The organism is Streptomyces sp. NRRL F-5650 (assembly GCF_000721365.1).
GTDB lineage: Bacteria > Actinomycetota > Actinomycetes > Streptomycetales > Streptomycetaceae > Streptomyces > Streptomyces ardesiacus.
Map to the genome: position 1 here is coordinate 57,672 of NZ_JOGV01000052.1, position 43,620 is coordinate 101,291.

At 74.0% G+C, this 43,620-nt stretch carries 24 protein-coding genes (1 of these 24 cut by a window edge); 5 read left to right on the forward strand and 19 right to left on the reverse strand.

The genetic code is table 11. From position 1 onward, the window contains the following. From IG88_RS0132695 to eccD, 9 genes are all read right to left on the reverse strand, one after another. On the reverse strand, window positions 1–12,555 hold the start of the coding sequence (locus IG88_RS0132695) for a lonely Cys domain-containing protein (protein WP_031049166.1). 17,283 nt of this gene lie to the left of the window's left edge; only the first 12,555 of its 29,838 coding nucleotides appear in the window; its start codon is at window positions 12,553–12,555; its stop codon lies off the left edge, out of view. A gap of 84 nt (window positions 12,556–12,639) precedes the next feature. Continuing rightward, a complete protein-coding gene (locus IG88_RS0132700; RefSeq protein WP_030404278.1) occupies window positions 12,640–13,029 on the reverse strand; it encodes a hypothetical protein in 390 nt (129 codons plus the stop codon). A 1-nt stretch (window position 13,030) separates the two neighbouring features. Next, window positions 13,031–13,486: a YbaB/EbfC family nucleoid-associated protein gene (locus IG88_RS0132705; protein WP_030404277.1), complete on the reverse strand. Its 456-nt coding sequence runs from the start codon at window positions 13,484–13,486 to the stop codon at window positions 13,031–13,033. A gap of 124 nt (window positions 13,487–13,610) precedes the next feature. After that, window positions 13,611–17,093: an AAWKG family protein gene (locus IG88_RS45020; RefSeq protein WP_037837206.1), complete on the reverse strand. Its 3,483-nt coding sequence runs from the start codon at window positions 17,091–17,093 to the stop codon at window positions 13,611–13,613. 66 nt (window positions 17,094–17,159) lie between these two features. Continuing rightward, on the reverse strand, window positions 17,160–17,630 hold the full coding sequence (locus tag IG88_RS0132715) for a type VII secretion system-associated protein (RefSeq protein WP_030404275.1): 471 nt from the start codon (window positions 17,628–17,630) through the stop codon (window positions 17,160–17,162). 142 nt (window positions 17,631–17,772) lie between these two features. After that, window positions 17,773–18,081, reverse strand: a complete 309-nt coding sequence (locus IG88_RS0132720; RefSeq protein ID WP_030404274.1) for a WXG100 family type VII secretion target — start codon at window positions 18,079–18,081, stop codon at window positions 17,773–17,775. An 88-nt stretch (window positions 18,082–18,169) separates the two neighbouring features. Further along, window positions 18,170–18,505, reverse strand: a complete 336-nt coding sequence (locus IG88_RS0132725; protein WP_030404273.1) for a hypothetical protein — start codon at window positions 18,503–18,505, stop codon at window positions 18,170–18,172. Between the two features lie 428 nt (window positions 18,506–18,933). Beyond that, entirely contained in the window at window positions 18,934–20,598 is a 1,665-nt protein-coding gene (gene eccB / locus IG88_RS0132730; RefSeq protein WP_078861680.1) for a type VII secretion protein EccB, read from the reverse strand. Window positions 20,599–20,742: 144 nt separating this feature from the next. Continuing rightward, on the reverse strand, window positions 20,743–22,149 hold the full coding sequence (gene eccD, locus IG88_RS0132735; RefSeq protein ID WP_031049173.1) for a type VII secretion integral membrane protein EccD: 1,407 nt from the start codon (window positions 22,147–22,149) through the stop codon (window positions 20,743–20,745). Between the two features lie 461 nt (window positions 22,150–22,610). Between eccD and eccCa the strand changes: the two genes are divergently transcribed. Next, window positions 22,611–26,651 carry a type VII secretion protein EccCa gene (eccCa, locus tag IG88_RS0132740; RefSeq protein WP_051852158.1) on the forward strand — a complete coding sequence of 1,347 codons (4,041 nt, stop codon included), beginning with the start codon at window positions 22,611–22,613 and terminating at the stop codon, window positions 26,649–26,651. Between the two features lie 220 nt (window positions 26,652–26,871). On the opposite strand, the gene IG88_RS0132745 is transcribed toward eccCa, so the two are convergent. The 4 genes from IG88_RS0132745 to IG88_RS42965 all read right to left on the reverse strand — a co-directional run bounded on the left by IG88_RS0132745 (window position 26,872) and on the right by IG88_RS42965 (window position 33,427). After that, the gene (locus IG88_RS0132745) at window positions 26,872–28,107 is read right to left on the reverse strand and encodes a S8 family serine peptidase (protein WP_031049175.1); all 1,236 of its coding nucleotides are present in this window, start codon (window positions 28,105–28,107) and stop codon (window positions 26,872–26,874) included. Continuing rightward, window positions 28,104–31,418, reverse strand: a complete 3,315-nt coding sequence (locus IG88_RS0132750; protein ID WP_031049176.1) for a right-handed parallel beta-helix repeat-containing protein — start codon at window positions 31,416–31,418, stop codon at window positions 28,104–28,106. The genes IG88_RS0132745 and IG88_RS0132750 overlap by 4 nt, the downstream gene beginning before the upstream one ends. Window positions 31,419–31,493: 75 nt before the next feature. Then, window positions 31,494–32,789: an RICIN domain-containing protein gene (locus IG88_RS0132755; protein ID WP_031049178.1), complete on the reverse strand. Its 1,296-nt coding sequence runs from the start codon at window positions 32,787–32,789 to the stop codon at window positions 31,494–31,496. After that, window positions 32,786–33,427 carry a type VII secretion system-associated protein gene (locus tag IG88_RS42965; protein WP_031049180.1) on the reverse strand — a complete coding sequence of 214 codons (642 nt, stop codon included), beginning with the start codon at window positions 33,425–33,427 and terminating at the stop codon, window positions 32,786–32,788. The genes IG88_RS0132755 and IG88_RS42965 overlap by 4 nt, the downstream gene beginning before the upstream one ends. A 310-nt stretch (window positions 33,428–33,737) precedes the next feature. Between IG88_RS42965 and IG88_RS0132765 the strand changes: the two genes are divergently transcribed. After that, on the forward strand, window positions 33,738–34,802 hold the full coding sequence (locus tag IG88_RS0132765; RefSeq protein ID WP_031049181.1) for a mannose-binding protein: 1,065 nt from the start codon (window positions 33,738–33,740) through the stop codon (window positions 34,800–34,802). Between the two features lie 113 nt (window positions 34,803–34,915). On the opposite strand, the gene IG88_RS0132770 is transcribed toward IG88_RS0132765, so the two are convergent. Further along, window positions 34,916–35,191, reverse strand: coding sequence for a putative quinol monooxygenase (locus tag IG88_RS0132770; RefSeq protein ID WP_234332412.1), 276 nt, complete (start codon window positions 35,189–35,191; stop codon window positions 34,916–34,918). Window positions 35,192–35,361: 170 nt separating this feature from the next. Here IG88_RS0132770 and IG88_RS0132775 point away from each other — a divergent pair, with 170 nt between their 5' ends. Next, window positions 35,362–35,907, forward strand: coding sequence for a helix-turn-helix domain-containing protein (locus IG88_RS0132775; RefSeq protein WP_063760663.1), 546 nt, complete (start codon window positions 35,362–35,364; stop codon window positions 35,905–35,907). 58 nt (window positions 35,908–35,965) lie between these two features. On the opposite strand, the gene IG88_RS0132780 is transcribed toward IG88_RS0132775, so the two are convergent. The 5 genes from IG88_RS0132780 to IG88_RS0132800 all read right to left on the reverse strand — a co-directional run bounded on the left by IG88_RS0132780 (window position 35,966) and on the right by IG88_RS0132800 (window position 42,033). Next, the gene (locus tag IG88_RS0132780; RefSeq protein WP_031049188.1) at window positions 35,966–37,156 is read right to left on the reverse strand and encodes a winged helix DNA-binding domain-containing protein; all 1,191 of its coding nucleotides are present in this window, start codon (window positions 37,154–37,156) and stop codon (window positions 35,966–35,968) included. 62 nt (window positions 37,157–37,218) lie between these two features. Beyond that, window positions 37,219–37,923 carry a restriction endonuclease gene (locus tag IG88_RS0132785; RefSeq protein ID WP_051852159.1) on the reverse strand — a complete coding sequence of 235 codons (705 nt, stop codon included), beginning with the start codon at window positions 37,921–37,923 and terminating at the stop codon, window positions 37,219–37,221. A gap of 149 nt (window positions 37,924–38,072) precedes the next feature. Continuing rightward, window positions 38,073–39,020 carry a hypothetical protein gene (locus IG88_RS0132790; RefSeq protein ID WP_031049192.1) on the reverse strand — a complete coding sequence of 316 codons (948 nt, stop codon included), beginning with the start codon at window positions 39,018–39,020 and terminating at the stop codon, window positions 38,073–38,075. A gap of 4 nt (window positions 39,021–39,024) precedes the next feature. Continuing rightward, window positions 39,025–40,128 carry a C40 family peptidase gene (locus tag IG88_RS42970; protein WP_031049195.1) on the reverse strand — a complete coding sequence of 368 codons (1,104 nt, stop codon included), beginning with the start codon at window positions 40,126–40,128 and terminating at the stop codon, window positions 39,025–39,027. Window positions 40,129–40,308: 180 nt separating this feature from the next. Next, the gene (locus IG88_RS0132800) at window positions 40,309–42,033 is read right to left on the reverse strand and encodes a carbohydrate-binding module family 20 domain-containing protein (protein WP_031049196.1); all 1,725 of its coding nucleotides are present in this window, start codon (window positions 42,031–42,033) and stop codon (window positions 40,309–40,311) included. A gap of 414 nt (window positions 42,034–42,447) precedes the next feature. Between IG88_RS0132800 and IG88_RS0132805 the strand changes: the two genes are divergently transcribed. Then, entirely contained in the window at window positions 42,448–43,392 is a 945-nt protein-coding gene (locus IG88_RS0132805; RefSeq protein WP_199807526.1) for an endonuclease/exonuclease/phosphatase family protein, read from the forward strand. 38 nt (window positions 43,393–43,430) lie between these two features. Beyond that, window positions 43,431–43,620 (forward strand): LacI family DNA-binding transcriptional regulator (locus IG88_RS0132810; protein WP_158854148.1); only part of this gene is annotated, 190 nt, incomplete at its 3' end.

A 43,620-nucleotide genomic window follows, 5' to 3' on the forward strand; every position in this document is an offset into this window, starting at 1 on the left:
GCTGTCCCCGCCGAGCCCGGGGTAGGTGTGGGCGGTGCCGTTCTCCTCGACCAGGGTGACGGTGGCGCCGGTCGCGGCGGCGGCCCAGCGGGCGACCACCCGGTCGGCCTCGGCGGTGGTCCAGGGGGCATCGGCGAGGTGGCGGCGCAGGTGGCCCTCCTGCGCCTCCGGGCCCGGAGCGGGGCCGCCGCGGCGCTGCACCAGGGGCGGTGGCGAGAAGAGCGAGGACCGCTCGGCCGGGGAGCCCGGCAGGCCGTTCAGCCGCATGAGCCGGGCGGGCGTCGCCGAAGCGCGCGAGCGCAGCCGGGCGGCCTCCCGGCCGTCCAGGCCCGGCTGCGCGGCGGCGTGGTGCAGGGCGGTGGAGAGGGCGCCGAAGAAGCCGTTGCCCCGGCCGGTGGGCGTCCCCTGCGTGTAGGTGGCGCCGTCGGGCGCGGTGAGTACGCCGTCGCGCGCGAGGCGGTGGCGCGGCCCGTCGCCGTCGGCGGGCGGGAGCCAGGGGGCGGTGGTGTGACTGCGGTGCGCCGGCGGTGCGGACGGTTTCCCGCTCGCGCCGGAGGAGGCGCCGGCCGGGCCGGACGGGTTCGGTGTGCCGTGCGCGCCGGAGTCCTCGCGTGCCGGCCGCGGCAGCGCGGTGGTGGACGGGGCCGGGGCGTGGACCGGCAGGGCCGCGTGGAAGTGGCCGTCGGCGGCGAGGAGCACCGGGTCGGCCGCACGGTCGACGGGGGCCGGTCCGCCGCGGGTGTCGCCGTCGCCGTACGGCAGGAAGAGCTGTTCGCGGCCTTCTCCGGTCACGACGGTCAGCGAGGTGCCGAGGAGCCGCGCGGCCAGGGCGGGCAGCAGGTCGGCGCCGCCGTGGTCCCCGGCCCGGCGCTCGGGCGGTGCCGGGGCGTCACCGGGCCGCCCGGCGTCGGCGGGCGGCGGCTCGGCGGCGAAGGGGCGGGCCAGGGCGAGGGAGGCCAGCGCCGCCCGCTGCGCCGGGGTCGGCCAGAACGTCTCCGGGAGCCGCCCGAGCGCGTCGAACTCGGCCTGCTGCTCCCGGGACAGCGTCACACCCGCGCCGTCCAGCTCCTCCTGCGTGAAGGTGTCGGCGGTGTCCGCGGCCAGGGCGTCGAGCAGGTCCCGGTTGTCCGGCCTGCCCAGTTCCCGGGCGAGCCGGTCGCGGGCGGTGTGGACGGCGTCGGCGGTGACCGCGGGGTCGCCCGGGGACCTGGCGAACCGGTCGGCGAGGCCGGCGCCGAGCAACTGCGGCAGCCGGCCGTGCTCGTGGGCGGTGGCGATCAGCGCGTGGAAGAACGAGGCACCGTCGTGCGGTACTTCGTGCACGGTCCGCACGATCGTGCCGTCCGGCGAGGTGAGGGTGCGGGGGCCGGTGCCGTCGGCCTCGGTGACCGTGTAGGGGGCGGGGGCCTCGGAGCGCCAGCCGGGCTCGGTGTACTCCTGCGGCGCGTCCCGCACCGGCACCGCGGCCGAGCCCTGGTGGTGGGCGGTGAGCCGGGAGGCCGCGAGGTGCAGCCGGTGGTGGTCCGCGGCGGCGGCGTCCACCCGGTCCCGCCACACCCGCACGTCGTCGCGGGCGCTCTGCCAGGCGCGGACCGCCGGGGACTCGGCGAGGTCCCGCGTCAGGACGGTCGTCAACGCGGAGGCCGGCCCGGGGTCGCCGTCGCCGAGGGCGCCGCGCTCGGCGGGAGTGAGGGAGAGCCACGCCTCCCGGGCCCGGGCGCGGGCGTCGTAGTACTCCTTCTCGGCGGCGGCGAGGTCGGCGGCGCCCTTGGCCATGTCGTCCCAGGCGGTGGCGGCCTCTTCGGGGAAGGAGGTGTCGTCCAGCAGGCCGTACTCGCGGGCCTGGTCCTCGCGCAGCCAGACCAGGGCGGTGGTGTCGGCCTCGGCGGCGCGCGGGCCGCGCCGGGCCTTGCCGAGGGCGTGCGCGGGACGGCTGTCGGTGATCCGGTGGTGCGCCTCGGACACCGCCAGCCAGCTCACCGGCAGCGCGAAGAGCATGCTGCGGTCGATGCCGTACTTGACGTGGGTGCCGAGGGTGACGTCCTCGGCCCCCTTGGGCGCCGTGCCGTCGTTGGCCCCGCCGACCGGTCCGGTGGCGCCGGGGTTGGTCACACCGGCGCCCGTGGTGGCGACCAGCGGCGCGGTGCCGACCGTGCCGTCGGAGTTGTCGGTGATCCCGGTCTCGGTCGCCTGGGCGGTCTTGCGCCGCTGCATGGACTCCATGCGGGGCGCGCTCTCCACGGCGAGCAGACGCGCGCCGCGGCGGTGCATCCTGGCGTAGAGACGGGAGTCGGCGGTGTGGGACTGGCCGAGGAGGCGTGCGGAGGACTGGGTGGGCAGGACGGAGCCCTCCGCGCCGAGCGCCTCGCGGAACGCGGCGGCGAGTCCGCCCTGGGAGGTGGCCTCCTGCTGCGCCTGCGCGGGCGCCGTGCCGAGGGCCGTGAGCGGGGTGCGGCGGGCCTTGCGCACCTGCGCGTCCAGGGCGTCGCCGGTGTGCCGCCTGCCCAGGTCGCCGTCGCCGGAGCCGTCGGCGCGGGCGGTGGCGAGAGTGAGCGCGTCCGCCACGTTGGCCGCGCCCCGGAAGTCGACGGCGAGCATGCCGGACCCGGTGCGGTCGTCGAGGGGCAGCACGTCGTCGCCGTCGGTGCGCCAGGCGGCGACGGCCTCCCGGCGTGCCCGGTCGGCCGTCAGCATCCGTACCGCGCGCTCGGGTTCGGCGACGTCCTGCTCGGTGAGCGTGCCGTCGGCGCCGGGCCCGGACGGCGTGAGCAGCCCCGCCGAGACGAATTCGTGGAGCGTGCCGACGTGCGCGACGGCGCGCGGTGCCAGCCGCTCGCCGGCGGCGTCGGTCATGGTGACGGTCAGGGTGTAGCCGGTGACGACCTCCGCGTGCGCCTGCGTGGTGGCCATGTCGGGCATCGCGGTGCTGCCCTCGGTGCCCGTGCGGGTGCCGGCCTGCTGTCCGGTCGCCGTGCCCTGGAGGGAGGGGTTGGCGGCGAGGGCGTCGCTGCCGGGGGTGCGCTGGCCGACGCTCAGGGTGAGGTCGCCGCCGCGGTCCTCAGTGGCGCCGAGCGCCGAGTCGCGGACGAGGGACCGGTAGTCGTCCACCTCGAAGCCGGTGCGCAGCCGCTCCACGGTGGTGGTGACCGGCGTCAGCTTGAACCGGACCTGTCCGGGGCTGCCGCCGACCGGCAGGTGGTGGGGGCTGGACCAGGCGCGGTGGCGGACGGGCAGGGTCATCCCGTCGGTGGTCAGCTCGTGCAGGTGGGCGCGGAGGAAGTCGGGCGAGAGCCGCTGCAGGACCTGCTCGCGGTCGTGCGAGGGCACGCCGATCTTCTCCAGGCTCGGCATGAGCTGCTGCGCCGCCCGGCTCGCGTCGAGCCGGCCCAGGGGGTGGGTCGGGAAGCGCCGGCCGCGCAGGAAGCCCGGCACGCGGTAGCCGCCGCCGAGGTTGCGCGGGGTGCCGGTGCCGAGGCCGTCCGGTGCGAGGCCGGTCTCGATGGCGTCCTGCATCGGCAGGTGGAACATGACCGCGTCGCGGACGCGCTGGAGCGCGGCGGCGGCCCGCCGCGGGGACAGGGCCTGCCCGGCACGGTCGGACAGCCGTCCGGCGGCGGCACCGATCCGCCGGCCGGCCCGGGTGCCGACGGCTCCCATCGCGGCCGTCCAGCGGTCCCGGACGGCGACGGTCTCCGCGGCGTCGGCGACCACCAGGTACATGCGTCCGGCGTAGGTCAGGGTGGTGCTGCGGCCGCGGGTGACGGACTGCGCGAGGGCACGCCCCTGGCCCCAGGCGTACTGGAGCGCGGCGCCGTACGAGCCGGACACCGGCTGCGCGCCCGGGGCCTGCTGCAGCGGCGAGTCGCTGCCCTGGAGACCGAGCGTGGTGCGCGAGGTGGTGCTCGAACTGCCGGTGACCTTGTGGTCGTTGGCGAGGGTGTTCTCCAGGGAGGCGGGCTTGGGGTCGCTCATGACCCGTACGTTGTCCAGCTCGCCGCGGACCGCGGCCTTGAGGTAGTGCGTACTAAAGGGTCCGGCGCCGTGGAGACCGGTGATCCGGGTGCCGAACGGGCCGAGGTACTGGCCGAGTTGCCCGGCCACGCCGAGGTTGGCCACCGCGCGGCGCAGCGCGGTGCGCACCGGGGTGCCGGGGGCGCTGGTGTGCCACGAGCCGCCGGAGGCCCGGTCCGCGGTCTCCTGCATGAGCTCCTGGCGCCGCGGTCCGCCCTCGGCGCCGAGCACCACGTGCGGAGCGCTGAGCAGCCGCCCGACGAGCGACTGGTTCGCCGGGGTCGTCCTGGGCAACGGCCGGGTGCCGTCGAGCAGTTGGTCGGCCTCGGCGGCGGAGAGCCGCTGCGGGGCGGGCTCCTCGGGGCCGGGCGCGCCCGTGGACGTCGTGGCGGCGGGCGCGTCCGTGGGGGCGTGGCGCGCGGAACCGTGCGCGGCGGGTACGGCCAGCTCGACGCGGCCCACGGGCTCGCTGCCGCGGCTGAACAGCGGCCGTTCGGCGACCGTGCTGACGAACACGCCCGTGCCGAGCAGCCCCGCCGACAGCAGGCGGGGCCAGCCGCGCGGGCGCCGGTGGCCCTCGAAGTCGGCCTTGAGCTCGACGCGGTAGCTGTAGAGGTCGATGCCGCTCTGGAACGTCAGGTGGTCGTGGGCGACGGTGATCGTGTTCCGGGTCGCCTCCTGACGGGTGTGGGCGTAGCGCCCGCCGACCATCAGGTTGCCGATCTGGCGCGGCAGTCCGGTGCTCCCCACCTTGTCGTGGTCGCGCGGCGAGACGCCGGCCTCGACACCGGCGGTGTAGGTGCTGGACTGCTGCTGGCCCTGGCCCGCGACCTCGTTGCCGACCACCGCGTTGCGCAGCGTCCGCTCGTTCAGGGTGGTCTCGAAGCGGCGGTCGGTGAGCCGGGCCCGAAGGGTCAGCGTGTGGTGGCCGCGGCGGACCTTGCCGTCCTCGACGAGCGTGACCGGGATGCCGGTGGTGGTCAGGTCGTCCAGCGCCTGGGCGAGTGTGGGCCGGTTCAGCGCCTCGCGCACCTGCCGTTCGTTGAACCATGCCGTACGCAGCCGTGTGTCGCTGTACCAGAGCCGCGCCAGCCGGGGGTGGTTCCGCATCGCCGGAGGGACGAAGAGCGACGGGTAGGAGGCGTGCAGGGTGTCCAGGACCGTGTCCGCGAACTGCTGCAACGGCTCGCGGGCGGGCTCGGGCGTCGCGTCGGTCCGGGGGCCGGTCCGCTCCGGTGCGGTCCGCGGGCCGGGCTGCTCCGGTGCCGTCCGTGTACCGTCCGCTTCCGGTGCCGTCCGCGGGCCGTCCGCTTCCGGTGCCGTCCGCGGGCCGGTGGCGGGCGTGTTCTCGGGGCGGAAGCCCTCTGCGCGGACCTGGCCGCCCAGGTGGACCGGGTCGTCCTTCCGGAGGTACCACGGCACGGGCGGCTCGGCGTCCGGGTTCGGCCCCGTACGACCGGGTGTACGGCTGTCCCAGCCGGCCAGCCTGCGGGCGTCCTGCGTGGACATCCAGTCCAGGCTGACCACCCGTACGGGCCGTGCCGCGGACCTGGGTTCGCCCGCCCCCCGGACCATCAGGGTGCGCTCGACCCGGTACAGCGCCATCGGCTGGTTGCGGACCCGGCCGGTGACCTTGCGGGCCGCGTCGGTGCCCAGGTAGTGCCCGCGCCCGGCGGCGAAGTCCGTACGGACCGCCGGACCGCCCTGGACCCGTACGTCGGTGACCGGACCGGCGAACTGGTGGTTCGGACCGGAGGTGACCTGAACCCCGAACCGGGTCTCCCGGACGTGTCCGCGCTGGTTGGAGTACGTGATCTGGGTCAGGTCGCGGACCTCGACCTTGGACGACTCGGTGACCAGGTCGGCCCGGTGCGGCACCGAGCGCTCCACCACCAGGTGTCCCAGCGGGCGTTGACCGCGGCCCCGGGTGAGTTCGGGCCCGCTGACCGGGCCGGTGAGCCGTCCGAAGATGCCGAGCAGCCGCCCGGGCCGGGTGTAAGACACCAGGGCGCGGTGGGCGGAGCTGCCTGGCCGCGCGCCGGCGAGGGCCAGCGCCACGTCCTCCGCCGGGTCCGTCAGGTACAGGCCCGTGGAGTCGAGCAGCCGGGGGTGTTCCCCCTCAGGGAAGGTGAGCGTCCGCGGGGCCCGGCGCGGCCCCTCGTAGGGCACGGTCAGGTCGTCCGGCAGGCGCCAGCTCAGCCCGTCCCGCATGCCGAACTCGGCGGCGTGCACCAGCCGCCGTGTCCAGCGGGGCCCCGGGCCGGTACCCGTCGTGCCGTCGGTGACGGCCGCGCCGGCGGAGCCCGGCGCCTCGGTGACGCGGTGGACCCGTACCCGGTAGTGGACGTCGTCCAGGTGCAGGTGGGAGCCCTCGTGGGCGCGGTGCTCGGTCTGCTGGTAGGCCGCGGTGCCCTGGGAGTAGTCGGTGCGGCGGGCCCAGCCCAGCGAGGCACCGATCTTCAGGAGCCACTCCAGCGGCGGCCCCATGCTGAGCGCACCGGCGATCCGGCGTCCGAAGCCCACGGTGCGCCCGCCGCCCGTGCCGGCCTGTCCGCGCCGCATCGTGTCCGTCTTGACCGTGCCGGCGCCCACGTCGGCCAGGCGCACCCAGCGGTGGTACGGGACGGTCTCCACCGTCATTTCCAGGCCGACGCCCGACTTCTCCCGGGCCACGAGGCGTGCGCCGCGCGGGGCGGTGAACGCCGTGGGCTGGTCGGTCAGCAGCCGCAGCAGCTCCGCCTCGTCGAACCGCGTGCGCAGCCGCTCCGGCAGCCCGTCGAGGATCTGCCGCGCCGCGAGTTCGGGCGCGCGCAGGCTGAGGACGCCGGTCCCGGCGAACAGGCCGGTGGGTTCGACCCCGGGTGTGCCGTCCTCGTCGGTGTCGCGGGGGTCGGCGCCGGGCCGGATCAGCGCGGCGGGCAGCCTGCTGCCGTCGTCGAAGGTGACCGTGCGCGGCGCCGGCCCGGGCGGCCGGGCGTCCGTGCCGGTCAGCAGCCGGGGCGGACGGTACCGGTCCAACTGCGTCTCCAGCGGCGCCCGGTCGCCCGGGTCGGCCGGGTCGGGGTCGGGGTCGGTGATCCCGGCCATCTCGCGCAGCCATTCCCGGTACGGGTCGGAAGCCTCCGGGGCGGGGTCCGGGTCCGCCGCGGGGCTCGGGTCTGGGGTGGTACTCGGGTCCGGGGTGGTGCTCAGGCCCGTGGCGGGGCTCGGGTCCGGGGTAGTACTCGGGGCCGGTGCGGGGATCAGGGCGTCGAAGTGATCGGCTCCGTTGTACGCCACGTGCAGGGGGGCGCCCGTGCCGCCCGGGTGCAGCGCGACCGTGGTGAGCGCGCCCGGTGTCCGCGTGTCCGGCTGCACGATCCGCAGGTCGAGGTCGAGCGTGTGCGCCAGCGCCTCCGGGATCAGGTCGGCGAAGGGGGACGGCCACAGGTCCACGCGTCCGGCGGTGGCCGCGAGCAGCCCGCGCCCGCCGAGCCGCCGCGCGTCGGCGGGGGTGGGCGCCACCTCGGCGAGCCCGGGGTAGTCGCTGTCGGCGACGATCTCCCGCCACCTGCCCGAGTCGCCGTCGGTGACGACCTCCCGGGCGATCCGGTCCCACTCCTCGGCGATCCGCCGCTGTGCGTCCGGGTCGGTCTCCCCGGCCAGGGCGCGCAGCCGCAGGTCGTTCACGACGGAGTGGACCGGGTCCGGCACGAGGGCGTCGGCGATGTCCCCCAGTTCGCTGTGGGCGACCCGGTCCCGCACCCGCGCGCGCAGCCCGCCGATGCTCCCCGCGGCCCAGGCGGGCGGGACCGCCGCGGCGCGTGCGCTGTCGAGGACCGACCGGAAGAAGCAGTTGCCGTCGGGCCGGGCGTCGACGCGGTGGAAGGCGCGCCCGCCGGCCCGGATGACCTCGGCGGGTCCGGCGGCGGGGGCCGCGGAGACCGGTCCGAACGCGGTCAGGTCCTCGGCGGGGCTCTCCGGCCGGCTCGGCGCGGGCGACAGGTCGGGCCTGCGGCGCACGAGTTCCGCGGTGTCCTCGGGGCCGAGGCCGAGCTGGGACAGAGGCAGCGGATCGTCCGACAGCCCCCAGGCGACCTTCGCCGACTGGGCGTAGTCCAGACCGCGCACGTCGTCCTGGGAGACCAGCGCGGTCGGCGGCGGGGAGGGCGGGGGCGGGGGGATCAGGTCGTCGAGTGCCCTGCCGGGGCCCTGGCCGGTCCGTGCGGTCGCCGCCGCCCGCAGGAAGGCGGTGTACTGCTCGGGCGTCGGCCCGGTGGCCGGGTCGACGACGGTACGGCCGTCCCCGCGACCACCGGCCGGTCCGCCCCCGGCGGCGTGCCAGTCGGTGGCCATGCGGCGGAGCAGGTCGGGGGTCATGCGGCCGTCGCCGTACCGGGGCGCACCGTCCGTGCCGTGCCAGCGCAGACCGTCCACGTACGCAAGTCCGGCGAGCAACTCACGGCTCCTGGGCCGCTGTTCGGCGTCCGGACCAAGCGCGTCGCGCAACGTGCGGACCTGCTGGAGCGTGCGGACGCGGGCGAAGACGTCCGCCGGGCCCGGCCCCGTGTGCAGACCGGCGTCCCGCGCCAGCCGGTCCAGCTCGGCGCCGCCGGGTTCCGGGGTGAACAGCCGCCACCGCCCGGGCCCGTCCCCGTTCTCCACGAGCACCGCGCGGACGTCGCCGTTCTTGTCGCGGGCCGTGCCCACCTCGCTGGTCGGCGCGTACACGGCGCGTCCGGTGCGGTTGGCGACGTGCTGGGCCACGGGCAGACCCGCGATCCGCGGCTGGCGCCCGGTCTCGCAGGAGTACAGCACCAAGGGCCGTTGCGTGTCGCCGTCGGCCGCCCACGCCTTGAGCGCCTCACCGAGTTGCACACCGCTGACCTTCACGGTGGGCCGGGAGGCGTCGTGCGTGCCGAGGGTGACGGCTCGGGGAGTGCCGTGCCCGACGAAGTAGTCGGCGCCCTGTTCGGTGCCGGCGCCGGGGAGCGCGGTCGGCGGACCGGTGAACACGGCACGCGGGACGAACTGCGCGGCGTCCACCGTGCCAGTGTTCGCGCGGGTGGTCGTCCCGCTGTCCGTGTCGGCCGTACCGGTCGTACCGGTCGGGTTCGGGAGGGCCGGGCCCGACTCCGTGCGTACGCCTCGGAAACTGTCCTGTCCGAGCAGCCCCCGGCGTCCGGCCTCACGGGCCGTGCCGTCGTCGGCCGGGTCCTGGGAGATGGTCAGCGTCCGCACGGCGCGCCCCGGTTCGGGCCGTGCCGCCGTGTCCGGCACCAGGCGCCGCACCTGGTCGAGCGGAACGGAACGGCCGTCCAGGGTGGTGAGGACCGGCTCGCCGACCGGTCTCGCACCCCCGTCCGCGGGACGTACGACGACCTGGGCGGACGGTGGCGCGGAGGCGACGGACGTGGTGCCGCCGTCGTCACCCGACTCCACGTGCAGTGCGGTGGCGGGCTCGCTCCACGGCCGCGAGACGGGGTCGAACTTGACCGTGGGTTCGCCGGTCGCCCGCGCGTCCCCGTTCGGGACAGTTCCGTCACCGGACGGCGACAGGGATTCGGCCTGCGGCAGCGGCGCCTTCCGGGACGGATCCGCGAGGGCGGACGGATCCGCGGGGGTGGACGGGTCCGCGCCGACGGACGAGTGGGGCTCGGCGGACGAGTTCCTGTCCACCGACGGGTCCGTGTCCACCGACGCGGTGCTCTCGGTGGCGACGGACCGGCCGTCCGGGGCCGGGCCGAGCGCGTCGGCGAGCGGCAGCAGTACGTCCGCGCCGGGGAACCCGGTCTCCGGCGCGAGGGCGTCGGCGGCGGGAGGAGCGGTAAGGGGGCGTACCCGGACCGGGGCGTCGGGTGTCTCACGGGTCAGCTCGGCGGCGGCCCGCACCGGGCGTCCGGTGCCGTCGGACGCCGTTGGCGGGCCGAGCACCACGGCGCGGTCGGCGCCCGCCCGGTCGAGGAGCGCGGCCGCCTCGGGCGACGCCGAGGCCGGCGGGGGCCCGTCGGACACGACGACGGTCAGCGGTGCGGAGTCCCCCGCGGCGTCGACGGAGCCGGTCGCCCCGGGCTTCGGCGGCGCGGGGGCGACGTCGCCGAGCAGCGGGTCCGGGCTCGCCGACGTGCCGTCCGTCGAGGTCACGACCCCGGAGACGGGTGCGCCCGAGTCCTCCGGTACGTCGGCGGGGCGCGGGTCCTCTCCCGGCACCGGAGCCTCCCCGGCGGAGTCCGCGGCACCACGGTCGTCGCCACTCGCCCCACCGTCATGCGCACCGGCGTTCGGGCCGGTACCGGTGTCCGTACCGGGGACGGCGCCCGTACCGCGACCGGGACCGGCCCCGGTGCTGCCGCTGGTGCCGGCTCCGGCTCCGGCCGCGGAACCCGCACTCGTAGTCGTAGTCGTACCGGCGCCGGCCACCGGACCACTCGCGCCGGCACCAATGCCCGTGCTGCTGCCGGCCCCCGTGTTGGCACCGGTGCCCGTACCGCTGCCCGTGTCGCTGTGCGCGCCTGTGTCGGCGTGGCTGCCACTGCCGGTACCCGCACCGATGCCGCTGCCCGCACCGGTGCCGCCGGTCCCCGCACCCGCACCCGCACCCGCACCCGCACGGACATCGCCGCCGACATCGCTGCCGCTGCCGGCACCGGGAGTGGCGCCGCCGACCCTGCCCGTGCCGCTGCCGGCACCGGGGACGGCCGCGGTCTCCGTGGCCGTCCCCGCTCCGGGCCCCGCGTCCGTTCCCGAACCCCGGCCGCCCGCCTCCCCCACCGGCACCGTGCCGTCGGTGGCGGTCGGCGGCGGGGTCACCGTCACCGGCGTACCGAAGCCCTCCAGGGCCCGGCGGACGCCGTCCGTGTCGATCTCGGTGGCGGGGCCGTTCCCGGCGGGAACCAGGCGGATCTCCGTGGCCCGCGCGAGGTCCCCGTGCAGGGCGTCACGGACGCCGATCTCCCGGGCACCGGGAGGCTGCGCGCCCCGCAGGGCGGCGAGGTCGCGGAGCGCCTGCTCCCGGACGTCGGCGGAGCCGTGGTGGACCTGCTGCCACAGGCCGTTCTCCGCGGCCGTCACGGGCAACGGGCCCGGGGAGTACGGCGGCGGAGCCGGCGACGTGTACGGAGGGGGCTCCTGGGCGGAGTACGGCGGCGGCGCCCCGACGCCGCCGTCCCGCGGGGAGGGGGCGGACGCGAGGGAGGTGGCGCCGGTGCCGCCGGCGGTGTCCGCGGGCGCGGGGCCGTCGGTACGGTCGGTGCCGCCCCCGGTCCGCGAGGACCCGTCGGAGTCCCGTGCCCAGGAGGAGCCGGAAGTGCGGGTCTCGCCGGCCGAGACCGTGGGCGGCTTGCCCCGGAACCCTTCGAGGATGTTGCGCAGTTCGGCGCTGCCGTTCTTGGCTCCGCCGGTGAGTGTCGACTCGACCTGGCTGCTGAGACCGGCGCCGACGAACGTGGACCAGCTCGTGGACCAGTCGCCGTCGAAGGCGCCCTTGATGAGGATCTCGCCGAGCGCCTCGCCGGAGCCGGCGGCGAGGAAGTCGGCCGTGCCCTTGAGTCCGTAGTGCCCGGCGAGCGCGCCCGGCCGGTCGGCGTTGTTGCGCAGGAGTAGGTTGTTCCGCCACAGCTCGGGGTTGTTGCGGAAGTTGTTCCGGAAGGAGAACAGGTCCCGGAAGCCGGTCGGCGGGTTGTACCCGGCGCCGGGGCCACCCGTGACCGGATCGGGACGGTCGTGCGGGGTGGTGTCGAACTTGGCGTCGGGGTCCGGCTTGGTGTTCGGCGTGGGGTTGCCGATGTCCGGGTCGGGGCCGTTCTTCACCCTCGGCGGTGGCGCCTTGTAGTCGAGGTCGGGCCCGTTCTTCAGGAAGGTGCCGTCGTAGCCCTTGACGATCCTGCGGGCGAAGTCGGCGAACAGGCTCGTCAGGCCGCCGGCCGCGGCGCCGAACGCGGCGTCCTTGAGGATCTGGCTCCAGTCGAAGCCGTCGGGACGGCGGCCGTCGGGGGCGAAGTTCATCATCGCCAGCCGGACCGCGAAGGTGGTGAACGCCTCGGAGAACGCCTCGGTCAGCGAGGGCGCGATGTGCAGCCGCTGGAGCAGGTGGCTGAGCGTGGTGAGGATGAAGAACCGGCTGCGCATCTTGGCCAGCATGATCTGGCTGGCCGACGCACCGCCGGTGAAGAACGACAGCGCCAGGTAGATGGCGATCTCGATGAGCAGCCGGATGACCTCGGCGATCACCTGCCACTTGGACTCCATGATGTCCATGGAGGTCTTGCGCCGGCCCTCGGCGATCTTGTCGAGCTGCTCGGAGAACTCCCGCAGGTAGTTCCTGCCGCCGTCGTCGGTGAGGGTGCCCATCGCGGCGGCGTACGCCTTCGACAGGTCGTCCGGCATCGCCTCGCCGATGTCGTGGACCGACTTCTGGATCAGCGCGGACATCTGGTCGATCTTGCGGCCCAGCCGGGCGTACGGCCCCCGGCTCTCGTAGGCGAGGTCCTCGTCCGCGTCGATGAGCCGCTCTCCGGTGAGGATGAAGATCATCGCGTTGACCTCGGGCGAGGGCATGATGCTCATCGGCGACCGCCCGTGAGGCCGTGCGGACAGCACCGCGGGACCGCTCCCGGCACGGAGCGGGAGCGGGTCGCGGCGGCGGAGGGGTCAGTGGCGGCCATGCCCGCCCGTGTCACCGCCGCCCGAGCCGCCGAGGCCGAAGCCGTCGGTCTCGATCCGGTTGGTGTTGCGCTCGATGTCCTCCAGGTTGCGGTCCCGGGTGTCCTCCATGAGCTTGACCTGGCTGAGCGTGGCGTCGGTGATGCTCACCAGCGCGTCGCGGATGGACATCATGGTGTCCTTGGTGACCTGCCGCTCCTTCTGCTCCTGCGGCTTGGCCTTCTCCGCGAAGTCGCCCGACGTGCCCGGCCACGAGACCGTGGGGGCGAGGCCGTCGAGGAACTCCTCGGTCATGCTCCTGGCCAGCGTGGCGATCTCTTCCAACTGCCCGCTCAGGGCCTCGATGCGGGCCGGGTCGACGTAGTAGCGCTGCCCCATGTCAGTCCTCCCCGTCCTCGTCGAGCGCGTCGCGCCAGCCCGGCGCCCGGCCGTCCCCGCGGGCGGTGTCCTCGTCGTCCTTCTCCAGCACCCCGGGGCCGAAGATCCGTTCCCAGTCCAGTTCGAAGCCCTTCAACTCGGGCACCTCGCTGCTGGGTTCCGTGAAGGGCGCCATCGCCTTCATCACGTGCCGGTTCATCTTCTGCTGCGCCGCGTTCGCCGCCTCCAGGACGCTGGCGGCCAGCTCCTGGGGGGACATGTCGCGGTACTTGTGCTCCAGGAAGTCGATGCCGGTCAGCGTGCCCTGGGCGCCCACGGTGACGCGGACGGCACGGTCGGAGGAGAGCACCGCGAACGAGGCCTGCCGCAGCTCGCGTTCGGTGCGCTCGACCGCCTCCTGGGCGGACCGGAGCTCGGCCATGGCCTTCTCCAGCCGCTGTTCCAGTGGTTCCGTCACGTCCACTCCCTGATGTCCTGTGACTGCACAGTCGATCTTGCCTGGTGGGATGCCGGTCGCGGCAGCCGGGGACCGAGTGGCGTTCGTCTCCCCACACCGTCCGCGGCGGCCACCCGCCCGGCCGTCACCGTCCGATGACGGCCGGGGTGCCGCCGTCCTCGGTGCCCCACACGTCCGCGTCCTCCTCCAGGTAGTCGGCGGAGGTCGTGACGCCGCGGGCCTGGCCCGGCTCCTGCTCGGGGGAGTCGCCGCCGGTGGTGGCGACGCGGGACGCCGGGGCCAGGAAGGTGTCGCCGTCCTCCTGGCGGTTCCAGGGGCTGCGCCGCCTGCGGTTGCGGCGCTCGCTCTCCTCGGCGGCGTCGACCAGGACGGCACGCACCCGCTCGCCGTTGCCCTTCTCTCCGCCGCCTCCCATGCCGCCCATGCCGCCCATCGGCATGCCGGGGGTGCCGGGCATGCCCGGGGCGCCGGCCGTTCCGGACCCGGCGGCCGGGGCGAGCGGGGTGCCTCCGGCCGCGGTGGCCCCGTCGGACAGCGGGGCCGCGGTGCCGGTGAGCAGGCCGTCGGAGCCGACGGAGGCACCGGCGGTGAGTCCCCCGCCGGTGGCGGAGGTGAGTGAACCACCATTGTTCAAACCGAGGTCGTCGGCGGAGAGCGTCTCGGTGCTGGTGCCGCCGCCCCCGCCGCCGCTGCCCCCGAGCCCGTCGAGCGAACCGAGACCGTCGAGCGAACCGAGTGCGTCGAGGAGACCGGTGCCGTCGGAGGAGGCCGGACCGTTGCCCGTGTTGAGGTCGTGCAGGTTCACCGTCTCCGTGTTGCCCTGCGCGTCGGTGACGGTGGCGATGCCTGTCTCCGGGTCGACGACCTGGGTGCTGCCGTCCGGGAAGTCGGTGGTCAGCCGACCGTTGTCGAGGGAGGTGACGGAGCCGTCGGGGTTGGTCACCCGCGCGCCGTGGGTGAGGTCGGTGGTGGTGACGGACCCGTCCGGGTGGGTGGCGGTCAGCATGCCGGTCTGGGTGTCGAACGTCGCCCGGGTGCCGTCCGGGAACCGGGTGAGCAGGTCGTCCCCGGCCAGCGAGGTGTCACCGCCCGTCGGTGTCCGGAGCCCGGAGCCACCGGAGTTGAGGCCGTCGAGGCTGCCCAGATCGAGGTCGCCGGGGCCGTTCAGGTCGCCGTTCGACTGGGTCGGCAGATCGCCAAGGGAACCGAGGCCGCCCTGCCCGCTCTGGCCGTTGAGCCCTCCGAGGCTCCCCAGGTCCGTGGTGGTCGTCGAACCGTCCGGACGAGTCGTGACCGCCTGACCCGTCGACGGGTCGATGCTCTGCGTCGTACCGTCCGGGAACCTCGTCGTCAGACTCCCGTCATCACCCATGGTCGTCGTCGCACCGTCGGGCCCCGTCGTCGTCAACACCCCCGAGTCCGGATCGAAACGCGTACTGCTCCCGTCCGGGAACCGACTCGCCACATCACCCCCCGACACCTGCGTACTGCCACCCGTCGGCATGTCCAACACCCCGCCACCGGAACCGGCGTTCAACCCCCCGAGGCTCCCCAGATCCGTGGTGGTCGTCCGCCCGTCCGGGAAGGTCGTGGCGAGCTTGCCGTCGTCGGTGAGGGAGGTGACCGAGCCGTCCGGGTTGGTCACCCGCAGGCCGTTGCCCAGGTCCGTTGTGGTGGTCGCGCCGTCGGGGCCGGTGGTGGTCAGCAGGCCGGTGTCGGGATCGAAGCTGGTGCTGCTGCCGTCCGGGAACCGCGCGACGGGGTGGCCGTCGACTAGGCCGGCGGTGCGCTCGTTCGGCAGCCGTGAACCGCCGCCGGAGTTGAGGCCGCCGAGACTGCCCAGGTTCGCCGTCGGGGGAACGGCCGCGGGCTGGTCGCCGCCCGGGCCACCGAGGCCCGCGAGGCTCTGGCCGACCGCCTTGTCGGCGTCGCCGAGGGTGCCGAGGTCGTCGATGACCGGGCCGCCGCCGGGGCCGCCGTTCACCCCGCCGAGGGTGCCGAGGTTGTCGGTGAGCGCGCTGTCCGTGTCTCCGGAGCCGCCGTTGAGACCGCTCATGTCGCCGAGGCTCTCGGTGACCGGGAGGTCGCGGTTCAGCAGGTCGGCGAGGCCGCCGAGGTCCGTGGTCGACGGGTCGTTCAGCGTCCGCAACTGCTCCTTGGCCTCGTCGGCCTGCTTCTCCTGCTCGGCACGGAGTTCGTCCTGGTACTTCCGGTCCTCCTCGCGCTGCCGGTTCTGCTCCTCCCGCAGCTCGTCCTGAGCCTTGCGGTCCTCCTCACGCTGCCGGTTCTGCTCCTCCCGCAGCTCGTCCTGAGCCTTGATCTCCTCCTGGGCCTCCTCGGCCTTGCGCTTCTCGTACTCCTGCGAGGCCGTGCTGGTCGACTTCGGCTCGGGGAGGTTCTCGGTGAAGTCGCTGCCCAGGTCCAGGAAGGTGTTGTTCAGCGTGGACTGCACGGTCCGGGCGGGCTTGACGAGGTACTCGTCGACGCCGCGGCTCCAGATCTGCACGGCCTTGTCGCCGACCTTCGCCCAGTTGGCGATGTCGGTGAGGTCGCCGTACTCGGGGTGGTTCTGGGTGAAGTTCTCGCGCGGGTCGTGGTAGGTGGTCGAGGAGTACGCCGAGTAGGTCGTCTTGATGTCCGTGTTGTCGACGTTGTTGGTGTCCACCCACTGGGCCAGGTCGTCCAGGACGTACCGCAGCACCTGGTGCGGGTCGTAGTAGTCCGAGTTGGCCCAGGTGATCCAGGCGTCCAGCAGCTTGCCGGCCGCGTCCTCCAGTGCCGAGCGGGCCTGGGAGAGGGCGCGCGAGTACACCGTCTTCCCGGTTCCGTCGCCCTCGCCCGTGCTGGGCTTCTCGTCGAACGTCTCGATGTACGCGTCGTAGTTCTCGCGGATCTTCGTCAGCAGGCTGCGGAAGACCTCCGCGGCCTCGCCCTTCCAGGTCGCGTCCTCCCGGCCGAGGGCGTCCTCCCACTCCTTGATCTTGGGCCCCTGGTCCCGGAAGAACTGGGCCGCGAAGTCGAAGGCCCGACCGGTGGTGTTGAAGGAGTTGAGGTCGACCGAGGCGTCCTCCGCCACGCCGAGGTTGCTGAAGCGGGCGTCCGCCGTGTTGCCGCCGAGCAGTTCGAGGAGCGCCGTCCGCGGCCCGTTCATGTAGCGGGCGAGGGCGACCGTGCTCATCTGGTCCTTGTTGTAGTCCTTGAACTCGTTGCCCTCGCGCACGGAGGCGTTGGCGACGTCGTCCGTCCCGGGCTCGGCGAAGATCGTCTCGTCGCCCACCCTCACCCGGCCCTCGAAGACGATCCGGGCCTGCTTGATCTGGGTCTTCTTGCCGCCGTCGAAGAACCAGATGTCGTAGTCCTCGCCGGTGTTGCGCAAGAAGCCGGACGCGTCCTTGACGAACGAGCCGAGGCTGCGGTCCCTGATGTCCATGCGGAACAGCTTGCCGCCGTGGTCGGAGCGGAGGGTGTCGAAGACGGTGCTGCGGTCCGGCACCGGGTAGCCGGTGATGTGCGTGACCAGGCCCGCCCAGACGTCGGACGACGCGTCCGTGGCACCCTCGTACTTGTTGACGTTCTTTACGGAGTCCGCGTCGTAACGGTCGACCACCGGGCACCCTCTCTGGTCGGGTTGTGGTGCGGCACACGACGGGCCTGTCGCGCCGCAGGGGATTCACTAGGAGTCGGAGTCACCCGCGCCGTCGCCGCCGGCGGTGAGGGTGTCGACCTCGTCGAAGTGCTGGAGCAGCGTCTGGGCGTCGATCGCGTCCAGGTTCTTGGCCTGGGTCTTGCGCGCCCCCTCGATGGTGTCGGTGAGCGCGTCCTGCAGCTCCTTGTACAGGTCGATCTGGTCGCCGAGGAGCTTGTCGAGGGCCGTGGCGGCCTCCCGGACACCTTCGAGCAGCTTGGGCCCCGAGATCCGCCCGTCACTGGCCATCTTGCCGATGCGCAGCAACTGCTGGCTCTGGTCGAGGTTGTCCTCGGTGGTGTGACCGTCGACGAGGTCGCCGAGCGTGCGGGGGTCGCCCTCCCCACCGCCCTGGCGGTGCCTCTTGGCGTCCTTGTACGCCCGGTCCACCTCGTAGTCGCGGAAGTTCTCCATCGCGGACAGGTCGAAGTGCTTGATGTCTGTGGGGTTGTCGGCCATCGGAAGCTCTCCTGCCGCTCGGTGCCTGACGGGTGGGACGCGCGGAGCGCGCGACGGCGGGCACGCGCCGCCGTGTGACCGCCGGCGGCGCGTCGCCCGCCGCGGCGCGTTCCGGACGGAAGCGGGGCGAGGCGGGCAGCTCTTAACGCGCCCGCACGTTGCCCCAGTTGTCGGCGCTGCGGCGCTCGTCACGGGAGTGGTTGTCGTGAATGGACTGGATCAGCGTGCCGTTGTCGTGGAGCAGGGTGGCCATGTTCTTGGTGGCCTGGTCCCACTCCATCTGCACGCGGCGGTACATCTCCTGGTCCGCACCCTCCCAGGACGCGACGAGCGGCTTCAGCTCGTCCTCCAGGTTGTTGAGGGTGTTGATGATCTGCTGGGTCTGGTCCGTCAACTCCTCGACGGCCTTGCGGACCACGGGGTACTGCACGTCGATGATGCCGTCGGCCATGACGTCTCCTCTCTGGTGACCGGACGCCTCCCGTCCGGCAAACACGAACAGTGCGGCGTCAGTGGGGTGCCGCACCGCGCCGGACGCGTCAGAGCAGCGCCTGGAAGACGCCCTGACTGGTCTTGCTGTTGAGGACCTCCGTGAGGTCCTGGTTCTCCTGCGCCAGGCGGTTGGCGGAGGTGACGTTCTCCTGGAGGGCGTCGATCATCTTGCTGATCTGGACGACGACCGTCTGGGCCTCCGCGTTCCAGCTCCGGAAGAGCTTCAGCAGTGCCTGGCCCTCGTCACCGCCCACGCCGGAACGCGAGGCGATCTCGGCGACGTTGTTCTGGATCCTCTCCACCTGGCTCCGGGCCGACTCCAGGGACGAGACGCCCCCCAAGCCCTTGGCATATTCCGCTTTCCTTGCGGCACTGTCCGCCATGTCGCGCTCCCTTCGTTCGAGCGATCACGTCGCACGGTTGCCCGCTGAGGCTAAGTAGAACCCCCTCTTCCGCGCAATGCGGGGCGGGAATTTTCGACGTCCGCGGGGCCGCCCGAAATACCTCTGGTGCACGGTAGTTGACCAAAGGTTTCGATCAGATGAACAGAGGCGCCGAGCGAACTGTCCGTTATAGGGCGTCCACACGGACGCCGGGTCCGACGCGGGCGCCATTCGGGCGGACCGAAGCGGCAAACGGTCATCGGAAACGGGCCGCCGCCGGGCGGCGGCCGGGATATGAGGGGCATACCGACAATGCACGGAACGGCCGCCGTGGATTCCCGATCCGGGCTCCGTCCGTGACCACAAAGACCGAAAAGCACGTCAGTCGAATGACCAGGCGACCAGGCGGTCCGGAAATCGCCCCGAATTCACCCCTCTTCCGGCCTCAGAGATCCCTTTGAGCCTCTTGTCGGGCTCGGGGCGCGGTGTCCGCTGTGCCCCGACGTGCTCAATGTGCCCGAGGGGTTTCCCGGGACGAAGCCCGCAGCCTCGGCCTTCTCCCCCGGGTCCGTCCCGCCCCGCTGCGCGGACGTTCCGCAGTCGGGCGCCGTGACCCGCACCTTCGCGGCCCCGGAGGCGGCGTCCGGGTCGAGGTCCGCGCCGGTCGGCAGTGCCGCGAGCAACGGCGCGGGCACCGAGTCGATGTCGTCGGTGGTGTAGCCCAGCGCCCGGAGGGAGTCGTCGGCGGGCACACGGTACTTCACCCCGTTCTCGGCGACCAGGTAGGTGGTGCCCGCGTGGGCCGCGCCACTCGCGTGCAGCGCCCGCACCAGGGCGCCGTGGCCGGGCCGTACGACGGTGGCGTCGGTCGGCACGCACGCCTCGCGCACGGGGTCGGCGGTGCCCTCCGACACCGCGACCGGCGCGAGTTCGGCCAGCGGGGCCAGCACCGAGCCGATGCGGGCGCCGCCGTCACCGCCGTCCACCTGGGCGCACAGCGCGCTGCCCCGCGGCACGGCCTGCGGGACCGGGGGCGCGTCCGGCAGCCCCGCCGTCCCCGCCCGGCCGGCCCCCTCGGCCCGATGCTCACGCAGCGCGTCGGCGCCGACGGTACGCGCCTGGGGCGACTCGCCCCGGTAGGCGTCCTTCTGCGTGGCCGGGTCACCCAGCACCAGGGCGGCGCCGAGCCGGGTCAGCGGCACCAGGCCCTCCTCGCGCAGCAGGTGGTACGTGCTCGCGCCGCCGGGCACGCTCACCTCGAAGACCTGGCCGACGCGCGTGTCCTCGCCGCCGAGCTGCGGGCCCTCGCCACCGCGTCCGGGCACCTCGGGCGCGCGCAGCTCGGGGCCGGGGGCGAGCGCGTCCAGGAAGGCCGCCGAGACCGGCACCGCCCCCACCGAGCCGTAGCCGAGCGCGGTTCGGGCGTCGGACTTCTCGTCCAGCGGCAGCCTGCTGCCCCGCCACACCAGGTACTGCGTCTTGTCCGGCCCGCGCACCAGCACCCCGCGGTCGCCCGCGACCGCCGAGGCGTCCACCGGCGCGCCGACCACCAGCGTCGTGGCCCCGGCCCTCTCGACGGCCGGGGACGTGCGCGCGCCCGAGGTGCTGGGACCGGCGCCGTCCGGCCCGGTGACGCACATGTGCCAGGCCCCGCCGTCGAGCTGCCCGGCGTCGGGCAGGCCGTCCGGTGCGCCGGGGATGCCCACCGGGCCGCCGACGGGCACGTCCCGCAGCGAGGCGGTGCCGACGTCCTCGGTGGGCAGGTCGGATCCGCCGATCAGCCGCGCGGAGGTGTAGTTGCGCACGGGGTGCAGGACGCCGTCGGTGTCGGTCCACAGGTAGCGGGCGCCGGTGTCGCGGTTGACCACCAGGTGCGGTCCGTCGCGCCAGGCGTCGTTCCCGCCTGGCCGCAGCAGCCCGTAGACCACGGTGCCGGCCCCGATCAGGACGGTGAACAGCAGGCCGAAGACGACACCGCGGGTGGTGCGTCCCAACGGGCTCTCCGGGGCGTCCGGGGAGGCCGTCAGCAGACCCGAACTGAGCCTGCCCATCATGAAGCTGTGGGCCTGTACCTGGTCGCGCTTGGACTGCACGGCCTCTCCTCGTCTCGTCTTCCGTGGGCCCGAGGTGGGTGGATGCGGGCGGACCCTTCCCGGTACCGGGGGCGCGGGCGCTCCCGCGCGTCCCCGGGTCCGGTCGCCGAACTCCCGTGCGCCGGCCGGGGTTCGGGACTCGGCCTAGCCGAACAGTCCGCGCAGCCAGCCGAAGAGGCCGGCCACCCAGAGGGTGAGCGGCAGCAGCGCGACCGCGAAGACGGTGTGCGCCAGCTCCGCCGCGCGGCCCCAGTACGGCAGCATCCGGCGGCCGGGCACGGTCCAGGTGGCGATCACGAGGCCGCAGGCCGCGGCCAGCAGGACCGCGAAGACCACCAGGCGGGTGTCGGTGTCGCCGTCCACCGCCCAGGCGCGGGCGAGCAGCAGCAGGCCCCAGACGCCGGGCAGTGCCAGCGTCAGCCGCTGGCTGACGGCGACCAGGCCACGGGAGTGCAGGAGCAGCAGCAGGCTGAGGACGAGCGCGGTCAGGACCTCGGGCAGGTCCGGGTGGTGGGCGAGGACGACCAGGGCGGCCACGGCGGCGGTGCCGGTGGCCGCGAAGAGCGCGGTCACCCAGCGTCCGGCCAGTTCGGTGCGTTCGGCGACCTCGTCGCCGGCGTAGGGCTCGATGCCCTCCTGCAGTTGGCCGGCGGATGACGGCAGTGCGGGCATCCGCATGCCGGCCAGCTTGAAGGCGGACGGCGCGACGGCTCCGGCGCCGAGGGCGAGCACCGTCATGACCAGCGCCACGGCGGCCGGCGCGTCCAGACCGGTGTAGCCGACCAGCGCGCCCGTGATGGCGGTGACCACCGCCACCAGGGCCGTGGCGAACAGCGCCGGGGCGCCCACCGCGGTCGCCGCGAGGGCCAGCACCGCGCCGCCCGCGCCGGCGGCGCCCGCCGCGAGCAGCCGCGCGCCCACCACCCGTGCCGTGTCCGGGCCGCCGAGGTCGCCGCCGGGCAGGACCCAGCCGGCCAGCGCGAGACAGGGGGCGACCAGCAGGCCGAGGACGGTCGCCGTGAGCCGGTCGCCGACCGCCCGGCTGGCCGAGCCCGCGCCCGCGAGCGCCAGCAGTCCGGCCACCCCGGCGCAGACCACCCGCAGGGGGCCCGAGCCGTCCACCCCGGGCCAGAACAGCAGCACCAGGGCGACGATCACGGTCGCCGCCGCCGTACCGCCGAGCAGTCCGCGGGCGGCCTTCGGGCTCCAGGTGTGCATCCGCCGGCCGACCGTCTCGGAGATGCCGTCCACCAGGTCGTCGAGGCGTGCCTCGGGCAGCGCCTCGGTGTGCGGGCGCAGGTACAGCACCTCGCCGTCGGCGAGACCGGCGCGGGCGAGGGTGGTCTCCTCGTCGAGCGGGGCGTCGCCCAGCCGTTGCAGCACCCAGCCGGCGTGGTCGAGTCCGGCCTCCTCGGCCTCCTCGCCCACATACCGCAGCAGCGTGGGCAGCAGGTCGGTGACCGGGACGTCGGCGGGGACGGCCAGGTCGACGCAGACGTGGGGCGCACGTACGGTCAGGCGGCACAGTTCGGCCACCGTGCTGTCGGTCATCAGCACAACTTTCGTCATCCGTGGGGGGACTTCGGCAGAAGGACTTCCACGTGCAGGGGACGGGAGCACAATACGGAACGCGAGCGGGACGGGGCAGAGGGTCCCGGCACCGGAACGGTCACGGAAATGTGAGCCGTGTACCGAACGGTGTGCACGCCCCGCGTGGACAGGCCGCGTTCGGTGAATGCAGACTACTGCCTGCGCCCGTCGGACCGTGTCGCGGACCTCGCACCGCGAAGGGAATGCGCGTGGCCGCGGTCCGGATGTCACACGCCCGTTTCCCGCCCGGAATATTCACCTGACTCCCACCGGACCACGGGCCGCCCGGAACCGGCGCGGTACAACCTGTCCGTCTCCCGGCACGCCAATGGGCGACCGGGGCGCAATGTCCAGTGATAGCGGAGGTTCGGTCCTTGAGTGTGGTGCTGTTTCGCCGTCCCGCCCGCAGGCGCGGGCCGGAGATGCCCGAAGGACAATTGACCCTCCAGGAACCGCCGGTCCTTTCCGAGACCGTGCCGGACACCTCCACGATCTGGACATATCTCCCGATGGCACTCATGTCCATGTCGATGATGCTGATGTTCCTGCGTCCCGGCGGCGGCAACGGCGTCTTCATGTACCTGGCGCTGGGTGTCATGGCGCTCTCCGCCGCCGCCATGCTGCTGGGCCAGCTGATGCGCCGCTCCGGCGAACGCAAGCAGCGCCTGAAGGGCGAGCGCCGCGACTACCTCCGCTACCTGGCACAGATCCGCAAGCGGGTCCGGGCGACCGTCGTGGAGCAGCAGCGGGCACTCGCCTGGCGCCATCCCGACCCCGCCTCGCTGCGGTCCCTGGCCCGCACCTCACGGCTGTGGGAACGCCGGCCGGCCGACGAGGACTTCGGCGAGATCCGCATCGCGGTGGGCGAGCAGCAGCTCGCCCTCTCCCTCAACCCGGTCTCGACCCGGCCGGTCGAGGACCTGGAACCCCTGTGCGCGCACGCTCTGCGCCGCTTCATCCGCGCCTACTCGACCATCCCCGAGCAGCCCCTCGGCCTCTACCTGCGCTCCTCGGCCCGCATCCTGCTGCGCCCCGAGGACGCCGTCGAGGAGGACGCCGCCCCCCGGGTCCCCGCGCCGGGACAGGCCCTGGACGGCACGGGCGGGACGGCGGGCAGCGGGACGCCGAGGCCGACCGGTCCCGCCGACGAGGCGCTGGCGGCCCTGGTGCGTGCCGTGATCGCGCAACTCGCCGTCTTCCACGCTCCCGAGGAACTGTGGCTCGCCGTCTGCGCCAGTGACGACCGGCGTTCCGACTGGGAGTGGGTGAAGTGGCTGCCGCACGTCCTGGACCCTCACGAGGAGGACGGCGCCGGACCGGTCCGCCGCATCACCGCGGACCTCGCCGAACTGGACGACCTGCTCGGCAGCGAGTTCGCCGAGCGTCCCGGCTTCGACCCGGACGCCAGGCCCGGCCGTGACGAGCCCTTCACCGTCGTCGTCCTGGACGGTGTCACCGTGCCCGAAGGCCACCGCTGGGCGGGCCACGGCTACCGCAACGCGCTGGTCCTGGACGTGTCGGGAGCCCTGCGCTGGCGTCCGGGCCGCAATACCCTGCGCCTGACGGTGGGACCCGACACGGTCAGCCTGGTGCGCACCGACCGCAGCCGCAAGGAGCGGTCGGTGCCGCTGGGCCGCCCCGACCGGCTCGGCCCGCTGGGCGCCGAGTCCCTGGCCCGGCTGCTCACCGCCCGTCGGATCAGCCTCGGCACCGACATCGCCCAGCCGCTGGAGACGGACATCGAGCTGACCACGCTGCTCGGCATACCCGACCTCCACCGGCACGACGCACGGGCCCACTTCGCCCGGCAGACCGGTTCCGCCCGGCTGCGGGTCCCGGTGGCCGTCGGCGTCGACGGCCGTCCGGTGGAGCTCGACATCAAGGAGTCCGCGCAGGGCGGCATGGGGCCGCACGGCCTGCTCATCGGCGCCACCGGCTCCGGCAAGAGCGAACTCCTGCGCACCCTGGTCCTGGGCCTGGCGCTGAGCAACTCCTCCGAAACCCTCAACTTCGTCCTCGTCGACTTCAAGGGCGGCGCCACCTTCCTCGGTCTGGAGGAGCTCCCGCACACCTCCGCCGTCATCACCAACCTCGCCGACGAGGCCGCCCTCGTGGAGCGCATGCAGGACGCGCTGCACGGCGAGCTGATGCGCCGGCAGGAGCTGCTGCGCGCGGCCGGCAACCACACGTCCGCGCTGGAGTACGAGCGTGTCCGCGCGGCCGGCGCCGAACTGGCACCGCTGCCCAGCCTGTTCGTGGTGGTCGACGAGTTCAGCGAGCTGCTCTCCTCGCACCGCGAGTTCATGGACCTGTTCGTGATGATCGGCCGCCTCGGCCGCTCACTCGGCGTCCATCTGCTGCTCGCCTCGCAGCGCCTGGACGAGGGCCGCATGCACCAGTTGGAGAGCCACCTGTCGTACCGGATCGGCCTGCGTACGTTCTCCGCGATGGAGAGCCGCGGTGTCCTGGGGGTGCCGGACGCCTACCAGTTGCCCGCCGCCCCCGGCAACGGCTACCTGAAGTCCGGGGTCGAGTCCCTGACCCGGTTCCGCGCCGCCTATTCCTCGGGCACCTACGCCCGCCGTACCGGTGCCGTGGCCCGGGCCCGGGTCGCCAGCCAGGTGGTGCCGTGGACCAGCGGCTGGGTCGTACCGCGGGCCCCGGAGCCGCTGCCGGAGCCGGAGCCGGCCGCCGAGGAGGCCGGCGAGGAGGAGACGCTGCTGGCCGTGGCCCTGGACCGGCTGCGCGGGTCCGGCCCCGCCGCGCACCAGGTGTGGCTGCCCCCGCTGGACACGCCCGTGCCGCTGGACGCGCTGCTGCCCGGCATCGTCGCCGACCCCGAGCGGGGCCTGACCGCGGCCGGCTGGTCCGGCACCGGCAAGCTGCGCGTGCCGGTCGCCCTGGTCGACAAGCCCTTCGAGCAGCGCCGCGACCCGCACGTCGTGGACCTGTCCGGGGCCGGCGGCCACATCGCCGTCGCCGGCGGTTCGCAGAGCGGCAAGTCCACCCTGATCCGTACGCTGATCGCCGCCCTCGCGCTCACCCACACCCCGGCGGAGGTGCAGTTCTACTGCCTCGACTTCGGCGGCGGCGGTCTGTCGCAGCTTGCCTCGCTGCCGCACGTCGGCGGGGTGGCCGCGCGGCTCAACCCGGAGCGGGTGCACCGGGCCGTCGCCGAGGTGATGACACTGCTGGCCCACCGCGAGCAGTTCTTCGTGGACCACGCCGTCGACTCGATGCAGTCCTACCGGCGCCGCCGGGCCGCCGGGGAGTTCCCCGACGAGCCCTTCGGCGACGTGTTCATGGTGGTCGACGGCTGGTCGACGGTCCGCCAGGACTACGACGACCTGGTGCCGAAGTTCAACGAGCTGGCCGCGCGCGGCCTCAACTACGGCGTCCACCTGCTGATCGGCACGACCCGCTGGGTGGAGTTGTCCGCCCAGGTCCGCGACCAGTCCGCCACCCGCCTGGAACTGCGGATGGGCGACCCGATGGACTCCGAGGTCGACACCCGCAAGGCGCGCGCGGTGCCCCGTACCGGAGGACGCGGCCTCACCCCCGACAGCAAGATGCACTTCCTCGCCGGTCTGCCCCGCATCGACGGCAGCGGCTCCGTGGACGACCTCGGCGAGGGCGTCAGCCACCTGGTCTCCGAGATCTCCCGGCACTGGACGGGTCCGTCCGCCCCGCAGATCCGGATGTTGCCGCACCGGCTGCCGGTGGCCGAACTCCCCGCCCCGCAGCCGACGGAGGGCGGCGGCGTGCGGTTGGCGCTCGGCATCGACCAGGACGCCCTGGAGCCGGTCTGGCACGACTTCAGCCGCACACCGCACCTGACCGTGATCGGCGACACCGAGAGCGGCAAGACCAATCTGCTGCGCCGGATCACGGCGGGCATCACCGCCCGGTACGCGCCCGGCGAAGCGAAGATCATCGTGGTCGACTACCGCCGTACGCTGGTGGACACGATCCCCGAGGAGTACCGCATCGGGCACGTCATCTCCCTGGACAACCTCAAGGAGACGGTCGAGGGCGCGGCCCGCGCGATGAAGACCCGGGTCCCCGGAGCGGACATCGCCCCGTCCCGGATGCGCCGGTGCGACTGGTGGACGGGGCCGCGCCTGTTCGTCCTCGTCGACGACTACGACATGGTCTCCGGCAACTCCTTCCAGAGCCCCTTCGAGCCGCTCTTCGAGCACCTGACCCTCGGCTTCGAGATGGGCCTGCACCTGGTCGTCGCCCGCAGCGCGATGGGCGCGGGGCGTGCCATGAGCGACGCGCTGCTGCGCCGCCTCGACGAGGCCAGCAACCCGGCGGTGCTGCTGTCCTGCCCTCCCACCGAGGGCAACCTGTTCGGCAACACCAAGCCGCGCAGCCTCCCGCCCGGCCGTGCCCTGCACGTCGCCCGGCGCAAGGCACGGCTGATCCAGACGGCGCTGGTGGAGGACGCGCCGGAGGGCTGAGGGACACGGCGACGCGCAAACGCCCGGGGAGGTCGTCCAGAGGGCGCCCCGGACGTTCCCGTGTCGCGCGGAAGCGCTCCCCCACCCGCACACCACGGACGCGTGCGCCCGGCCGGCCGACGGAACGGCACTGGTGGCCGGGCGCGGACGGCCCCGGCGTGGCCCCGCTCACCGGCCGGTCCGCGTGTGTCCGCCGGGGCGGGAAGAGACGGGCCGGTACTCAGTCCCGGGCGGTGTCCGCCGGGCGCCAGCCACGGGCGCGGGCGCGCGGGAGGGCGACGACGGCCCAGAGCACGGCCAGGACACCGGCGGTGCCGAGGAGCACGAAGACGGTGGCACGGTCCGCTGCCCGGTCGGCGGCGGCGGTGTCCCGTACGGTCACCGGTTCCGCCTGCGTCCGCGTGCGGGCGACGGCGTCCGCGTCGCCGAGGACGGTGGTGACGGCGGCGTAGGCGTCCAACTGCGGGACGTCCGCCGGGTAGGCGGTGGCCGTCAGCCGGTGGACGATCTGGGCGGGGGTCTCGTCCGGGCGGGCGGCGCGGAGCAGCGCGGCGGTCCCGGCGGTGTACGCGGCGGCGACCGAGGCTCCGGCCCCGAGGTAGTGGCCGCTGCCGCGCGGGCCGCCGGAGACCACCCCGGCGCCGGGCGCGACCAGGTCGACGCCGTCGGTGGGCAGGGCGTCGCCCGGGCGGGCGCCGCTGGGCAGCATGTCGGCGACGGAGAGGACGCCGGGCTCACCCGCGGGGTAGTAGGTGCGGGTCGGCGTCTCCCGCGTGGCGTTGGCGGTCGGCGGGTCGGGCGTGGCGGCGGCGACCACCACCGCACCGGCGTCGAGGGCGTCGGCGACGGCCGAGGTCAGCTCCTTGTCGCGCTTGGGCAGGGCCACCCCGATCGCGATCACGTCCGCTTCGGCGGCGGTCGCGTCCCGCACCGCCCGGGCGACAAGCGCGGCGTCGGGGGTGCCGCGCTCGTCGGTGCCGCGCAGGGCGAGCAGCTTCGCGCCCGGCGCGACGCCCGGCAGCCGGCTTGTGCCCCAGCCCTCCCCGACGATCAGCCCGGCGAGGAAGGTGCCGTGTCCGACGCAGTCGTCACCGGCGGCCCCCCGGGCGGTGACCCGGTCGCCGAGCCCGGCGGCGCCGGCCCGGACGCCGGTGTCGACCAGGGCGACGGTGGTCCCCGCCCCGTCGCCGTGCCGGCGCACCCGGGCCAGGTCGAGGCGCTGGCGCGACCAGTCCTGCTTCTCGGCCTTCTCGCGCGAGGCCGCGGTGCACTCCACGGCCCGGGCGCCGGGGTCGAGCGCGGAGGGCATCGGCGGCAGCCCCTGCCGTTCGCCGTCGGCGGCGGGCACCGCGTGCACCGGCTCCGCCACGGCGGGCGCCGCCGTCGGCAGCAGCAGGAGGGCGGACAGCGCCAGGCCGCGCAGCGGACGGACCGCGTCCGGCCGGCGGCGCCTCACCGGGCCGCCTTCGCGGTCGCCGCGGTGGCGTCCTCGGGGAGCAGGATTCGCAGGTCGTCAAGGGTGGGTGCGGCGAGTGAACTGAGCCGCCCGGCCTGCCGGGTGACCATCGACTCCACGACCTGCCGGGCCAGCCGGGCGTTGCCGAAGGACCGGTCGCGGGGCAGCGAGTCGAAGTACTCCCGCAGCAGCGGGCCGGTCCCGGGACCGCACTCGTAGCCCATGGCGGCGGCCTGGGTGCGCACGATGGTGACCAGTTCCTCGGAGGAGTAGTCGGCGAAGGCGATCCGGCGCGGGAAGCGCGACGCCAGACCGGGGTTGGAGGCTAGGAAGCGCTCCATCTCGTCGGTGTAGCCGGCGACGATGACCACGACGTCGTCGCGGTGGTCCTCCATCAGCTTCAGCAGCGTGTCGACCGCTTCCTGGCCGAAGTCGTTGCCGCCGCCGCGCGGGGTGAGGGTGTACGCCTCGTCGACGAAGAGCACGCCGCCCCGGGCCCGTTCGAAGACCTCGCGGGTGAGCTGGGCGGTGTGTCCGACGTACCGGCCGACCAGGTCGGCGCGGGCCGCCTCGACCAGCTGGCCGCGGGGGAGGATGCCAAGCTGGCTGAGGATCTCGCCGTACAGCCGTGCGACGGTGGTCTTGCCGGTGCCGGGCGGGCCGGTGAAGACCAGGTGGTGGCTGAGCGAGGGCACCGGCAGTCCGGCGGCGGCGCGGTGACGGGCCGTGGTGATGAGGTTGACCAGGTCCGTGACGTCGCGCTTGACCTCGGCGAGGCCGACCATGTCGCCGAGACGGGTCAGCGGGTCGTTCTCCGGTACGGCGGTCCCGGCGCCCTGCTCGGCGGCGGTCTCGGAGACGTCCTCCGGCAGCAGCAGCCTGAGGTCGCGCTCGCCGACCTGCGGGAGCGTGGCGAGCCGGACCGCCTGCCGGTCCACCATCTCCTCGAAGACACCGCGCGCCGCCCGTCCGTTGCCGAAGCCGGCGTCCCGGGGCATCGCGTCGAAGTGCGCGGCCAGTGCCGCCGCCGTGCCCTCGCCCAGCTCGTACTGGTGCGCGGCGCACATGCTCTCCATGATGGCGACCAGCTCGGGCACGGTGTAGTTCTCGAACTCGACCGTGCGCGAGAAGCGCGAGCCGAGACCGGGGTTGGAAGCGAGGAACCTCGTCATCTCGTCGGTGTAGCCGGCCACGATGACGACCACCTCGTCCCGGTGGTCCTCCATCAGCTTCAGCAGCGTGTCCACGGCCTCCCGGCCGAAGTCGGCGCCACCGTGCCCGCTGTCCGAGGTCAGGGTGTACGCCTCGTCGACGAAGAGCACGCCGCCCAGGGCGCGTTCGAACGTCTCGGTGGTCTTGATCGCCGTACCGCCGACGACCTGTGCGACGAGGTCGGCGCGCGAGACCTCCACGAGGTGTCCGTCGCGCAGCGACCCCAGCTCCGCGAGAATCGCGCCGTAGAGGCGGGCGACGGTGGTCTTGCCGGTGCCGGGCGGGCCGGTGAAGACCAGGTGGCGGCTCATCGGCGGCGCGGACATGCCGAGTTGCTCGCGGCGCTGGGCGAGCTGGGTCAGGTTGACCAGCGTACGGACCTGCTCCTTGACGTTGTCCAGGCCGATCAGCGCGTTCAGGGCGCCCAGCGGGCCGTCGGGCCGGTCCCGGGCGGGTCCGTCGGCGGCGCCCGAGCCCGCCGGGTCGGTGTTCTCGGCGCTGCCCGAGCCCCAGGCGTCGCGCTTGCCGTTGCCGGTGCTGGTGAGGCCCTCGACGGCGAGCCGTTCGCCGGGGGCGGTCTGGACCAGGCCGCCGCCCTCGTTCTCCCGCGCGAGGCAGTTGACGAGGGAGACCGGCGCGGTGGTCTCCACCCGGAAGCCGTCCTGCGCCCCGCCGGCCACCTCGCAGCCGCTGAGCGAGGCGATGGCCCCCTCGCGCAGCAGCACGCCGTGGCCCTGGGGGGTGAGGACCGAGGTGCGGTTGGCGGTCAGTTCGCCCCCGGAGTCGACGACGACGCCCTCCGCGCCGGAGTTCTCGACGCGGAAGTCCCGGACGGTGACGCTGCCGCCGTCCTCCAGTACGAGGCCGCTGTCCACGGCGTCGGACACGCCACCGCCGGCCAGGTAGAGGGTGCTGCCGCTCGCCGCGCGCACGCCCGAGCCGCCCGGCCGCACGATCTCGCAGTCCTCGATGCGGCCGCGGGCGTCCCTGCCGGCGGTGATGCCGTCGCCCGACGGCTCCACGAGGCGGGCCCGGCGCAGCAGCGGGTTGGCCCCGGCGCGCAGCGCGATCGCCGGCGCGCCGCCGATGACCTCCAGGCGGTCCAGCTCGGCCGCCGCGTCCTCCTCCAGAAGTACGCCGGTCTCCGTGCAGTCGCGGACGGTCAGGCCGGTCAGCGCCGGCGAGGCCGCCCCGGCAACCCGCAGGGCCACGCCCTGCGTGCCGTCCACCCAGCAGTCCTCGAAGGTGCCCCGCGCCCGGTCGGTGACGACCACGCCGTGGCCCCGGGTACGGGAGACGCGGCAGCGGCGCAGCACCGGATCGGTGCCCGCGGCCAGGGTGATGCCGGCGCCGGACGTGCCGGTGATCCGGACGTCCTCCAGCGTCGTTCGGCCGCCGCTGCTCAGGTGGACGCCGTTGCTGGTGTCGTGCACGACCGTGCGGCTCACCGTCAGGGTGGAGTCGCCCTCCAGGGCGAGGGAGGGCTTGTCGGTGGAGGAGATGTCGCAGTCCTCGACCAGGCCGCGGGCTTCGCCGTTGGCGAGGATGCCGTTGCCGCGGGCGTCGCGCACCGTGCAGCCCCGGACGCGGGCCTCGCCCTGCTCGGCGACGACCAGGCCACTGGTGCCGAGGTGTTCGAAGGTGCAGCTCTCCACGGTGGTCGGCGTGGTCGAGGTGACGACGATACCCGCGCCCTGGGAGTTGCTCACCCGGCAGTCCCGCAGCGCCAGCGATCCCGTGCCGCCGGCCAGCAGCGCCGTCCAGGCGGCACCGGCTATCTCGCAGCCGTCGAGCGCGGCCTGGCCGCGCCGCACGTCCACGGCGGGCGCCTCGGCGTCGGCGCCGCGCAGGGTCAGTTCCGAGAGCATCACGGCGTCGGCGCGCAGCGCGACGACGCTGCCCGACCGGGGCCGGATCTCCACGGTGCCCCGCCCCTCGGCGGCGGTGACGGTGACCCGGGTGTGGATCACCAGGTTCTCCGCGTACGTCCCGGGCCGGACGCTGATGAGGGCGCCGGTACGAGCGGCAGCGAGTGCCTCACCGATCGTCCGGAAACGGTCCCGGTCGTCGGGGCCGACCGACAGTACCTGGCGCGACACGCGCGAACCTCCTTGCTCAGTCTGCGTCTTGGGCAGGGCCCGGGCGAACCGGGGGACGGGCGACCGCCTGCCTGCTCAGACGCTCCATTTCTGGTTGTCCAGGCCGGTGCAGGTCCACAGTTGCACACGGGCCTGGGCGTTGTGGTCGTGGCCTTGGATCTCGACGCACATGCCCACGGCCGTGTTCACGAGGTCGTGCGCCTCGTTGAGCGCGAACTTCTGCGCGTCGACGCCGGTGCAGTTGGCGAGCTGGATGGTGGTGCCCTTGGCGAAGTTGGCGCCGGCCACGTCCAGACACAGACCCTGCGTGCGGACCGTGCCGTCGGAGGCGAACCGGAACTTCTGCGCGTCGCTGTTGTTGCAGTCCCACATCCACAGCGCCTGGCCGTCGGTGAAGCCGCTGCCGGGCACGTCGATGCAGCGGCCGGAGAGGTGGCTGTGGAACGACACGGGAAAGCCGAGGACCGGCCCCGCGGCGGTGTTGCCCGTGTTCTTGCCGTCCTCCTTTCCGGAAGCCTGGGAGTCCTGGTCCGAAGCCTTCGCCGCCTTCTTCTCCTCCGCGGCCGCCTTCTTCTCCTTGGCCTCCTCCTTGGCCCGCTTCTCCCGCTCGGCGTCCTTGTCCGGGGTGTCCTTGGCCGTGTCGTCGGGGACCGTCTCCGGTGCCGGCGGCGCCTTCGGCTTCTCGGACTCCTTCGCGTGCGCCGGGTCCTCGTCCCCGGCCTCGGCCTCGGCCTCGGGAGGGCTGACCGCGAAGTCCCCCGTCTCCTCCTCCCGGTCCCCGCCGAGGACGGTCGCCGCGGTGGTGGACGCCCGGTCCTCCTCGCGCTCGTCGTCCGGCCCGAGGAACAGGAACGGCACCGCGAGGAGCAGCGCGCCACCGATCGCCGCGGCCGCCAGCACGCCCCGGCCCGGCCGTCCCACCGGCCCGACCGCGTCGTCGGGCCGGTCGACGGCGGTGGCGGTCAGGGTCCGCACGAGCAGCGGCAGCCGGCTCTTGGCGACGGAGGCGCCACCGGCGTCGGCGTCGGCATTCGTCTCCGTGCCGGTACCGGGTCGGGTTCCAAAGGCCGCCGCGGGCCCGTCGGCTTCCTGGGCCCGGGCCACGGGCTCGTGCTCCGGCTCCTGCGCCGAGGCGTCGGCCGCGGACCCGTGCTCCGCTCCCTGCGTCGTGGACTCGGCGTCATCCGTCCGCGCCGCCGCGCCCCCGGGCTTCGTCCCGGGCGACGGTTCCGCGCCCGTGCCGGAGGTGGCGCCGTCCGCCGGGGTGCCGGCACGGGACTCGGAGGCGGCGGCCGGACTCCGCCCGCCTTGGGTACGGGACTCCGCACCCGCGGCCGGAGAAGTGGGGGGCTGCTGCGTCGAACGCGTCACGGGTACCTCCCTGAGGTGGGGGCCGAGGGGGCTGCCAGGTCTTCGCCGGGGTCCGGCGGAACGCGAGCCGCGGGCACGAGGAGGGGGGCGACCGCACCGGCGTTGACCAGCAGCGAAAGGGTGGGGGAACCGGCCAGGGAGCGGGTCAGCTCCCGGGCGGGAAGGCTCTCATGGCGAAGTGTGGCGGACATGAACGCGTGTGTCGGTGAGGTGAACACCAGCACCACCGGCTCTCCGTCCCGGCCCTCGGTCAACAGCGGGGCACCGTCCGGTCCCGCCACGAAGGCGACCTCGGCCGCCGCCAGCGCGACCAGCGCCTCGTCCAGGGAGCCGTATCCGGTGGCGGCCCGCTGTGCCGCCGCGTCCACGGGGTCGGTGGGCTCGGGCCAGCCGAGGGCGCGGGCGGAGGGCCGGTACGCGGGGTTGGCCCGGTAGGTGCCGACGTCGCCCCCGTCGCCGGACCGCCACTCCCCCAGCACCGCCCACGGGGGCGGGGTCCGCCCCTCGGGCCACTCCGGGTCCACCACGCCGATCCAGTGCCCCGGCGCCTGCCGGGCCGCGGCACGGACCGCCTCGGGTATCGCGGGGGTGTCGTCGGCCTCGACCGCGCCGGACGACGGCGCCCGCGTGGCCTCCATCTGTTCTCCGGGCCGCATGTCCACCTGAACTCTTGAACTCTCGGTCCTGTGACCCGACGTTGATCCGTCGGAGCGAACAGAATGCCACAACGACCTGCTCGGTGGGCGTTTCGAGGCATGCCCGAAGACGCCTCCCACGTGCCCGTTCACTGCCCGGTGCGGGGACGTTGCAGGATCAGTCACCCGCACCCGGACATAGCGAAGGACGGTATTGCCGGGACGGGGGACCATCTCATTCCGGTACGGGCTATGTTCGATACGCCGGTACGCCGTCGGACCCGCCGCGCTCCGCCCCCAAGGAGTACATCCCATGTCCTCGCAGAAGCCCGCCTCCGGCACGAACTCGACGCCGGCTTCCCCCTCTTCCTCCCCGGACGCCCCGCCGCCGACCGCCGCCGCACCCCGGGCGAGGGAGGAGGAGCACACCGCGCCCACCACGGGGACCGCAGCCGCCCCGGACTCCCCCGACGTGACCGGCGAGACCGTCGGGGCCGGCGAGACCACCAAAGGCAGCAAGAACAGCAAGAGCAACGAAGGCGGCGAAGGCGGCGAAGGCGGCGAAGAGTCGCCCGCGGCGGCCGCCACCGCGGCCGGCGGACCGGCGGCGGCCGGGAGGCGCACCGCCGTGGCGACGGCCGTCGCGACGCCCCCGGTCACGACCGCCACCGGCGTCGACAGCGGACGCCCCCGCAAGCCCGTTCTGGCCGTGGCCGGGATCCTCGGGGCCGCCCTGATAGCGGTACCGCTGCTTCTGGCGGGCGGCGCGGAGAACGACAAGCGGCCGGAGAGCGCCAAGGAGTTGGCCGCCGAGGACTCGGACACCGTGCTGGACCCGGGCTCGGCGGGCGCGGCCCTGGACGACTACGTGGCCCAGAAGCCGAGCCCCACACCGACGAAGGAGAAGCCGAAGCCGAGCGAGCCGGTGAAGGCGGTCGCCCCGCCTCCGGCACCCAAGCCCGAGCCCAAGCCCGCGACGAGCGCCCCGGAGGAGAAGACCGCGCCCAAGCCCAAGCCCAAGCCGAAGCCGAAGGCCGCGCCGCAACCGACGCCGAACTGGACGACCGCGACGGTCCACGCCGTCAGTGTCCTGGAGGTCAACCAGGCCTGGACCACCAACCGCATCCGCATGGTGATGCAGCCCGACGGCAACCTGGTCGTCTACAACGAGAAGGACAAGCCGATCTGGGCGTCGATGACGTTCGGCGAGAACCATCGGGCGATCTTCCAGGGCGACGGCAACCTGGTCATCCACAACGGCGAGGACCGCCCGATCTGGGCCTCCCAGACCTGGGGCAAGGAGGGCGCCGTGCTGATCCTGCGCAAGGACGGCAAGGTGGTCATCTCCCACCACGGCACGGTCGTCTGGTCCACCTGACCTCGACCAGGGCGTCACACCTTCCGGAATCCCCGACGCGGAGGTCCGGTCCCGCCGTCGGGCAGGGCAGGCCAGGGGGCGGCAGCCGCATGAGTGGCTGCCGCCCCCTGTTCTCACGCTCCCTGGTGTCGGTCCGCGTCGACCGCCATCTCGCCGAGCAGCGACCAGTCGTCCTGGGGCACGTGGGCGTTGACGATCCTGGGGGTCGTCGCGAGGTGGGGCGGCAGCGCCTGCTGGGCCGCCTTGAAGTGCGCCGAACCCACGTGGGCCGCACCGGCCTCGTCGTCCCGGAAGGCTTCCACGAGGACGTACTCGGTCGGGTCGTCGAGGCTGCGGGACCAGTCGAACCGGATCCCGCGCGCAGGACGGTGCGGCCGGGCCCTGGCCACTGCCGGGCCTGGCCGGGACGGACCCGGACTGGAACTCGGTCTCCCGCACGGTCACGCGCTGCGCACGGGACCGCACCGCGCTCCTCCTCCACGGCGAGACCGGCACCGGCAAGGCCACCGCCCTGCGGGCGGCGCCCGCAGGACCGGGCCGCGCCCTGATCCTGCGCAACGTGGACGAGGTGCCCCCCGAGGACGAAGCCGCCGTCGCCGAAGCACTGGACACGGCGGTGGCCCGGGGCACCTGGGTGGTCGGCACCCTGCGGCGCGCACCGGGCCTGCCGGAGTCGCTCAGGCACTGCTTCCTCGAAGCCGCGGCGGTGCCGGCCCTGCGGCACCGCCTCACCGACCTCCCGGCGCTGGTCGACTGCCTGCTGCAGCGCACCGGCGGCGGCGTGGAATGCGCACCGGAGGTGCTGCCGCCGCTGCGCCGGTACGACTGGCCCGGCAACGTCCGCGAACTGAGTCTCGTCCTGAGCAGGGCCGCCGCGGCCCGCCGTACGTACCGCATCGAGGCCGGCGACCTGCCGCCGGCCCTGCACAGCGCGGGCGGCCGGTCCCTGAGCGTCTGGGAGGTGTCCGAGCGCGACACCCTGGTCCAGGCACTGCTGGAGGCGGACGGCAACAAACTGCTGGCGGCCCGGCGGCTCGACATCTCCCGCACGACGATCTACCGCAAGATGCGGGCCTACGGCATCACCCTCCCCACCCGGGGCTGATGCGAGCGCGGGCCGCCCCGGTACCGCATGAGGTGTGCACGCGTGCCGCGCCGGGTCCTCAGCCGGCCAGTTCCTCCTCCAGCCACGTGCGTCCGCGCGTGCGGGCGGCCAGCCGGACGTCGCCGAGGGGGACGGCGAGGCGTTCCGCCTCCGCGCGGACCGCCGCCTCGGCGTCGGAGCCGACGTCCTCCAGGAAGCGGCACACGATCTCGCCGCCGGCGTCCTGGGCCCAGCCGCCGACGATGCGGCCGTCCCACCACAGGGAGGGCCCGATGTTCCCGGCCCGGTCGAAGAGGCGCGGGCCGTGGTCGCCGAGGAACCAGTCGCGCTCGTGCCAGCCCATGGGGGTGGAGTCGAGCGCGGGGAGCAGCGCGGCCCACGGCTCGGGCTTCTCCGTCTCCTCCAGGTCGTCGGGCAGGAGGAGGCCCGTCGTGCCGCCGAGATCGACCTCGACCGGCTTGAGTGCCGTCAGGACGCGCTTGACCTGGGTCTTCGTCCACCCCGCCCACCAGCGCAGGTCGTCCGCCGTGGCCGGGCCGTGGGCACGCAGCCAGCGCCGGGCCAGTTCCTCCTCCGCCTCGTGGGTGTCCCATGCGGCGAGGCCGCCGGGGGACCAGTCGGTCAGGGGTGCCCAGCGGTACTGGTGCGAGGTCCAGGAGCCGCGCGGCCGGCCGCGTACCACGCGGCCCTCCGCGGCGAGCAGGAGCAGCAGCCTGCTCGCGACCTTCTGTGTGCCTTCGTAGCTCTTGCCGGCCGAGAGGGTGACCGTCGTGCTCAGGCGCGGGTCGTCACCGGCGAGTTCGGCGGCGGTCGCCTCGCCCCGTGCGGCGAGCGCGCGTACGGCGATGTCCTCGGTCTCGGCCAGCCAGGTGCGCACCCCCGCCTCGTCGTCCGCGACCCCGGACGCGGCCAGGAAGCCGAGGAGCTTGCGGCGTTCGCGCGCGGCCACCGCCAGCGAGCAGGCGGCCTGCATCACCGGGGCCACGTCGAGGGTGGTCACGAAAACGGTGCGGCGCATGCCGAGCAGCCGGATGAGGGTGCGGTCCTCGTACAGGGCGCGTTCCACCTCGCGCACCGAGCCGTCGTTCGTCCGTGCCCAGATGGCGAGGTAGACGGAGGACGGGTCGGTGCTGTGCAGCGCGACGAGGTCACCGGCCACCTCGACCGGGTTCTTCGCGCGGGCGGCGACCGCCAGCCGGTGCCGTAGGCCGAGCCGCGCCCGTCGTTCCGCCACGCCGATACGCCGCATGTCCGTCACTCCTTCGTGCCGTGGATCCGTACCCGCTTGCCGACGAGAGGGAAAGCGTACGGCTACCCGTACGTCTCCTTCCGGCGGGCGCGGTGCCGGCGGTCTCCCTGGCCGGAGCCGTTGAGAGCGGCGAGGGCGGACAGTGCGACGCCGTTGTTCCACAGGCCGAGGTGGTCGCGGTGGACGGCCAGGACGTCGTTGTGCACGGCGCACTCCTCGGCGGGGCCGCTGAAGTAGGCGGTGGTCACGAAGATCGCGACGTCGGCGCCGAAGTGCACTCGGGAGCCGACGAGGTTGCGGACCTCGCTGTTGGAGATCTTCCGTTTCGGGTCGTAGCGCTTGCACTGGACCACCATGGTCCGTCCGTCGGGAAGTCTGCCCCGGACGTCGGCGCCGTTGTCGTGTGTGCGACCGACCCGGCGCACGTCGGTGCATCCGTCCCGTCGGCACAGGCCGGCGACGAACTCCTCGAAGTCCCGTCCGTCCATCGCGTCGGCCTCGGCCAGGGTCCGAAGGCCCGCACGGACGGCGTCCTCGTGGCGCCACCGTCGGTCGCCGCCGCGGAGGAGCCGGTCCGTCTTCCGCCACCACCAGACTCCGGCGGTCACCGCGCCGACCGCCAGGGCCCCGACGAGGTAGGGCCGGATGCCCGTCCATGACGACGTGAGGACGCCGAGAACGGCGACCCCTCCGACGGCTCCCGCAACGAGCCGGACGTCCCCGCGCTTGCGCCGCGGCGGCCGGCGCTTCGCCTTACGAGCTGACACCCTGTTCCTCCCGTCTGCCGCCGCCAGTGTGGGTGACGAAGCGCGCGGGCGTAAGAGCGCCGGTCGGGCCGGACCCGTACGGCCGGATCTCGCCATGACCGGGGCCCTGCGGCCGTGTGCAGGGCCCCGGGGGGCAGGCTTTGCCCTCCTCAGGACGCCTCCGGTGACCGGCCGGCCCGACGGGTGAAGCGGCGCAGGCCCCGGCGGGCGGGCTTGAGGGGTTTGTCCTCGGGGGCGAGCCGGTCCGGGGCCGGGCCGGGGCCCGCGGTCAGGGCCGCGGGTGCGGACGGCGGCGGGACGGGGCGGCCGCCGTGTGCGAGCCGGGTCCGTACGGCCTGGGCCATGGCGTGGTGGGAGGGGTCCTGCAGCAGGCCCGCCTCGGACAACCGCTCCCACATGTGCAGCAGTTCCTGGCCCCGCGTGGCCACCTGGCCCTCGTCCCACAGTCGTTGCCATGCCGCGGTGGCGCGGGCGACGTCGGGGGCGGCCCGGTCCAGGTCGGTGCGGCAGCGGATGCGGGCGACGGTCAGCGCGAGGACGGTGGAGAGCATGTGGTCGCCGCGCAGATAGGCGAGGTAGGCCTCGATCGCCCGTGCCTCCAGCGAGAGTTCGTCCTCGGCGCCCCGGCGCAGGGTCAGGTGCTCGCGCAGCGCGCTGGCGAGGACGAACGCGGCGTGCAGTTCCTCGCGCTGGGCGTGCTGGATGATGCGCTCGACGCGGGCGAGCGGAGGGAACGCGGCCTCCTCGGCGGCGGTGCGCTCGCGCCCGGGCGGCAGGTCGTCCTCGTCGGCGATGGTCCGGCTCGAACCGTCGGGGTGCACCCGCAGCCGCGCCACCTGCTGCACGGTGCGGTCGATGACGGTGGCCGCGACCGGCGCCCCCAGGGTGCGGGCGAACATGGCGACGGCGTCGAGGATGGCCTCGTTGGGGGGCCGTACGCCGCCCATGTCCAGCAGGTGACCGTTGACCACCGTCGACCCGTCCTCGGCCACGTAGGCGTCGAGGCGGATCAGCGGCGCGGCTCCGAGCGCGGGCAGGTTCCCCTCGTCACGGGGGGTCAGCTTCCCCTCGTCACGGGGGGTCAGCGAGTGGGTCATCCGCTCAGGCTCCGGGTCGTACGACGCCGAGGATCGGCATGGAGGCGGCCGGCGCGGTCGTGATCGAGCGGCCGGGCCGCGGGGCGTGGACGATCTGTCCCCCGCCGATGTACATGCCCACGTGGGTAGCGTCGTTGTAGTAGATGATCAGGTCTCCGGGGCGGGCCGAGGACAGGCCGACACGGGTCAGCCCGCTCCATTGTGCCTGGGAGGTACGGGGAATGGGGTGGCCGGCCGCCGCCCACGCCGCGGAGGTGAGTCCGGAGCAGTCGTAGGAGGACGGACCCACGGCGCCCCACACGTACGGCTTGCCGATCTGCGCCATGGCGAAGGAGACGGCCTTGCCGGCGGCTCCGCTCACCTGCGTGCCGCCGCCGGGCCCGCGCCCCTTGCCCTTCCCCTTGCCCACGGACTCGCCGGAGGGTCCGCCCGACTCCGTCCACCGGGCCTCGGCCTGGCGGGTCCGCTGCCTCTCCAGCTCGGCGAGCCTTCGGGCCTGTTCCTCTTCGAGGCCGGCCTCGATCTGCTCGGCGGTGGCGATCTTCTTCTCGATCTTCTTCTTCGCCGCCGCCTTGTCCGCGCGGCTGCGCTCCAGCTTGCCCAGTTCCTTCTTGGCCGCCTCGGTCTGCTCGCTCAGTTCCTGGCGGGCGGTCTTCTGGGTCTCGGAGACGTTGGCCAGACCGCGCATGGCCTGGCGGGCCTGGGACGCCTCGTCGAGGGCCGCTTCCGGATGGTCGCCGAGCAGCAACTGGATGCCGGTGGCGGCGAGATCGCCGCCGCGGTACTGGGTGCGGGCCGCCGCGCCGGCGAGGTCGTGCAGGTCCTTCACGCGCTTCTCGGCACGGGTCAGGTCGGCGCGCAGGGTGGTCAGCCGCTTCTCCTGCTTGGCCGCCTTCTCGTTGGCGGCGTTGTACGCCTCGGTGGCGACCTCCGCCTCGCGGTAGAGGCCGTCCAGTTCGGTGCGGATGTCCTCGATCGACTGGTCGGTGTGCGGGTCGGGTTCGCCCGGGGCCGCGTAACCGGGGCCGGGCATCAGGATGATCGCGCAGACGAGGGCCGCCGTGGCGCCCCGGCTCCGTATCCGTCTGCCGCCGGTCGACACGTTCATGAACTCCACTCTCAGAGGTCGCGTGCGGGCGGCCCGGCCGGGCGGCTGCGCCGCGCTCTCCGGCGCGGGTCCCGCGGCGGGCCGTTCGAGCCTTGAACACACTACCTTCCCCCGAACGGCCCACCCCGGTCCTCCCACGTGTGTCGGCTTGCTCACACGCGACTCTCCTACCAGCGGTGGTCAGTTGCGCCAAGTGTCCTTGAGGGCAGTCCTCGTGCTGCCGACGGTGGCCCTGCGGTTGGCTCCGCTCTCCCAGGTCACGTTGCCCGCCCCGTCCTTGCGAAGGTACTTGTACTCGAAGGAGGTACCCTCGGGCAGCCCCACGTCCCGCTTCCACACGGGGTAGGCGGCCGGGTCGAGCGGGAGGGCGCTGCCCGGGTTCCAGTTGCCCAGTTCCGGCCGGTTGCCGGTCACGTAGATGTTCTGGCCCCAACTGGTGGTCGCGTCGACCGCGAAGGACGCGCCGGAGGCGACCGGTTCGGGGTCGCCGGGCACGCTCGTGCCGCCGCAGGTGCGGGCTCCCACGTGCAGGGCCACGGCCGTGCCGGCGCCCAGGGTGGCGGTGAACCGGCCTGCCCCGTCGACCGTCACCTTCGTGCCCGACTGGACGTCGCAGTAGTCACCGGCGGGCAGCGAGGTCTGGAACGTGCGGGTCAGCGAGGATCCCTCGTGGTTGATGGCGACGTAGGCCTTCGTGCCGCGGCCGAACGCGATCTGGTCGCCGCCGTTGTCCCACCAGTCGGTCACGGCCTGGCCCCGGGCGGCGTTGCGGAAGGCGACCATGGAGGAGATCTCGCGCCACGCGTGCTGGCACTTCCAGCCGTCGCTGTAACAGGCGTTCACCTGGCCTCCGCCGGGCGGGCCGGCGTCGTGGTCGGTGAACTCGTAGCCGGAGTGGACGTCGGGGCTGCCGTACGGCCAGGCCAGCATGAACACGTGCGCCAGGGTGTAGGAGGCGCCGTCCTTGTAGGTGAGGGTCTCGCCGTTGCGCTCGGTGTCGTGGTTGGTGACGAAGACGGCGGACCGGCCGGAGGGCATGTATCCCCAGCCCTCGCCGAAGTTCTTCAGGTACGCGAGGTTCTCGCCGCCGAAGACCCGCTTGAGGTCGCGTGCGTAGCGGAACTCCTGTACGTCGCCGCTGCCGAGGTACTCGCTCGGGGAGACGGCCTCCCCGGCGCCGTAGATCGCCTCGTGCTTCCAGTACACGTCCGGCTCGGTGAGCCGCGACTTGATGTCGGCCAGGTCGCTCGCGGCCATGTGCTTGGCCGCGTCGATGCGGAAGCCGTCGACACCGAGGGACAGCAGGTCGTTGAGGTAGCCGGCGATCTTGCCGCGTACGTACTCCTCGCCGGTGTCGAGGTCCGCGAGGCCGACCAGTTCGCACTCCTGGACGTTGAAGCGGTCGCCGTAATTGCTGATCTGCGAGGTGCAGTTGTCGAGGTCGCCCGACGAGTAGAGGCCGGGGTAGTCGTACTTGGTGTACGACGAGCCGCCGGTGCCCGTGCCGTTGCCGGCCGACATGTGGTTGATGACGGAGTCGGCGACGACCTTCACACCGGCCGCGTGGCAGGTGTCGACCATGCTCTTGAACTGCGCGCGGTCACCGAGACGGCCCGCGATCCTGTAGCTCACCGGCTGGTACGAGGTCCACCACTGTCCGCCCTGGATGTGTTCCTGGGGCGGCGAGACCTGGACGAAGCCGTAGCCGGCCGGGCCGAGGGTGTCGGTGCATGCCTTGGCGACGGAGTCGAACTTCCACTCGAACATCACCGCGGTGACGTCCTTGTCTCCGGGCGGGGCCGCCTGGGCCGGCGCCGCGGTGGCCACGAGGCTGCCGGCCACCCCGGCGGTGAGGGCGAGCGCGGTGGCGGCGGCTCTGCGCGCCGTACTGGTCTTCCCGTGCATGGAGTCTCCCGTGTGAGGGTGCGGGTGTCCCGGGGGCATGGTGAGGGCGGGCGCCTGGGGATTCGCGCCCGCTTGCAACGGGTTGCAGCAAGAAGACTGCAAGAGGTTGCGGTCGTGACCGTAAGGGCGGTGTTCAACCACGGTCAACCCTTCGTGCACGCACGAATGTTGAAACGCGCGACCCCTTTACGGCGCCACCGCGTACCGGTAGCTTCCGGCTGCCGTAAGGGATTTCAGCAACTTTCCGTTCCCCCTTTCAGCACCCGGTCGTTCAACCGCCCGCGGCCGCGCCGGTGTCCCTGCCCGGGGCGGGCCGCCGGAACTGCCGCCTCCGCTCCCTCGTCCTGACTGGTGAGCCGTGTGAGCCAGGTGAGCCATGCCGGTGAGGACGAGGGGACGAGGGGACGAGGTGCGATGACCGAGGGGACGGCCTGGGCACGCGGGCGGGGAGGGGTGCTCGCGGGGGCGGCCGTGGTGACCGCGCTCCTGCTGTCCTTCCACGGGTCGGTGCCCAACCGGGTGGGCGGGCTGGGGAGCCTGCTGGAGTCCTTCCTGCCGTGGCTCGGCGTGGTCGTCGCCGTACTGCTCGTCCTTGCGCTGCTGCGCCGCTCGGCGCTCGCCCTGGTGGCCCTGCTGCTGCCGGCCGCCGCCTGGACGTACCTCTTCGGCGGTCTGCTCCTGCCCGCGCCGGATCCCGGCGCCGACGACCTGGTGGTCGTGCAGCACAACGTCAGCGACGAGAACGCCGACCCCGCCGGCACGGCCCGCTCCCTGGCCCGCGCCGAGCCCGACCTCGTCGCGCTGGAGGAACTGGTGCCACCGGCCCTGGAGGTCTACGCGCGCACCCTCGCCCCCGACTACCCGTACCGGACGGTGCGGGGCACCGTCGGGCTCTGGTCGAAGTACCCGCTCTCCGGCTCCCGGCCCCTCGACATCAGACCGCGGGGCATCGAGGACGAGTGGGAGCGCGGGCTCAGGACCGTGGCGCACACCCCGCACGGCGAAGTCGCCGTCTACGTCGCGCACCTGCCGTCGGTACGGGTCCGGGCGAGCGGTCTCGCGTCGTCCCGGCGCGACGAGAGCGCCGGTCTGCTGGGCGACGCCCTCGCCGCCGAGCAGCGGCGCAGAGTGGTCCTGCTGGGCGACCTCAACGGCACGGTCGACGACCGAGCGCTCGGTCCCCTGACCTCGCGGCTGAACGTCGCCGAGCGCGGTGTCGGCCTCAGCTTCCCCGCCGCCTTCCCGCTGGCCCGGATCGACCAGGTGATGGTCCGCGCCGGGACCGTCGGTTCCCTGCGCACCCTGCCGGCCACCGGCAGCGATCACCTTCCGGTCGTCGCCCGGGTCACCTGGCACTGAAGCAAGCCGCTTGCAGTGCTTGCGTTAGCCTTTCGCCTGTGACGCGACGACTTGCTCAGGTGGCGAAGAAGGTTGGGGTCAGCGAGGCCACGGTCAGCCGGGTGCTCAACGGCAAGCCGGGAGTGTCCGAGGCGACCCGGCAGTCGGTGCTCAGCGCGCTGGACGTCCTGGGCTACGAGCGCCCCACCCAACTGCGGGGCGAGCGCGCCCGCCTGGTCGGCCTGGTCC

Excerpts from the sequence above, each read along its gene's own strand:
- IG88_RS0132700 (WP_030404278.1), bottom strand. The coding sequence starts at position 13,029 with ATGGGGCAGCGCTACTACGTCGACCCGGCCCGCATCGAGGCCCTGAGC.
- IG88_RS0132715 (WP_030404275.1), bottom strand. The coding sequence starts at position 17,630 with ATGGCCGACAACCCCACAGACATCAAGCACTTCGACCTGTCCGCGATG.
- IG88_RS0132720 (WP_030404274.1), bottom strand. The coding sequence starts at position 18,081 with ATGGCCGACGGCATCATCGACGTGCAGTACCCCGTGGTCCGCAAGGCC.
- IG88_RS0132725 (WP_030404273.1), bottom strand. The coding sequence starts at position 18,505 with ATGGCGGACAGTGCCGCAAGGAAAGCGGAATATGCCAAGGGCTTGGGG.
- eccD (WP_031049173.1), bottom strand. The coding sequence starts at position 22,149 with ATGACCGACAGCACGGTGGCCGAACTGTGCCGCCTGACCGTACGTGCG.
- eccCa (WP_051852158.1), top strand. The coding sequence starts at position 22,611 with ATGCCCGAAGGACAATTGACCCTCCAGGAACCGCCGGTCCTTTCCGAG.
- IG88_RS42965 (WP_031049180.1), bottom strand. The coding sequence starts at position 33,427 with ATGGAGGCCACGCGGGCGCCGTCGTCCGGCGCGGTCGAGGCCGACGAC.
- IG88_RS0132765 (WP_031049181.1), top strand. The coding sequence starts at position 33,738 with ATGTCCTCGCAGAAGCCCGCCTCCGGCACGAACTCGACGCCGGCTTCC.
- IG88_RS0132780 (WP_031049188.1), bottom strand. The coding sequence starts at position 37,156 with ATGCGGCGTATCGGCGTGGCGGAACGACGGGCGCGGCTCGGCCTACGG.
- IG88_RS0132790 (WP_031049192.1), bottom strand. The coding sequence starts at position 39,020 with ATGACCCACTCGCTGACCCCCCGTGACGAGGGGAAGCTGACCCCCCGT.
- IG88_RS42970 (WP_031049195.1), bottom strand. The coding sequence starts at position 40,128 with ATGAACGTGTCGACCGGCGGCAGACGGATACGGAGCCGGGGCGCCACG.
- IG88_RS0132800 (WP_031049196.1), bottom strand. The coding sequence starts at position 42,033 with ATGCACGGGAAGACCAGTACGGCGCGCAGAGCCGCCGCCACCGCGCTC.
- IG88_RS0132805 (WP_199807526.1), top strand. The coding sequence starts at position 42,448 with ATGACCGAGGGGACGGCCTGGGCACGCGGGCGGGGAGGGGTGCTCGCG.